The 54,848-nt window shown below is 70.2% G+C and carries 55 protein-coding genes and 3 tRNA genes (2 of these 58 only partly in view); 42 read left to right on the forward strand and 16 right to left on the reverse strand.

Annotated elements, in window-relative coordinates; translation table 11 throughout:
- A protein-coding gene (locus RGE_RS05985; RefSeq protein ID WP_014427436.1) for a malate dehydrogenase crosses the window boundary here: on the reverse strand, nt 1-21 show its beginning. The gene continues 966 nt to the left of window position 1, outside the view; only the first 21 of its 987 coding nucleotides appear in the window; the start codon lies at nt 19-21; its stop codon lies off the left edge, out of view.
- Between the two features lie 96 nt (nt 22-117).
- Here RGE_RS05985 and RGE_RS05990 point away from each other — a divergent pair, with 96 nt between their 5' ends.
- The 8 genes from RGE_RS05990 (at nt 118) to RGE_RS06025 (ending at nt 6,818) form a co-directional block, all read left to right on the forward strand.
- Nucleotides 118-864, forward strand: a complete 747-nt coding sequence (locus RGE_RS05990; RefSeq protein ID WP_014427437.1) for a GntR family transcriptional regulator — start codon at nt 118-120, stop codon at nt 862-864.
- A gap of 95 nt (nt 865-959) precedes the next feature.
- Complete coding sequence (gene sdhC, locus RGE_RS05995) at nt 960-1,382, forward strand: succinate dehydrogenase, cytochrome b556 subunit (RefSeq protein WP_014427438.1); 423 nt, start codon at nt 960-962, stop codon at nt 1,380-1,382.
- 11 nt (nt 1,383-1,393) lie between these two features.
- Nucleotides 1,394-1,756 (forward strand): succinate dehydrogenase, hydrophobic membrane anchor protein, encoded by a 363-nt coding sequence (gene sdhD / locus RGE_RS06000; protein WP_014427439.1) that lies wholly within the window; start codon nt 1,394-1,396, stop codon nt 1,754-1,756.
- A 2-nt stretch (nt 1,757-1,758) separates the two neighbouring features.
- Complete coding sequence (gene sdhA, locus RGE_RS06005) at nt 1,759-3,552, forward strand: succinate dehydrogenase flavoprotein subunit (protein WP_014427440.1); 1,794 nt, start codon at nt 1,759-1,761, stop codon at nt 3,550-3,552.
- A 16-nt stretch (nt 3,553-3,568) separates the two neighbouring features.
- A complete protein-coding gene (locus RGE_RS06010) occupies nt 3,569-4,273 on the forward strand; it encodes a succinate dehydrogenase iron-sulfur subunit (protein ID WP_014427441.1) in 705 nt (234 codons plus the stop codon).
- A gap of 23 nt (nt 4,274-4,296) precedes the next feature.
- Complete coding sequence (locus tag RGE_RS06015; protein WP_014427442.1) at nt 4,297-4,578, forward strand: FAD assembly factor SdhE; 282 nt, start codon at nt 4,297-4,299, stop codon at nt 4,576-4,578.
- A 19-nt stretch (nt 4,579-4,597) separates the two neighbouring features.
- Complete coding sequence (gltA, locus tag RGE_RS06020; protein WP_014427443.1) at nt 4,598-5,908, forward strand: citrate synthase; 1,311 nt, start codon at nt 4,598-4,600, stop codon at nt 5,906-5,908.
- 10 nt (nt 5,909-5,918) lie between these two features.
- Nucleotides 5,919-6,818, forward strand: a complete 900-nt coding sequence (locus RGE_RS06025) for an HDOD domain-containing protein (RefSeq protein ID WP_014427444.1) — start codon at nt 5,919-5,921, stop codon at nt 6,816-6,818.
- A gap of 54 nt (nt 6,819-6,872) precedes the next feature.
- Here the strand turns inward: RGE_RS06025 and sucD are convergent, their stop codons facing one another.
- The 3 genes from sucD to RGE_RS06040 form a co-directional block, all read right to left on the reverse strand.
- A complete protein-coding gene (gene sucD, locus RGE_RS06030; RefSeq protein ID WP_014427445.1) occupies nt 6,873-7,766 on the reverse strand; it encodes a succinate--CoA ligase subunit alpha in 894 nt (297 codons plus the stop codon).
- A gap of 18 nt (nt 7,767-7,784) precedes the next feature.
- On the reverse strand, nt 7,785-8,945 hold the full coding sequence (gene sucC / locus RGE_RS06035; RefSeq protein WP_014427446.1) for an ADP-forming succinate--CoA ligase subunit beta: 1,161 nt from the start codon (nt 8,943-8,945) through the stop codon (nt 7,785-7,787).
- A gap of 67 nt (nt 8,946-9,012) precedes the next feature.
- The gene (locus RGE_RS06040; protein ID WP_014427447.1) at nt 9,013-9,669 is read right to left on the reverse strand and encodes a GntR family transcriptional regulator; all 657 of its coding nucleotides are present in this window, start codon (nt 9,667-9,669) and stop codon (nt 9,013-9,015) included.
- A gap of 345 nt (nt 9,670-10,014) precedes the next feature.
- Between RGE_RS06040 and RGE_RS06045 the strand changes: the two genes are divergently transcribed.
- The 29 genes from RGE_RS06045 (at nt 10,015) to RGE_RS06185 (ending at nt 41,894) form a co-directional block, all read left to right on the forward strand.
- The gene (locus RGE_RS06045) at nt 10,015-12,477 is read left to right on the forward strand and encodes a chemotaxis protein CheW (RefSeq protein WP_014427449.1); all 2,463 of its coding nucleotides are present in this window, start codon (nt 10,015-10,017) and stop codon (nt 12,475-12,477) included.
- 141 nt (nt 12,478-12,618) lie between these two features.
- Entirely contained in the window at nt 12,619-14,790 is a 2,172-nt protein-coding gene (scpA, locus tag RGE_RS06050) for a methylmalonyl-CoA mutase (RefSeq protein ID WP_014427450.1), read from the forward strand.
- 25 nt (nt 14,791-14,815) lie between these two features.
- Nucleotides 14,816-15,796 (forward strand): methylmalonyl Co-A mutase-associated GTPase MeaB, encoded by a 981-nt coding sequence (meaB, locus tag RGE_RS06055; RefSeq protein ID WP_014427451.1) that lies wholly within the window; start codon nt 14,816-14,818, stop codon nt 15,794-15,796.
- Between the two features lie 16 nt (nt 15,797-15,812).
- On the forward strand, nt 15,813-17,345 hold the full coding sequence (locus RGE_RS06060) for an acyl-CoA carboxylase subunit beta (protein WP_014427452.1): 1,533 nt from the start codon (nt 15,813-15,815) through the stop codon (nt 17,343-17,345).
- 49 nt (nt 17,346-17,394) lie between these two features.
- The gene (gene accC, locus RGE_RS06065; RefSeq protein WP_014427453.1) at nt 17,395-19,425 is read left to right on the forward strand and encodes an acetyl-CoA carboxylase biotin carboxylase subunit; all 2,031 of its coding nucleotides are present in this window, start codon (nt 17,395-17,397) and stop codon (nt 19,423-19,425) included.
- 4 nt (nt 19,426-19,429) lie between these two features.
- The gene (gene bioB, locus RGE_RS06070) at nt 19,430-20,413 is read left to right on the forward strand and encodes a biotin synthase BioB (protein WP_014427454.1); all 984 of its coding nucleotides are present in this window, start codon (nt 19,430-19,432) and stop codon (nt 20,411-20,413) included.
- On the forward strand, nt 20,410-20,871 hold the full coding sequence (locus RGE_RS06075) for a VOC family protein (protein WP_014427455.1): 462 nt from the start codon (nt 20,410-20,412) through the stop codon (nt 20,869-20,871). Before bioB ends, RGE_RS06075 begins: the two co-directional genes overlap by 4 nt.
- Nucleotides 20,872-20,942: 71 nt before the next feature.
- Entirely contained in the window at nt 20,943-21,800 is an 858-nt protein-coding gene (locus tag RGE_RS06080; RefSeq protein WP_014427456.1) for a DUF481 domain-containing protein, read from the forward strand.
- A gap of 139 nt (nt 21,801-21,939) precedes the next feature.
- Entirely contained in the window at nt 21,940-22,830 is an 891-nt protein-coding gene (locus RGE_RS06085; RefSeq protein WP_014427457.1) for a LysR family transcriptional regulator, read from the forward strand.
- Nucleotides 22,831-22,843: 13 nt separating this feature from the next.
- Nucleotides 22,844-24,298 (forward strand): 3-isopropylmalate dehydratase large subunit, encoded by a 1,455-nt coding sequence (leuC, locus tag RGE_RS06090; protein WP_014427458.1) that lies wholly within the window; start codon nt 22,844-22,846, stop codon nt 24,296-24,298.
- A gap of 19 nt (nt 24,299-24,317) precedes the next feature.
- Nucleotides 24,318-24,449, forward strand: a complete 132-nt coding sequence (locus RGE_RS06095) for an entericidin A/B family lipoprotein (protein ID WP_009855913.1) — start codon at nt 24,318-24,320, stop codon at nt 24,447-24,449.
- A 5-nt stretch (nt 24,450-24,454) separates the two neighbouring features.
- Entirely contained in the window at nt 24,455-25,105 is a 651-nt protein-coding gene (gene leuD / locus RGE_RS06100; RefSeq protein WP_014427459.1) for a 3-isopropylmalate dehydratase small subunit, read from the forward strand.
- 25 nt (nt 25,106-25,130) lie between these two features.
- Nucleotides 25,131-26,222, forward strand: a complete 1,092-nt coding sequence (gene leuB, locus RGE_RS06105) for a 3-isopropylmalate dehydrogenase (protein ID WP_014427460.1) — start codon at nt 25,131-25,133, stop codon at nt 26,220-26,222.
- A 90-nt stretch (nt 26,223-26,312) separates the two neighbouring features.
- Nucleotides 26,313-27,446 (forward strand): aspartate-semialdehyde dehydrogenase, encoded by a 1,134-nt coding sequence (asd, locus tag RGE_RS06110; RefSeq protein WP_014427461.1) that lies wholly within the window; start codon nt 26,313-26,315, stop codon nt 27,444-27,446.
- A 228-nt stretch (nt 27,447-27,674) separates the two neighbouring features.
- Nucleotides 27,675-30,254, forward strand: a complete 2,580-nt coding sequence (locus RGE_RS06115; protein ID WP_081528211.1) for a FimV/HubP family polar landmark protein — start codon at nt 27,675-27,677, stop codon at nt 30,252-30,254.
- Nucleotides 30,247-31,071 (forward strand): tRNA pseudouridine(38-40) synthase TruA, encoded by an 825-nt coding sequence (truA, locus tag RGE_RS06120; RefSeq protein ID WP_014427463.1) that lies wholly within the window; start codon nt 30,247-30,249, stop codon nt 31,069-31,071. The genes RGE_RS06115 and truA overlap by 8 nt, the downstream gene beginning before the upstream one ends.
- Before the next feature lie 13 nt (nt 31,072-31,084).
- Nucleotides 31,085-31,717, forward strand: a complete 633-nt coding sequence (locus RGE_RS06125) for a phosphoribosylanthranilate isomerase (RefSeq protein WP_014427464.1) — start codon at nt 31,085-31,087, stop codon at nt 31,715-31,717.
- 18 nt (nt 31,718-31,735) lie between these two features.
- Nucleotides 31,736-32,983 carry a tryptophan synthase subunit beta gene (gene trpB / locus RGE_RS06130; RefSeq protein ID WP_014427465.1) on the forward strand — a complete coding sequence of 416 codons (1,248 nt, stop codon included), beginning with the start codon at nt 31,736-31,738 and terminating at the stop codon, nt 32,981-32,983.
- Nucleotides 32,980-33,789: a tryptophan synthase subunit alpha gene (gene trpA / locus RGE_RS06135; protein WP_014427466.1), complete on the forward strand. Its 810-nt coding sequence runs from the start codon at nt 32,980-32,982 to the stop codon at nt 33,787-33,789. Before trpB ends, trpA begins: the two co-directional genes overlap by 4 nt.
- Before the next feature lie 14 nt (nt 33,790-33,803).
- Complete coding sequence (gene accD / locus RGE_RS06140) at nt 33,804-34,676, forward strand: acetyl-CoA carboxylase, carboxyltransferase subunit beta (protein ID WP_014427467.1); 873 nt, start codon at nt 33,804-33,806, stop codon at nt 34,674-34,676.
- A 55-nt stretch (nt 34,677-34,731) separates the two neighbouring features.
- Entirely contained in the window at nt 34,732-36,015 is a 1,284-nt protein-coding gene (gene folC / locus RGE_RS06145) for a bifunctional tetrahydrofolate synthase/dihydrofolate synthase (protein WP_014427468.1), read from the forward strand.
- A 6-nt stretch (nt 36,016-36,021) separates the two neighbouring features.
- Nucleotides 36,022-36,870, forward strand: coding sequence for an SPOR domain-containing protein (locus tag RGE_RS06150; protein WP_014427469.1), 849 nt, complete (start codon nt 36,022-36,024; stop codon nt 36,868-36,870).
- Nucleotides 36,870-37,367, forward strand: coding sequence for a CvpA family protein (locus tag RGE_RS06155; RefSeq protein WP_014427470.1), 498 nt, complete (start codon nt 36,870-36,872; stop codon nt 37,365-37,367). Before RGE_RS06150 ends, RGE_RS06155 begins: the two co-directional genes overlap by 1 nt.
- 11 nt (nt 37,368-37,378) lie before the next feature.
- Complete coding sequence (gene purF / locus RGE_RS06160; protein WP_014427471.1) at nt 37,379-38,887, forward strand: amidophosphoribosyltransferase; 1,509 nt, start codon at nt 37,379-37,381, stop codon at nt 38,885-38,887.
- 4 nt (nt 38,888-38,891) lie between these two features.
- Nucleotides 38,892-40,097: an O-succinylhomoserine sulfhydrylase gene (locus tag RGE_RS06165; RefSeq protein WP_014427472.1), complete on the forward strand. Its 1,206-nt coding sequence runs from the start codon at nt 38,892-38,894 to the stop codon at nt 40,095-40,097.
- Complete coding sequence (gene gltX, locus RGE_RS06170) at nt 40,094-41,482, forward strand: glutamate--tRNA ligase (protein WP_014427473.1); 1,389 nt, start codon at nt 40,094-40,096, stop codon at nt 41,480-41,482. The genes RGE_RS06165 and gltX overlap by 4 nt, the downstream gene beginning before the upstream one ends.
- Nucleotides 41,483-41,534: 52 nt before the next feature.
- Nucleotides 41,535-41,610 (forward strand) — tRNA-Ala (locus RGE_RS06175).
- A gap of 38 nt (nt 41,611-41,648) precedes the next feature.
- Nucleotides 41,649-41,724, forward strand: a tRNA-Glu gene (locus RGE_RS06180).
- 94 nt (nt 41,725-41,818) lie between these two features.
- Nucleotides 41,819-41,894, forward strand: a tRNA-Glu gene (locus RGE_RS06185).
- Between the two features lie 40 nt (nt 41,895-41,934).
- Here RGE_RS06185 and RGE_RS06190 read toward each other — a convergent pair.
- Entirely contained in the window at nt 41,935-42,597 is a 663-nt protein-coding gene (locus RGE_RS06190) for a TetR/AcrR family transcriptional regulator (protein ID WP_014427474.1), read from the reverse strand.
- A gap of 106 nt (nt 42,598-42,703) precedes the next feature.
- Here RGE_RS06190 and RGE_RS06195 point away from each other — a divergent pair, with 106 nt between their 5' ends.
- Together RGE_RS06195 and RGE_RS06200 are read left to right on the forward strand one after the other, a co-directional pair.
- Complete coding sequence (locus RGE_RS06195; protein ID WP_014427475.1) at nt 42,704-43,399, forward strand: DAPG hydrolase family protein; 696 nt, start codon at nt 42,704-42,706, stop codon at nt 43,397-43,399.
- A gap of 78 nt (nt 43,400-43,477) precedes the next feature.
- Nucleotides 43,478-43,753: a hypothetical protein gene (locus RGE_RS06200; RefSeq protein WP_052310972.1), complete on the forward strand. Its 276-nt coding sequence runs from the start codon at nt 43,478-43,480 to the stop codon at nt 43,751-43,753.
- Here RGE_RS06200 and RGE_RS06205 read toward each other — a convergent pair.
- The 3 genes from RGE_RS06205 to RGE_RS06215 all read right to left on the reverse strand — a co-directional run bounded on the left by RGE_RS06205 (nt 43,720) and on the right by RGE_RS06215 (nt 46,253).
- Nucleotides 43,720-43,935, reverse strand: coding sequence for a hypothetical protein (locus RGE_RS06205; RefSeq protein ID WP_014427477.1), 216 nt, complete (start codon nt 43,933-43,935; stop codon nt 43,720-43,722). The two genes, RGE_RS06200 and RGE_RS06205, sit on opposite strands and share 34 nt — an antisense overlap.
- A 53-nt stretch (nt 43,936-43,988) precedes the next feature.
- Nucleotides 43,989-44,411, reverse strand: coding sequence for a DUF1810 domain-containing protein (locus tag RGE_RS06210; protein WP_014427478.1), 423 nt, complete (start codon nt 44,409-44,411; stop codon nt 43,989-43,991).
- Between the two features lie 102 nt (nt 44,412-44,513).
- A complete protein-coding gene (locus RGE_RS06215; protein ID WP_052310973.1) occupies nt 44,514-46,253 on the reverse strand; it encodes an ABC transporter ATP-binding protein in 1,740 nt (579 codons plus the stop codon).
- Between the two features lie 253 nt (nt 46,254-46,506).
- Between RGE_RS06215 and RGE_RS06220 the strand changes: the two genes are divergently transcribed.
- Nucleotides 46,507-47,037: a DUF3280 domain-containing protein gene (locus RGE_RS06220; RefSeq protein ID WP_014427480.1), complete on the forward strand. Its 531-nt coding sequence runs from the start codon at nt 46,507-46,509 to the stop codon at nt 47,035-47,037.
- Here RGE_RS06220 and RGE_RS06225 read toward each other — a convergent pair.
- Nucleotides 47,025-47,540 (reverse strand): hypothetical protein, encoded by a 516-nt coding sequence (locus RGE_RS06225; RefSeq protein WP_043783857.1) that lies wholly within the window; start codon nt 47,538-47,540, stop codon nt 47,025-47,027. The two genes, RGE_RS06220 and RGE_RS06225, sit on opposite strands and share 13 nt — an antisense overlap.
- Nucleotides 47,541-47,581: 41 nt before the next feature.
- Here RGE_RS06225 and RGE_RS06230 point away from each other — a divergent pair, with 41 nt between their 5' ends.
- Nucleotides 47,582-48,415: a DUF72 domain-containing protein gene (locus RGE_RS06230; RefSeq protein ID WP_014427482.1), complete on the forward strand. Its 834-nt coding sequence runs from the start codon at nt 47,582-47,584 to the stop codon at nt 48,413-48,415.
- Nucleotides 48,416-48,418: 3 nt separating this feature from the next.
- On the opposite strand, the gene RGE_RS06235 is transcribed toward RGE_RS06230, so the two are convergent.
- The 6 genes from RGE_RS06235 to RGE_RS06260 form a co-directional block, all read right to left on the reverse strand.
- Complete coding sequence (locus RGE_RS06235) at nt 48,419-48,787, reverse strand: VOC family protein (protein WP_014427483.1); 369 nt, start codon at nt 48,785-48,787, stop codon at nt 48,419-48,421.
- Between the two features lie 79 nt (nt 48,788-48,866).
- Nucleotides 48,867-49,760: a tetratricopeptide repeat protein gene (locus RGE_RS23065; protein WP_014427484.1), complete on the reverse strand. Its 894-nt coding sequence runs from the start codon at nt 49,758-49,760 to the stop codon at nt 48,867-48,869.
- Nucleotides 49,761-49,822: 62 nt separating this feature from the next.
- Nucleotides 49,823-50,782, reverse strand: a complete 960-nt coding sequence (locus tag RGE_RS06245; RefSeq protein WP_014427485.1) for a DUF72 domain-containing protein — start codon at nt 50,780-50,782, stop codon at nt 49,823-49,825.
- A 39-nt stretch (nt 50,783-50,821) separates the two neighbouring features.
- Complete coding sequence (locus RGE_RS06250) at nt 50,822-51,040, reverse strand: DUF3079 domain-containing protein (RefSeq protein WP_014427486.1); 219 nt, start codon at nt 51,038-51,040, stop codon at nt 50,822-50,824.
- Between the two features lie 74 nt (nt 51,041-51,114).
- On the reverse strand, nt 51,115-51,801 hold the full coding sequence (locus tag RGE_RS06255) for a TetR/AcrR family transcriptional regulator (protein ID WP_014427487.1): 687 nt from the start codon (nt 51,799-51,801) through the stop codon (nt 51,115-51,117).
- A gap of 258 nt (nt 51,802-52,059) precedes the next feature.
- Nucleotides 52,060-53,403, reverse strand: coding sequence for an outer membrane beta-barrel protein (locus RGE_RS06260; RefSeq protein ID WP_014427488.1), 1,344 nt, complete (start codon nt 53,401-53,403; stop codon nt 52,060-52,062).
- Nucleotides 53,404-53,417: 14 nt separating this feature from the next.
- Here RGE_RS06260 and RGE_RS23965 point away from each other — a divergent pair, with 14 nt between their 5' ends.
- On the forward strand, nt 53,418-53,681 hold the full coding sequence (locus tag RGE_RS23965; protein WP_148280131.1) for a hypothetical protein: 264 nt from the start codon (nt 53,418-53,420) through the stop codon (nt 53,679-53,681).
- Between the two features lie 297 nt (nt 53,682-53,978).
- Here the strand turns inward: RGE_RS23965 and RGE_RS06265 are convergent, their stop codons facing one another.
- On the reverse strand, nt 53,979-54,848 hold the 3' portion of the coding sequence (locus tag RGE_RS06265; protein WP_014427489.1) for a DAPG hydrolase family protein. 33 nt of this gene lie beyond the right edge of the window; only the last 870 of its 903 coding nucleotides appear in the window; its start codon lies beyond the right edge, outside the window; it ends in the stop codon at nt 53,979-53,981.

A 54,848-nucleotide genomic window follows, 5' to 3' on the forward strand; every position in this document is an offset into this window, starting at 1 on the left:
GCGAACGGGCTTCTTGCTCATGGGGAGGCTCCTCAGGATGGGGTGTTGGTCGAGGCGTTGGACATTTTAGCGACGGCGCTGACACCACTCTTATGTCTTATGTAAGACAATCGAGCCATGCCCGACGCCGCCCCGGTCGCCGAACCCACTCCGTCCTTCAGCCCGTTGTACCAGCAGATCAAGGGTCTGCTCGTGCGCAGCCTCGAGACGGGCGAGTGGAAGCCCGGCGACGCCATCCCCAGCGAGATGGAGCTGGCGGCACGATTCAAAGTCAGCCAGGGCACGGTGCGCAAGGCCATCGACGAGCTGGCCACCGAGAACCTGCTGATCCGCCGCCAGGGCAAGGGCACTTTCGTCGCCACGCATGCCGAGGAGCGCGTGCAGTACCGCTTCCTGCGCCTGCGCCCCGACGACGGCGGCGCCGGCAGCCTGCAGCGCCGGCTGCTGGACTGCCGCCGCATGCGCGCGCCGCTGGACGTCGCGCGTTCGCTGGAGCTCAAATCCGGCGAAACCGCGGTCCAGCTTCGCCGCCTGCTGCTGGCCGATGGCCGCCCGGTCGTGCTCGACGACATCTGGCTGCCCGGCACGCCGTTCAAGGGATTGAGCATCGAACGCCTGCAAGGCTGGCGCGGGCCGATGTACCGTCTGTTCGAAACCGAGTTCGGGGTCCGGATGATCCGGGCCGAAGAGAAGATCCGCGCCGTCGGCGCGGCAGAGGAGGAGGCCGAGGCGCTGGCGGTGCCCCTGGGCGCTCCGCTGCTGTCGGTCGAGCGTTTGTCGTTCACCTATGGAGACCGGCCCGTCGAACTGCGGCGCGGGCTTTACAACACGTCTTCCCACCACTACCGCAACGAGCTTTCCTGAACCGCCCAGTTCCGTGTAAGCCTGCCGCGCTGGAATTAGACTCTTTGCGTTGCCGCAAAGCAGCGACGCCGGTGCGAACGAACAGGACAACCCCCATGGCAAGTACCCAACGCCCGGTCTATCGCAACATCCACATCACGCAGCTCGCCAGCTACCGGCTGCCTCTCGCCGGTTTCGTGTCGATCCTGCACCGCATCAGCGGTGCGCTGATGTTCTTGTTGCTGCCCTTCGTCATCTGGCTGTTCGACAACAGCCTCACTTCCGAGATCTCGTTCGACACCTTCACCTCGGCCTTCGTCGCCGGTGTCTGGTTCGTTCCCGCCTTCCTGGTCAAGCTGGTCGTGCTGGCCTTGATCTGGGCCTATCTGCACCACCTCATCGCCGGCATCCGCTACCTCTGGATGGACGTCTCGCACGCCTACTCCAAGGAGAAGGGCCGTTCCTCGGCCATCGTGACGCTCGCGCTGAGCCTGCCGCTCACCGCGCTGCTGGGCGCCAAGCTGTTCGGCCTGTACTGAGGTCCTCTCCCATGTCCAAGAACTACGGTCCCGAGCGCCTCGTCGTCGGCGCTCACTACGGTGCGCGCGACTGGCTCGCGCAGCGCATCACCGCCGCGGTGATCGCCGTCTTCACCTTCGTGCTGCTGGTTCAGCTGCTCGCGCCGGGCCCGCTCGGCTACGACCGCTGGGCCGGCATCTTCTCGGCGCAATGGATGAAGGTGCTGACCTTCGTCGTCATCGTGTCGCTCGCGTGGCATGCCTGGATCGGCATCCGCGACATCTGGATGGATTACGTCAAGCCCGCAGCCGTCAGGCTGACCCTGCAGGTGCTGTCCATCGTCTGGCTCGTCGGCTGCGCCGGCTGGGCCGTGCAAGTGCTCTGGAGACTCTGACGATGGCCCTCGCCCATCTTCCCAAGCGCAAGTTCGACGTCGTCATCGTCGGTGCCGGCGGTTCCGGCATGCGCGCCTCGCTGCAACTGGCCCGCGCGGGCCTCAACGTCGCCGTCCTGTCCAAGGTCTTCCCGACGCGTTCGCACACCGTCGCGGCCCAGGGCGGCATCGGCGCCAGCCTCGGCAACATGTCCGAGGACAACTGGCACTTCCACTTCTACGACACCGTCAAGGGCTCCGACTGGCTCGGCGACCAGGACGCGATCGAGTTCATGTGCCGCGAGGCGCCGAAGGTCGTCTACGAGCTCGAGCACTTCGGCATGCCGTTCGACCGCAACCCGGACGGCACGATCTACCAGCGTCCGTTCGGCGGCCACACCGCGAACTACGGCGAGAAGCCGGTGCAGCGCGCCTGCGCCGCGGCCGACCGCACCGGCCACGCGATGCTGCACACGCTGTACCAGCAGAACGTCAAGGCGCGCACCAACTTCTTCGTCGAGTGGATGGCGCTGGACCTGATCCGCGACAGCGAAGGCGACGTGCTCGGCGTCACCGCGCTGGAGATGGAGACCGGCGAGGTGCACGTGCTGCAGGCCAAGTGCACGCTGTTCGCGACCGGCGGTGCCGGCCGCATCTACGCGGCGAGCACCAACGCCTTCATCAACACCGGCGACGGCCTGGGCATGGCCGCGCGCGCGGGTGTGCCGCTGCAGGACATGGAGTTCTGGCAGTTCCACCCGACCGGCGTGCACAACGCCGGCGTGCTGCTGACCGAAGGCTGCCGCGGTGAAGGCGCGATCCTGCGCAACGCCAACGGCGAGCGTTTCATGGAGCGCTACGCGCCGACGCTGAAGGACCTCGCGCCGCGCGACTTCGTCTCGCGCTGCATGGACCAGGAGATCAAGGAAGGCCGGGGCTGCGGTCCAAACAAGGACTACATCAACCTCGACATGACCCACCTGGGCGGCGAGACCATCCTCAAGCGCCTGCCCTCGGTCTACGAGATCGGCCACAACTTCGCCAACGTCGACATCACGAAGGAACCGATCCCCGTGGTGCCGACCATCCACTACCAGATGGGTGGCATCCCGACCAACATCCACGGCCAGGTCGTGGTGCCCAAGGACGGCACGCCCAACGCGGTGGTCAACGGCTTCTACGCGGTGGGCGAGTGCTCCTGCGTCAGCGTGCACGGCGCCAACCGCCTGGGCACGAACTCGCTGCTGGACCTGCTGGTCTTCGGCCGCGCCGCCGGCAACCACATCGTCGCCAGCGCGCTGGCGAGCCGCAACCACAAGGATCTGCCGGCCGACGCCGCCGACCGCTCGCTCGAGCGCCTGGCGCGCCTGGAGGCCTCGACCTCGGGCGAGTACGCCCAGGACGTCGCCAACGACATCCGCAAGTCGATGCAGCAGCACGCCGGCGTGTTCCGCACGCAGGCCGTGATGGACGAAGGCGTGGTGCAGATCGCCGCGATCGCCGAACGCGTCAAGCACATCGGCCTGAAGGACAAGAGCAAGGTGTTCAACACCGCGCGCATCGAGGCGCTGGAGGTGGACAACCTGATCGAGGCCGCGCAGGCGACGATCGTCTCGGCCGCCGCCCGCCACGAGAGCCGCGGCGCGCACACCGTCAACGACTACGGCGACACCCCGCAACACCCGAACGGCCGCAACGACGAGGAGTGGCTCAAGCACACGCTGTGGTTCAGCGAAGGCAACCGGCTCGACTACAAGCCGGTGAACCTCAAGCCGCTGAGCGTCGACAGCGTTCCGCCCAAGGTCCGTTCGTTCTAAGGCACAGGTTTCTCCCATGACGCTCCGTACGTTCCAGATCTACCGCTACGACCCGGACAAGGACGCCAAGCCCTACATGCAGACGCTGCAGGTGGAGCTCGACGGCAGCGAACGCATGCTGCTGGACGCGCTGCTCAAGCTGAAGGCGGTCGACCCGTCGCTCAGCTTCCGCCGCAGCTGCCGCGAAGGCGTGTGCGGGTCCGACGCGATGAACATCAACGGCAAGAACGGCCTCGCGTGCCTGACCAACATGCGCACGCTGCCGGGCACCGTCGTGCTGCGCCCGCTGCCGGGCCTGCCCGTGATCCGCGACCTGATCGTGGACATGACGAACTTCTTCAAGCAGTACCACTCGATCAAGCCGTACCTGATCAACGACGAGCGCCCGCCCGAGACCGAGCGGCTGCAGTCGCCCGAGGAGCGCGAGGAGCTCAACGGCCTGTACGAGTGCATCCTGTGCGCCAGCTGCTCGACGGCCTGCCCGAGCTTCTGGTGGAACCCGGACAAGTTCGTCGGCCCGGCCGGCCTGCTGCAGGCCTACCGCTTCATCGCCGACAGCCGCGACCAGGCGACGAGCGAGCGCCTCGACAACCTCGAGGACCCGTATCGCCTGTACCGCTGCCACACGATCATGAACTGCGTCGACGTCTGCCCGAAGGGGCTGAACCCGACGAAGGCGATTGCCAAGATCAAAGAAATGATGGTTCGCCGCGCCATCTGAGACAAGAAAAGCGACTACGGCTCATGGACGAACGTCTGGACCCTACCGATCTCGGCCGGCTGCGCTGGCGCTGCCGCCGAGGCCTGCTGGAAAACGACCTCTTCGTCGAACGTTTCTTCCGTGATCACGAGGCGACGATCACGAAGCGGCAGGCCCAGGGGCTGATGGCCCTGATGGACCTGCCGGACAACGATCTGCTTGACCTGCTGCTCGGCCGTCGAGAGCTGCAGGGCGAGCTGGATCGCCCTGAAGTGCACGAGGTGCTGGCGCAGATGCGTCGGCCCACCCTCCCTGCTTCCGCCTGAGCTCAAGAAAGGCCTCGACATGACCCCCTCCGGCGTGAAAGCCACCCTGTCGTTCTCGGACGGCAGCCCGAGCATGGATCTGCCCATCTACAAGGGCAGCATCGGCCCGGATGTCATCGACATCCGCAAGCTCTACGGCCAGACCGGCAAGTTCACCTATGACCCGGGCTTCCTCAGCACGGCGTCTTGCCAGTCGACGATCACCTACATCGACGGTGACAAGGGGGAGCTGCTGTACCGCGGCTATCCGATCGAGCAGCTCGCGACGCAGTGCGACTTCCTGGACACCTGCTACCTGCTGCTCTACGGCGAGCTGCCGAACGCGCAGCAGCAGCAGGACTTCCACAAGCTCGTGTCCGAGCACACGATGGTGCACGAGCAGATGCAGTTCTTCCTGCGCGGCTTCCGTCGTGACGCCCACCCGATGGCGGTCATGACCGGCCTGGTCGGGGCGCTGTCGGCCTTCTATCACGACAGCACCGACATCAACGATCCGCGCCACCGCGAGATCGCGGCGATCCGCCTGATCGCCAAGATGCCGACGCTGGTCGCGATGGCCTACAAGTACGGCGAGGGCCAGCCCTACGTCTACCCGCGCAACAAGCTCTCGTACGCCGGGAACTTCATGCGCATGATGTTCGCGACCCCGTGCGAGGACTACGAGCCCAACGAGGTGCTGGTGCGCGCGATGGACCGCATCTTCATCCTCCACGCCGACCACGAGCAGAACGCCTCGACCTCGACGGTGCGCCTGTGCGGCAGCTCGGGCACCAACCCGTTCGCGGCCATCGCCGCCGGCGTGGCCTGCCTGTGGGGCCCGGCGCACGGCGGCGCCAACGAGGCCGCGCTGAACATGCTGGAGGACATCCAGCGCAACGGCGGCGTCGAGAAGATCGGCGAGTTCATCAAGCAGGTGAAGGACAAGAACTCCTCCGTCAAGCTGATGGGCTTCGGCCACCGGGTCTACAAGAACTACGACCCGCGCGCCAAGCTGATGCGTGAGACCTGCCACGAGGTGCTGGGCGCGCTGGGCCTGGAGAACGACCCGCTGTTCAAGCTGGCGATGTCGCTCGAGAAGATCGCGCTGGAAGACGAGTACTTCGTCGCCCGCAAGCTCTACCCGAACGTCGACTTCTACTCGGGCATAGTGCAGCGCGCGATCGGCATCCCGGTGTCGCTGTTCACCGCCATCTTCGCGCTGGCGCGCACGGTGGGCTGGATCGCCCAGCTCAACGAGATGATCGGCGACCCCGAGTACAAGATCGGCCGTCCGCGCCAGCTCTTCGTCGGCTCGCAGCGCCGCGACGTGCCGCCGCTCGACAAGCGCTGACCCGCAGACGATGAGCTGGCTGGCGCGGCTGTTCGCGCCGCGGCGCCGCGAGGCGCCGCGAGCGGCGGATCTGCCTTCAGCGCCGGCCGCTCCGTCGGCTTCCACGCCGCCGGCTCCGGCGGCGTTTTCCATTCCGCTGGCCTGCTGGCTGCTTGCGGCCGACGCGCCGTCCGGTGCCGGGCCGTCGGCGGACGAGGCCGCCGCGCTCGCGCGCATCGACGCCGTGCTCGCGCAGCCCGGTTTGCCCGAGGACCTGCTGCCGCGTGCCGCGGCGCTGGTGCCTCAGTTGCTGGCGATGCTGCGCCAGGGCGACGAACTGCCGGTCGCGGCGATGGCCCAGCGTGTGGCCCGCGACGCGGTGCTGAGCGCCGAGGTGCTCAAGCTCGCCGGCAGCGCCTACTACCGTGGCCGCGGCGAGGCGTCCGATCTGCAGCAGTCGATCTCGCTGATCGGCGTGCAGGGCCTGCACACCGTCATCGCGCGCGTCGTGCTCAAGCCGATCTACGACCAGGCGCCCGGGCCCTGGAGCCGCGCCGCCGGCGCGCGCTTGTGGACCCACGCCGAGGCGCTGGCCGCCGAATGCGCGCTGCGTGCCGAGGCGGTGCCGGTGTTCGACGCCTACCTCACCGGCCTGCTGCACGACAGCGGCTGGACCGCGACGCTGAACCTGCTCGACCGCTCCGGCGTCGAGTTCGCCGCGCCGAGCGAGGCCTTCGCGACCGCGCTCGAACGCCGCGCCTACCGGCTTTTCGGCCGCGCCGCGAGGCGCTGGGCGATCACGCCGTCCTTCGCCGAACTGGGCGCCGACACGCTGCGCCACCCGCTGGGCACCAGCCCGCATCCGCTGGCCGTGGTGCTGCGCGAGGCGATGCCGGCCGCGCTCGAACGCGTGCGCGCCGAGGCGGGCTGAAAACGGCGAGGCCCGGACTCGCCGGGCCTCGTGCTGGAGCGTGGAGGGCGCCGCTCAGATCAGCTTCTGCAGCAGCCGCCCCATCTCGGACGGGTTGCGCGTGATCGTGAAGCCGCACTCCTCCATGATCGCCAGCTTGGCGTCCGCCGTGTCGGCGCCGCCGGAGATCAGCGCGCCGGCGTGACCCATGCGCTTGCCCGCCGGCGCGGTGACGCCGGCGATGAAGCCGACCACCGGCTTCTTCATGTGCTCCTTGCACCAGCGCGCCGCGTCGGCTTCGTCGGGGCCGCCGATCTCGCCGATCATGATCACCGCGTCGGTGTCCGGGTCCTCGTTGAACAGCCGCATCACGTCGATGTGCTTGAGCCCGTTGATCGGGTCGCCGCCGATGCCCACCGCGCTGCTCTGGCCGATGCCCAGTTCGGAGAGCTGCGCCACGGCTTCATAGGTCAGCGTGCCCGAGCGGCTGACGACACCGATGCGGCCCTTCTTGTGGATGTGGCCCGGCATGATGCCGATCTTGATCTCCTCGGGCGTGATCGTGCCCGGGCAGTTCGGCCCCAGCAGCAGCGTCTTCTTGCCGCCGGCGGCCTCCTTGGCCTTCATCTTGTTGCGCACTTCCAGCATGTCCTTGATGGGGATGCCTTCGGTGATGCAGATCGCCAGGTCCAGCTCGGCTTCGACGGCTTCCCAGATGGCGGCCGCGGCCCCGGCCGGCGGCACGTAGATGACGCTGACGGTGGCACCGGTCTGCGCCGCCGCTTCCTTGACGCTGGCGTAGATCGGGATGCCCTCGAAGTCCTCGCCGGCCTTCTTCGGGTTCACGCCGGCGACGAAGCAGTTCTGGCCGTTGGCGTAGTCGCGGCACATGCGGGTGTGGAACTGGCCCGTCTTGCCGGTGATGCCCTGCGTGATGACGCGGGTGTCCTTGTTGATCAGGATGCTCATGCGGGTGCTCTCGGCGAGTTACTTGACGGCGGCGACGATGGCGGTGGCCGCTTCGGCCATCGTGTCGGCGCTGATGATCGGCAGGCCGCTGTCGGCCAGCATCTTCTTGCCCAGGTCCTCGTTGGTGCCCTTCATGCGCACCACCAGCGGCACCTGCAGGTTCACCGCCTTGCACGCGGCGATGACGCCTTCGGCGATGGTGTCGCACTTCATGATGCCGCCGAAGATGTTGACGAGGATGCCTTTCACCTCGGGGTTCTTCAGCATGATCTTGAAGGCCTCGGTGACCTTCTCGGCGCTCGCGCCGCCGCCGACGTCGAGGAAGTTCGCCGGCTCGCCGCCGAAGAGCTTGATGGTGTCCATCGTCGCCATCGCCAGCCCTGCGCCGTTGACCAGGCAGCCGATGTTGCCGTCCAGGCTGATGTAGCTGAGGTCGAACTTGCTGGCCTCGACCTCGGCCGGGTCCTCTTCGTCGAGGTCGCGCCAGGCGACGATCTCGGGGTGGCGGAACAGCGCGTTGGCGTCGAAGTTGAACTTCGCGTCCAGCGCCTTGATGCCGCCGTGGCCTTCGAGGATCAGCGGGTTGATCTCGGCGAGGCTGGCGTCGCTGGCCATGTAGCAGGCGTAGAGCTTCTGGAACACGTCCACCGCCTGCGCCTGGCTGGCCTCGGGCACGCCGATGCCCACCGCCAGCTCACGCGCCTGGGCTTCGGTCAGGCCGACCAGCGGGTCGACGAAGACCTTGAGGATCTTCTCCGGCGTGGCGTGCGCCACTTCCTCGATGTCCATGCCGCCTTCGGAGGACGCCATCAGCGCCACCTTCTGCGTCGCGCGGTCGGTGAGCGCGGCGACGTAGTACTCCTTCTGGATGTCGGCGCCTTCTTCGATCAGCAGCCGGCGCACCTTCTGGCCTTCGGGGCCGGTCTGGTGGGTGACGAGCTGCATGCCGAGGATCTGCGAAGCGAGCGTCTCGACTTCGGCGATCGAACGCGCGAGCTTGACGCCGCCGCCCTTGCCGCGGCCGCCGGCGTGGATCTGGGCTTTGACCACCCACACCGAGCCGCCGAGCTTCTGCGCCGCCTCCAGCGCCTCCTGCACCGTGAACGCCGCATAGCCTCGCGGCACGGGTACTCCGTGCGCGCGCAGCAGTTCCTTGGCCTGGTATTCGTGGATCTTCATGCCTGGTGGTCCTCGTCGTGGAGTCGCGCGAGTGTGTGCCGCGCATCTGACCCGAGCCTAACGGCGGTCAAGCCGCGGCCGCGAGCCCGTTGTCGAAGTGCTCGCGCATCAGACGCCGCGCCGCCTCGGCGTCGCGGGCGAGGATCGCGTCGACCAGCGCCCGGTGCTCGGCCAGCGATTCCTCGATGCGCCCCTGCTTGAACAGCGAATGGTGGCGGTTGAGCTTCATGACCTTGCGCAGGTCGGTCACGACCTGCGTCGCCCAGCGGTTTCCGGCCGCGTCGAGCAGCGCCATGTGGAACTCCTCGTTGGTCGCGAAGAAGACGTCGCGGTCGCCGGTCTCGGTTTCCAGGCGTGCGTGCAGCCGGCGCAGGCGGTCGCGATGGGCGTCGTCGGCGCTGCTGGCGACGCTGGCCGCGGCGTCGCTCTCCAGCAAGGCGAGCAGGTGGTAGACCTGGGCGACGTCGGCGCTCGACATCTCGGTGACGTAGGCGCCGCGGCGCACTTTCATCGTCACCAGGCCTTCGGTGGCCAGGACCTTCAGCGCCTCGCGCAGCGGCGTGCGGCTGATGCCGAACTCGGCGCACAGGCGCAATTCGTCGATCCAGCTGCCCGGCTCGAGCCGGCGGGAGAAAATCTGCTGGCGCAGACGCTCCGCGACTTCCTCGTAGAGGGCGCGGGGCGACAGCGGCGGGGCATCGGTGCGGTGCGGAACGTCGGCCACGGGCGAACGGGGCAGGGTGGTCGGCGGGGCCGAGGGCGGGATCTGAATTCATAATTTTGCATCACGCCCCCACCATGCCGACCCCTAGGCCTCTAGGGGAAACCCCAAAATCGCTGACCGCTTCTGGTGCTTCGCGCGCCCCGCTGGTGCTGTGTAGGAACTGGTCTACATAGGTGGCGTTGATCGCTTGATTGCGACCGGCGAGTCGCCATAGCCTGCGCCATCCTCATTCACAGGTTCTGGTGCAGGCCGCGCTCCATGAGTCTCGTCGACGATCTCGTTCCCCACATGCGGCACGTGCTCCATGCAGAGCGCGACCTCCGCGACCTCGGACTGCTCTGGCAGATGATCGAAGCCACTTCGGCGATCGCCTGTCCGGAAGAAGCGGAAGACATCCTGCCGATGCTGACGCGCACCCGCGAGCGCTTCGGCGCCTTGCAGGCGCAGCTCGTGCGCCAGCTCGGCAGCGACAGCCTGGCCGAGCTCGGCGAGGAACTCGCGTCCTCGGCGCAGTGCACGATCGACATCCTCGTGCGCAACCTCTTCGAGCGCACCGCCGACGTCGGCTTCCTCGCTACCGACCCTGTGCTGCGCGCCTTCTGCGACGCTGCCGCGCGCGGTGATGCCGACGCCGCGCCGCTGCTGCGCCGGCTCGCCGAATACCGCGCCAAGTACAGCGTCTACGACGACATCGTGCTGCTGGCGCCCGATGGCCGCGTGCTCGCCCGTCTGGAGGAGGGCGGCCCGGCGAGCTTGGCTGGCGACCCACTGCTCGCCGACACGATCGCGCGCCGCGGCTTCGTCGAGCGCTTCGGCCCGACGCCGCTGGCGCGTGGCGGGGCGCCGGCGCTGCTGTACGCGCAGCGCATCGACGCCGACGGCGGCCGCTGCGCCGGCCTGCTGGTGCTGCGCTTTCGCCTCGCCGACGAGATGCAGCGCATCTTCTCCAGCGTCGAGCAGTCCGGGCGCCACGTCGCGCTGGTGCTGCTGGACGCCGAAGACCGCGTCATCGCCAGCGCCGACGAGTCGCACGTGCCGGTCGGCGCGCGCCTGCAGACGGCGCCGGGCGGCGAGGTCGGCCTCGTGGCTTTCGGCGGCCGTGAGTACCTTGCGGTCACGCGCCCGGGTGCGGGCTTCCAGGGCTATCCGGGGCCGGGCTGGCGGGCGCATGCGATGGTCTCGCTGCTGACCGCGTTCAGCGGCCGCGATGCCGCCGATGCCGACGCCGCGCTGGCGCCGGACACGGTGGAACTGGCGCGCCTGCGCAGCGAACTCGACGCGATCAACGGCGACCTGCGCCGCGTCGTCTGGAACGGCCGTTTGTTCGCCGGCGCGCAGCAGCAGGCCAGCGCGCGGCTGAAGGCGCTGCTGGCGCAGGTGCAGGAGGCCGGCCGGCGCACGCGCGACCGCGTCGACGAGGCGATCGGTGCCTTGCAGCGCAGCGCGCTGGCGCGCCAGCGCCATGCCGCGCACGACCTGGCGCGGCTGGCCGCCGACATCATGGACCGCAGCCTCTACGAACGTGCCAACGACTGCCGCTGGTGGGCGCTGTCGCCGGTGCTCGAGCGCGGCCTCGCGGCGCCGCCGGCCGCCGCCGCCGACGCCGAACTGGCCGCGGTGCTGCGCCACGTCAACGGCCTGTACACGGTCTACACGCGGCTGCTGGTGTTCGGCGCCGACGGGCGCATCCGCGCCGTCTCGCGCGACGCCGACGGCACGACGCTGGTCGGCCAGGAGATCGGCAGCGCGCTGCTCGACGCGGTGCGCGGCCTGGCCGACTCGCAGCGCTACGCGGTCTCGGCCTTCGAGGCTTCGCCGCTGTCCGACGGCCAGCCGACCTATGTCTACGCCGCCGGGGTGCGCGACGCCCAGCGGCGTGTCGTCGGCGGCATCGCCGCGGTCTTCGACGCGCCGGCCGAGCTGCACAAGATGCTGGGCGACGTGCTCGGCGAGCGCGCCGGCTTCGCCACCTTCGCCGACGCCGACGGCCGCGTGCTCGCCTGCACCGACCCGGAGCTGCCGCCGGGCAGCGTGCTGCCCAAGGCGCTGACGCCGGGGCTGGCCGAGTTCCGCGACGCGACCTGGAGCGTCGCCGCGGTGCGCGCCGAGGGCTACCGCGAGTTCAAGCGCGAGGACGGCTACGACAACCGCGTGCGCGCGCTGGTCGCGCTGCGCCTGGGCGAACGCGAGCGCCGCGGCCGCAACCAGCACGACATCCCGGTGCATGCCTTGCCGCCGGCGCGCCGCGAGGCGGTCGCCGGCTGGGCGCTGTTCCACGTCGGCGCCGGGCGTTTCGGGCTGCCGACCGCGTCGGTGCTGGAAGCGCGGGCCCGCGACGGCCTGGTGCGCGCCCGCCTGGGGCTGCCGCACGCGCTGGGCCTGCTGGAGGTGCCGCAAGGCGCGGGCTCGGTCGTCGTGCCGGTGCTGTGCGCCCGCTCGCTGTTCGGCGTGTCCTACGCGCCGCGGGCCCAGGACGGCGTGCTGCTGGTGCTGGCCACCGCCGCGTCGCCGCAGCGTCCGGCCGTGGCGCTCTGGGTCGACGAGGTGCTGGCCGTCGTCGACGCCGGCCACGAGCACCTGCAGCCGGTGCCCGAGGGGCTGCGCACGCATTCGCCGCTGCTGTCGGGCCTGCTGCGCCTGATGGCCGGGGGCGAGCAGGGCGGCGAGATCCTGGCCCAGGTGCTGGCCGCCGACAGCGTCACGCGGCTGGCGGCGATGGCGGGCACCGCGCCGCCACCCGAGACCCCGGAGCCGGTGGCCGGCGTCGTGGCCGAGGCCGCACGAGAGCTGCCGGCGCTTCAGCGCTGACCCCTCGTCCGGGCGGCCGGGCCGGCAGGGGCGGGCCCGGCCCCCTGGCGTTAACCGCCGTGTCAGGAAGATGTCGGGGGCAGGAATTTATAATTATTCATGACAGCGGGCCCGGCGGCTTGCACAGCAGGAGACTTCTCGATGAGCAACAGCCCCGACCCGCTCAAGAGCGGTGAGTTCGCCCCGTCGTCCCTCGAACAATGGCAAAAGGCCGCGGCCAAGTCGGCGCCGGGTGGTGACGTCGAGGCGCTGAACTGGCAGACGCCCGAGGGCCTGACCGTCAAGCCGCTGTACACCGCGGCCGACACCGCCGAGCTGCCCTACGCCGACACGCTGCCGGGCTTCGAGCCATTCATCCGCGGCCCGCAGGCGACGATGTACGCGGTGCGCCCGTGGACCATCCGCCAGTACGCGGGCTTCTCCACCGCCGAGGAATCGAACGCCTTCTACCGCAAGGCGCTGGCCGCCGGCGGCCAGGGCGTGTCGGTGGCCTTCGACCTGGCCACGCACCGTGGCTACGACAGCGACCATCCGCGGGTCACCGGCGACGTCGGCAAGGCCGGCGTGGCGATCGACTCGGTCGAGGACATGAAGATCCTCTTCGACGCTATCCCGCTGGACAAGGTCAGCGTCTCGATGACGATGAACGGCGCGGTGCTGCCGGTGCTCGCCGGCTACGTCGTCGCGGCCGAGGAGCAGGGTGTCGCCCAGGAACTGCTGTCGGGGACCATCCAGAACGACATCCTCAAGGAGTTCATGGTCCGCAACACGTACATCTATCCGCCCGAGCCTTCGATGCGGATCGTCGCGGACATCATCGAGTACACGGCACGCCACATGCCGAAGTTCAACTCGATCTCGATCTCCGGCTACCACATGCAGGAGGCGGGCGCGAACCAGGCGCTGGAACTCGCCTTCACGCTGGCCGACGGCAAGGAGTACGTGAAGACCGCGATCGCGCGCGGCCTGGACGTCGACGAGTTCGCCGGCCGCCTGAGCTTCTTCTGGGCGATCGGGATGAACTTCTATCTCGAGATCGCCAAGATGCGCGCCGCGCGCCTCTTGTGGTGCCGGATCATGAAGGGCTTCAACGCCAAGAAGCCCAAGAGCCTGATGCTGCGCACGCACTGCCAGACCTCGGGCTGGAGCCTCACCGAGCAGGACCCGTACAACAACATCGTGCGCACGACGGTCGAGGCGATGGCCGCGGTCTTCGGCGGCACGCAGAGCCTGCACACCAACAGCTTCGACGAGGCGATCGCGCTGCCCACCGAGTTCAGCTCGCGCATCGCCCGCAACACCCAGCTGATCATCCAGGAAGAGACCCACATCACCAAGGTCGTCGACCCCTGGGCCGGCAGCTACCTGATGGAGAAGCTGACCCAGGACATGGCCGACAAGGCCTGGGCGATCATCGAGGAAGTCGAGGCCATGGGCGGCATGACCCGCGCCGTCGACTCGGGCTGGGCCAAGCTGAAGATCGAGGCCAGCGCCGCCGAGAAGCAGGCGCGCATCGACTCCGGCCAGGACGTCATCGTCGGCGTCAACAAGTACCGCAACAGCAAGCAGGACAAGGTCGAGATCCTCGAGGTCGACAACGTCAAGGTGCGCGACGCGCAGATCGCCCGCCTGGCGCAGGTGCGCGCCGCGCGCGACGGCGCCAAGGTGCAGGCCGCGCTGGAGGCGCTGACCGCCGCCGCGCACAGCGGCGAAGGCAACCTGCTCGGGCTGGCGATCGACGCGATGCGCGTGCGTGCCACCGTCGGCGAGGTCAGCGACGCGCTGGAGAAGATCTTCGGGCGCCACCGCGCCGACATCCAGAAGGTGACCGGGGTGTACGCAGCCGCCTACGACAGCGCCGAGGGCTGGGACAAGCTCAAGGCCGAGATCGACGAGTTCGCCGAACAGCAGGGCCGCCGCCCGCGCGTGATGATCGCCAAGCTGGGCCAGGACGGCCACGACCGCGGCGCCAAGGTGGTGGCCACGGCCTTCGCCGACCTGGGCTTCGACGTCGACATCGGCGCGCTGTTCCAGACGCCCGAGGAATGCGCCCGCCAGGCGATCGAGAACGACGTGCATGCGGTCGGCGTCAGCACGCTGGCCGCCGGCCACAAGACGCTGGTGCCGGCGATCATCAAGGCGCTGAAGGATCAGGGCGCCGACGACATCGTCGTCTTCGCCGGCGGCGTGATCCCGCAGCAGGACTACGACTTCCTCTTCGAGGCCGGCGTCAAGGGCATCTACGGCCCCGGCACGCCGGTCCCCGCCAGCGCCAAGGACGTGCTCGAGCAGATCAAGAAGGCGGTGGGCTGAGCCCTTCCCCGTTCTCGAGAAGTCGATGCCTGACCCCGACCAGGCGCTGCTCGCGTCCTTGCTCGGCCCCGCGGGGCCGTTGCAGCGCCGTGCGCTCGCCAAGACCATCACGCTGCTGGAGTCGACCCGTGCGGACCACCGCCTGCGGGCCGACGAGCTGCTCAACGCCTTGCTGCCGCACACCGGGCGCGCCTTCCGCCTGGGCATCAGCGGCGTGCCGGGCGTGGGCAAGAGCACCTTCATCGAGGCGCTGGGCCTGCACCTGATCGGCCGCGGCCACCGCGTCGCGGTGCTCGCCGTCGACCCCTCGTCCAGCGTCTCCGGCGGCTCCATCCTCGGCGACAAGACGCGCATGGAGCGGCTGTCGACCGAGGAGCGCGCCTTCATCCGCCCCAGCCCGGCTGGCGGCACGCTGGGCGGCGTCGCCGAGAAGACGCGCGAATCGATGCTGGTCTGCGAAGCCGCCGGCCACGACGTCGTCATCGTCGAGACCGTCGGCGTCGGCCAGAGCGAAACCGCGGTGGCCAACATGACCGACATGTTCGTGCTGCTGCAGCTGCCCAACGCCGGCGACGACCTGCAGGCGATCAAGAAGGGCGTGATGGAGCTGGCCGACCTGGTGGTCATCAACAAGGCCGACCTCGACCCGCACGCCGCGACCCGCGCCCGCGCCCAGATCACCAGCGCGCTGCGTTTCCTGGGGCCGCACACGGCGGTGCCGGCGCAGGTGCTGCAGTTGAGCGCGCTGAAGGGCAGCGGACTCGACGACTTCTGGGCCGCGGTCTCGGGCTTCAACGAGCGCCAGCGCGACAGCGGCCGCCTCGCGGCGCGCCGCCGCGCCCAGGACGAGGCCTGGATGTGGGACCGCATCGAAGCCGGCCTGCGCCAGCGCTTCAAACAACACCCGGCGGTGCGCGACGCACTACCGGCGATTACCGACGACGTGCTCTCCGGGCGGCTGGCCGCCTCGGTCGCGGCGCGCCGTCTGCTCGACCTGATGGATTGAACGAGGGGACAGACTCATGCACGACATCATCGACCAACTCGAGAAGAAGCGCGCCGCGGCGCGGCTGGGCGGCGGACAAAGGCGCATCGACTCGCAGCACGCCAAAGGCAAGCTGACCGCGCGCGAGCGCATCGAGCTGCTGCTCGACGAGGGCACCTTCGAAGAGTGGGACATGTTCGTCGAGCACCGCTGCAGCGAGTTCGGCATGGACGGCAAGACGATCCCCGGCGACGGTGTCGTCACCGGCTACGGCATGATCAACGGCCGCCTGGTGTTCGTCTTCAGCCAGGACTTCACCGTCTTCGGCGGCGCGCTGTCGGAAGCGCATGCCGAGAAGATCTGCAAGATCATGGACCAGGCGATGAAGGTCGGCGCCCCGGTCATCGGCCTGAACGACTCGGGCGGTGCGCGCATCCAGGAAGGCGTGGCCTCGCTGGGCGGTTATGCCGAGGTCTTCCAGCGCAACGTGATGGCCTCGGGCGTCGTGCCGCAGATCAGTCTGATCATGGGCCCCTGCGCCGGCGGCGCTGTCTATTCGCCGGCGATGACCGACTTCATCTTCATGGTGAAGGACAGCTCGTACATGTTCGTCACCGGCCCGGACGTCGTGAAGACCGTGACGCACGAGGAAGTGACCGCCGAGGAGCTGGGCGGCGCGCTCACCCACACGACCAAGAGCGGCGTCGCCGACCTCGCCTTCGACAACGACGTCGAGGCGATCCTGATGCTGCGCCGCTTCTTCAACTACATCCCGCTGAACAACCGCGAGCGTGCCCCGGTGCGCCCGAGCGGCGACCCGGCGGAGCGCATCGACGCGTCGCTGGACACGCTGGTTCCGGAGAACCCGAACAAGCCCTACGACATGAAGGAGCTGATCACGAAGGTGGTCGACGACCGCGAGTTCTTCGAGATCCAGCCCGACAACGCCAAGAACATCGTCGTCGGCTTCGGCCGCATGAACGGCGAGGCCGTCGGCATCGTCGCCAACAACCCGATGGTGCTGGCCGGCTGCCTGGACATCAAGAGCAGCATCAAGGCGGCGCGCTTCGTGCGCTTCTGCGACGCCTTCAACATCCCGGTCGTGACCTTCGTCGACGTGCCCGGCTTCATGCCCGGCACCTCGCAGGAGTACGGCGGCATCATCAAGCACGGCGCCAAGCTGCTCTACGCCTACGCCGAGTGCACGGTGCCCAAGATCACCGTCATCACGCGCAAGGCCTACGGCGGCGCCTACGACGTGATGAGCTCCAAGCACCTGCGCGGCGACGTCAACTTCGCCTGGCCCAACGCCGAGATCGCGGTGATGGGCGCCAAGGGCGCGGTCGAGATCATCTTCCGCGAAGACAAGGCCGACCCGGCCAAGCTCGCCGCGCGCGAAGCCGAATACAAGCAGCGCTTCGCCAACCCCTTCGTGGCCGGCGCACGCGGCTACATCGACGACGTCATCCAGCCGCACGAGACGCGCAAGCGCATCTGCCGCTCGCTGGCGATGCTCAAGGACAAGAAGCTCGAGAACCCGTGGCGCAAGCACGGGAACATCCCGCTCTGAACGAGCGGCTCTCGTCCTACTAGCACCGCATCACGAGCAGAGAACCGACATGTTCAAGAAGATCCTGATCGCCAACCGCGGCGAGATCGCCTGCCGCGTCATCAAGACGGCGAAGAAGCTGGGCATCGCGACGGTGGCCGTCTATTCAGACGCCGACCGCGACGCGCGCCACGTCGAGCTGGCCGACGAGGCCGTGCACATCGGCCCGGCGCCCAGCCGCGAGAGCTACCTCGTCGCCGACAAGATCATCGCCGCGGCCAAGCAGACCGGCGCCGAAGGTATCCACCCCGGCTACGGCTTCCTGTCCGAGAACGAGGACTTCGCCCGCCGCGTCGAGGAGGAAGGCATCGTCTTCATCGGCCCGAAGCACTACAGCATCGCGGCGATGGGCGACAAGATCGCCTCCAAGAAGCTGGCCAACGAGGCCGGCGTCAGCACGATCCCGGGCTGGAACGAAGCCATCGAGTCGCCCGAGCAGGCCGTGCAGATCGCACGCGACATCGGCTACCCGGTGATGATCAAGGCCAGCGCCGGCGGCGGCGGCAAGGGCCTGCGCGTGGCCTTCAACGACAAGGAGGCGCACGAAGGCTTCGCCTCCTGCCGCAACGAGGCCAAGAACAGCTTCGGCGACGACCGCGTCTTCATCGAGAAGTTCGTCGAGGAGCCGCGCCACATCGAGATCCAGGTGCTCGGCGACGCCCACGGCAACGTCGTCTACCTGCACGAGCGCGAGTGCTCGATCCAGCGCCGCCACCAGAAGGTCATCGAGGAAGCGCCGTCGCCGTTCATCAGCGACGCCACGCGCCGTGCGATGGGCGAACAGGCCGTGGCGCTGGCCAAGGCGGTGAAGTACCAGTCGGCCGGCACCGTCGAGTTCGTCGTCGGCAAGGACCAGAGCTTCTATTTCCTGGAGATGAACACGCGGCTGCAGGTGGAGCACCCGGTCACCGAGTGCATCACCGGCATCGACCTCGTCGAGCAGATGCTGCGCGTGGCCTCGGGCGAGCCGCTGCCGTTCAAGCAGGCCGACATCCCGCGCCGCGGCTGGGCGATGGAGTGCCGCATCAACGCCGAGGACCCGTTCCGCAACTTCCTGCCGTCCACCGGCCGCCTGGTGCGCTACATGCCGCCCGCGCAGACGATGGAAGCGGCGATGCCGGTGCCTGCCGGCGGCGGCGTGCGCGTGGACACCGGCGTCTACGAAGGCGGCGAGATCCCGATGCAGTACGACTCGATGATCGCCAAGCTCATCGTGCACGGGCTGGACCGCGACGACGCCATCGCCCGCATGCGCGAGGCGCTCAACGGCTTCGTCATCCGCGGCGTGTCGAGCAACATCCCGTTCCAGTCGGCGCTGCTGGCGCACCCGGACTTCGTCGCCGGCCAGTTCAACACCGGCTTCATCGCCGAGCACTACGGCAAGGGCTTCCGCGCCGAGGACGTGCCGCACGACGACCCCGACTTCCTCGTCGCGCTGGTGGCCACCGTCTACCGCCGCTACCTCGGCCGCGCGGCCAGCATCAGCGGCCAGCTCGCGGGCCACAACCTGCGCATCGGCACCGACTTCGTCGTCGTCGTGCGCGGCGAGGCCGGCGAGCACACGCACGTGCCGGTGAAGATCGAGGTCGCGGGCAACACGACGACGGTCAGCGTCAACGGCCGCAGCTACGGCATCGTCAAGGAATGGCGCTTCGGCTCGATCCGCGCCACCGGCACCTGCAACGGCCGCCCGTTCACCGCGCAGGCCGAACGCAACGGCGTCTGGTACAGCGTGGCGCACAACGGCCGCCGCATCGACGCGATGGTGATGCGCGCCCGCGCTGCCGAACTGCTGCGCGTGATGCCGTTCAAGCCGCCCGCGGACATGAGCAAGTTCCTGCTCTCGCCGATGCCGGGCCTGCTGGTGCAGGTCGCGGTCAAGCCGGGGCAGGCCGTCGTGGCCGGCGAACGCCTGGCCGTCATCGAAGCGATGAAAATGGAGAACATCCTCACGGCGGCGCAGGACGGCACCGTCGCCGAGGTGCTGGCCGATCAGGGCGAGAGCCTGGCGGTCGACCAGCCCATCATCCGCTTCGCCTGAGTTCATGACCCTGATCGACGAGACCACCCCGAAGACTTCCGCCGCCTGGACGCGCGAGCAGGTGCTCGCGCTGCTGGACCTGCCGTTCATGGACCTCGTGCGCCGCGCCGCCGAGGTTCACGCGCGGCATTGGCCGCAGGGTGACATCGAGCTGGCCTCGCTGCTGTCGATCAAGACCGGCGGCTGCCCCGAGGACTGCGGCTACTGCCCGCAGTCCTCGCGCCACGACACCGGCGTCGCGGCGGCCAAGATGCTCGACGTCGACGAGGTGCTGGCCAAGGCGCGCGCCGCCAAGGCCGCCGGCGCGACGCGTTTCTGCATGGGCGCGGCCTGGCGCTCGCCCAAGGACCGCGACGTCGAGAAGGTCGCGGCCCTGGTGCGCGAGGTGCACGCGCTGGGGCTGGAGACCTGCGCGACGCTGGGCATGCTCGAGCCGCAGCAGGCGCGCACGCTGCGCGAGGCCGGTCTCGACTACTACAACCACAACCTCGACACCGCGCCCGAGTTCTACGGCGAGGTCATCGGCACCCGCGTCTACGAAGACCGGCTGCAGACGCTGCGGCACGTGCGCGAGGCTGGGCTCAAGGTCTGCTGCGGCGGCATCGTCGGCATGGGCGAGACGCGCGCCCACCGCGCCGGGCTGATCGCCGAACTCGCCGCGCTGGACCCGGCGCCCGACTCGGTGCCGATCAACAGCCTGGTGCGCGTGCCCGGCACGCCGCTGGCCGACGCGCCGCCGGTCGATCCGTTCGAACTGGTGCGCGTCGTCGCTGCGGCGCGTATCGTGATGCCGCGTTCGCGCGTGCGGCTGTCGGCCGGGCGGCGCGAGCTCGGAGACGGCATCCAGGCGCTGTGTTTCCTGGCTGGCGCCAACTCGATCTTCTATTGCGACCAGCTGCTCGTCACCGGCAATGCCGACGCCGAGGACGACCGCAAGCTGCTGTCGCGCCTGAACCTGTCCCCGACGAAGAAGGAGGTGTCCGCATGACCCGTCCGTTCCGTGTGCTGGGTGTCCAGCAGATCGCCATCGGCGGCCCCGACAAGCAGCGGCTGAAGTCGCTGTGGGTCGACATGTTCGGCCTGACCGTGAAGAGCACGTTCGTCAGCGAACGCGAGAACGTCGACGAGGACATCTGCGCGCTGGGCAGCGGCCCGCACGCCGTCGAAGTCGACCTGATGCAGCCGGTGGACCCGGAGAAGAAGCCGGCCGTGCACGCCACGCCGCTGAACCACGTCGGCCTGTGGATCGACGACCTGCCCAAGGCCGTCGAGTGGCTGAGCGCGCAGGGCGTGCGTTTCGCGCCCGGCGGCATCCGCAAGGGCGCGGCGGGTTACGACATCTGCTTCGTGCACCCGAAGTCCAACGACGAGTTCCCGTATTCGGGCGAAGGCGTGCTGATCGAGCTGGTCCAGGCGCCGCCCGAGGTGATCTCCGCGCTGTCCTGAGCCGTCGACCGGCGGCCGCCGGTCACAAGTGCTTAATTCCCTCGCGGCACGAAGCCGCGAGCATCGGCGGCGTGAACCTGCGCCGCTCCCCATCGCCATGCCGCCGCGCGCTGCGCGCGGCGCTGCCGTCCTGGCTGTTCGCCGCTTCGGCCGTGCAGGCCCAGTGGCTGGTGCCGCCGCCGCAGCTGCCGGTGACCGACGGCCTCTGGCGCGGTTCGGGCGGCGCCGCGGCGACCATCACCTCGGGCAACACCGACGGCGTGGCCGTCTCGCTGAACGTCGACGCGGTGCGCGCGACGCCCGAAGACCGCATCACGCTCGGCGGCTCGCTGAACTACGGCCGCAGCGAGGCCCCCGGCGGCGAGGTGTCGACCACCGCCGACCGCTGGAACGCCAGCGGCCGCTACGACCTGAACCTGACGCCGCGGCGCTTCGTCTACGGCCGCGCCGCCGTCGAACGCGACCGCGTCATCGCGCTGGACCGCCGCGACACCGTCGACGCCGGCCTGGGCTGGAAACTCGTCGACCGGGCGGACGCCAACGTCAGCGTCTTCGCCGGTCTCGGCCGCTCGGTCGACCGCTACTCACGCGAGCAGACGATCGACGGCCGCCGCGCCAGCCGCTTCACGCGCAGCTCGCTGACGCTGGGCGAGGAATCGGTGCACCGGCTGACGCCCACCGTCGAGCTGCGCCAGCGCCTGGACGTCGCACCGACGGTTTCGGGCGACCGCACGACCATCGTGCGTTTCAGCACCACGCTGGCGGTGGCGTTCAACAGCACGCTGGGGCTGACGGTGACGCTCGCCGACCGGTTCAACAGCGAACCGCCGGACGGCGTGCGGCGCAACGACCTGACGCTGTTCACCGGCCTGAACCTGAAGTTCGGGCCGCAGCCGCCGGCGCCGCCACCACCGCCTCCGCCGCGCTGAGCTGCGGCCTGTCGGCGGGCGCCTGACGCCTCGCCGAGGGGCGGAAGACTGCCGAAACACCTTCGTCATGCGCGAAGGCTTGATTCGTCGCATAGGCATGGTTTTGTCAGGGGCGAAGGGTTAGACTGCGCGCCGCCCCATGCGATTCGACCTCGTCACCCTCAACCTCGTGCTGGCGATCGCCGACACCCGCAGCATCACCGCCGGTGCCCGGCGCGAGCATCTCGCCCTGGCCGCGGCCAGCCGCCGGCTGTCGGATCTGGAAGCGCGCTTCGGCGTGCCGCTGTTCGAGCGCCGTGCGCGCGGCGTCGAGCCCACCGAGGCCGGCCGCGCGCTGGTGCGCCACATCCGCGGCCTGCACGCCTCGCTGCACGCGCTGGAGAGCGAGGTCGCCGAGTTCGCGCGCGGCATCAAGGGCCATCTGCGCGTCGTCGCCAACGCCGGCGCGATCGCCGAATGCCTGCCGCCGGACCTGGCCGGCTTCTCGCAGGCCCATCCGCAGATCCGCATCAGCCTGGAAGACCAGACCAGCTCCGAGGTCCAGGCCGCGGTCGCCGAAGGCCGTGCCGACGTCGGCATCTTCGTGCCGCCGCAGCTGGACAACCGCCTGACCACCTGGCGCTACCGCAACGGCTCTCTGGCCGCGATGGTGCCGCAGGACCACGTGCTGGCCGGCGAGACGCGCGTGCGTTTCGAGGCCTTGCTGGACCACGACATCGTCGGCCTGCACGCCGGCGCCGCGGCGCAGGAGACGATGCGCGCCGAGGCCGAGGCGCGCGGCCGCACGCTGAAGGCGCGGCTGCAGGTGCGCGGCTTCGACGCCATCGCCCAGCTCGTCGAAGCCGGGCTCGGCGTCGCCGTGCTGCCGGCGGCCGTGGCCGAGCGCCTGGCGCAGGTGTTCGCGGTGCGCGTGCTCGCGCTCGACGAACCCTGGGCGGCACGCGAATACCGTCTGGCGGTGCGCACGCAGGAGGTCCTGCCCACCGTCGTGCAGCGTTTCGTCCAGGCGCTGCGAACCTCCGAATCCTGACCGAGGAGACCCGATGACCGCCCGCACGCTCTACGACAAGCTCTGGGACGAGCACGTCGTGCACACCGAGGAAGACGGCACTGCCGTGCTCTACATCGACCGCCACCTCGTGCACGAGGTGACCAGCCCGCAGGCTTTCGAAGGGCTGCGGCTGGCCGGCCGCAAGGTCTGGCGCGTGAGTTCCATCGTCGCCACCGCCGACCACAACACGCCGACCACCGGCTGGGCCGACGGCTACGACGGCATCCGCGACCCGATCTCCAAGCAGCAGATCACGACGCTGGACGCCAACATCCGCGCCTTCGGCGCCGCCGCCTACTTCCCGTTCCTCGACCAGCGCCAGGGCATCGTGCACGTCATCGGCCCGGAGAACGGCGCCACGCTGCCGGGCATGACGGTGGTCTGCGGCGACAGCCACACCAGCACCCACGGCGCCTTCGGCGCGCTGGCGCACGGCATCGGCACCAGCGAGGTCGAGCACGTGCTGGCGACGCAGACGCTGCTGGCCAAGAAGGCCAGGAACATGCTGGTGAAGGTCGAGGGCCGCCTGGGCCGCGGTGTCACCGCCAAGGACGTCGTGCTGGCGATCATCGGCCGCATCGGCACCGCCGGCGGCACCGGCTACACGATCGAGTTCGGCGGCTCGGCGATCCGCGCGCTGAGCATGGAAGGCCGGATGACGGTCTGCAACATGGCGATCGAGGCCGGCGCACGCGCCGGGCTGGTGGGCGTCGACGACACGACGATCGAATACGTCAAGGGCCGGCCGTTCGCACCGGGAACGGACCCACGAACCGGCCGGTTCGTGGGGGGCGTCGCCTGGGACCACGCCGTCGCCCACTGGCGCACGCTGCACAGCGACCCGGGCGCGCACTTCGACGCCGTCGTCGAGCTCGACGCGGCGCAGATCCTGCCGCAGGTCACCTGGGGCACGAGCCCGGAGATGGTGCTGCCAGTGGACGGCCGCGTGCCCGACCCGGACAAGGAGAAGGACGCCGGCAAGCGCGCGGCGATCGAACGGGCCCTGGTCTACATGGGCCTGGAGCCGAACAAGGCGCTGACCGACATCGCGGTCGACCGGGTGTTCATCGGCTCGTGCACCAACAGCCGCATCGAGGACCTGCGTGCCGCCGCCGAGGTCGTGCGCCGCGTCGGCGGCCGGGTCGCGGCCAACGTCAAGCAGGCGCTGGTCGTGCCGGGCTCGGGCCGTGTCAAGGCCCAGGCCGAGGCCGAAGGCCTGCACGAGGTCTTCCGCGGCGCCGGCTTCGAATGGCGCGAGCCGGGCTGCAGCATGTGCCTGGCGATGAACGCCGACCGCATCGAGCCGGGCGAGCGCTGCGCCTCGACCAGCAACCGCAACTTCGAAGGCCGCCAGGGCGCCGGCGGCCGCACCCACCTCGTGAGCCCGGCGATGGCCGCCGCGGCCGCGCTGGCGGGCCATTTCGTCGACGTGCGCCGCGTCGCCTGATCTCCCGAGGAGAAACGTCATGAAGCGTTCGTTCGCCGCACTGCTGGCCTGCCTCGCCGTCGTCGCGCTGGCCGGCTGCAACACCGTCAAGGGCGTCGGCCAGGACATCCAGAAGGCCGGCCAGGCCATCGAAGGCGCAGCCAAGAAGTGACCGCCATGCAAGCCTTCACCGTGCACAAGGGGCTCGTCGCCCCGATGGACCGCGCCAACGTCGACACCGACGCGATCATGCCCAAGCAGTTCCTGAAGTCGATCGCGCGCACCGGCTTCGGCCCCAACCTGTTCGACGAGTGGCGCTACCTGGACCGCGGCGAGCCCGGCCAGGACCCGGCCGCGCGCAAGCCGAACCCGGACTTCGTGCTCAACCAGCCGCGCTACGCCGGCGCCTCGGTGCTGCTGGCGCGCGAGAACTTCGGCTGCGGCTCCAGCCGCGAGCACGCGCCCTGGGCGCTGCAGCAGTACGGCTTCCGCGCGATCCTCGCGCCGAGCTTCGCCGACATCTTCTTCAACAACTGCTTCAAGAACGGCGTGCTGCCGATCGTCCTGCCCGAGTCGCAGGTCGCGCGCCTGTTCGACGAGGTCGCGGCCTTCCCGGGCTATACGCTGACGGTGGACCTGCCGCGTCAGGTGATCGTCAAGCCCGACGGCAGCGAGCTGCCTTTCGACGTGCAGCCCTTCCGCAAGTACTGCCTCGTCAACGGCTTCGACGACATCGGCCTGACGCTGCGCCACGCCGACAAGATCCGCGCCTTCGAAGCCGAGCGCCTCGCCAGGATGCCCTGGCTCGACCAGCGCCTCGTCGGCTGAGCCCCGTTTATCGCCAAGGAAGACCATGAAGATCGCCATCCTCCCGGGTGACGGCATCGGCACCGAGATCGTCGCCGAAGCCGTCAAGGTGCTGAACGTGCTGGACCTGCCGTTCGAGACCGAGACCGCGCTCGTCGGCGGCGCCGCCTACGCCGCGCACGGCCACCCGCTGCCGGAATCGACGCTGGCGCTGGCCAAGGCCGCCGACGCGGTGCTGTTCGGCGCCGTCGGCGACTGGAAGTACGACACGCTGGAGCGTTCGCTGCGCCCCGAGCAGGCGATCCTCGGCCTGCGCAAGCACCTGGGCCTGTTCGCCAACCTGCGCCCGGCGCTGTGCTACGAGCAGCTGACGCACGCCTCGAGTCTGAAGCCCGAACTCGTGGCGGGCCTGGACATCCTGATCATCCGCGAGCTGACCGGCGACATCTACTTCGGCCAGCCGCGTGGCCGCCGCATCGCCGTCGACGGCCACTTCCCGGGTGCGGAAGAAGCCTTCGACACGATGCGCTACAGCCGCCCGGAGATCGAGCGCATCGCCCACCTGGCGTTCCAGGCGGCGCGCAAGCGCCGTGGCAAGGTGACCAGCGTCGACAAGGCCAACGTGCTGGAGACCTTCCAGTTCTGGAAGGACGTCGTCACCGAGGTGCACGCCCAGTACCCGGACGTCGAGCTCGACCACATGTACGTCGACAACGCCGCGATGCAGCTCGTCAAGGCGCCGAAGAAGTTCGACGTCGTCGTCACCGGCAACATGTTCGGCGACATCCTGTCCGACGAGGCGGCGATGCTCACCGGCTCGATCGGCATGCTGCCCAGCGCGTCGCTCGACAAGAACAACAAGGGCCTGTACGAGCCCAGCCACGGCAGCGCGCCGGACATCGCGGGGCAGGGCATCGCCAACCCGCTGGCTACAATCCTGTCCGCCGCCATGATGCTCCGCTACACCCTCTCCCAGCCCGAAGCCGCCGACCGGATCGAATCCGCGGTGCGTGCGGTGCTGGCCGCAGGTCTGCGCACGGCCGACATCTGGTCCGAAGGCACGCAGCGCGTCGGCACCGCCCGGATGGGCGACGCCGTCGTCGCGGCGATCACCGGCAAAACGATTACCAAGAGCTGAAGCTCTCGGATCGTCTCGCCCCCACTCCAGGACCCCGGCGAAGCGAGCCGGGGGGAGCGGCAAGGGGTCCGGGACACGTCGAAAGGTGAAATGATGGCACTCGTAGGATTGGTCGGCTGGCGCGGGATGGTCGGTTCCGTGCTGATGGATCGCATGCGCGCCGAGAACGACTTCGCGCTCATCGAACCGGTGTTCTTCAGCACCAGCAACGTCGGCGGCGCGGCCCCGGCCGAGCTCGTGAAGAACGAGACGCAGCTGCAGGACGCGTACGACATCGCCGCGCTCAAGCGCTGCGACATCGTGCTGACCTGCCAGGGCGGCGATTACACGACCGAGGTCTTCCCCAAGCTGCGTGCGGCGGGCTGGAACGGCCACTGGATCGACGCGGCGTCGACGCTGCGCATGAACCCCGACGCGGTCATCGTGCTCGACCCGGTCAACCTGCCGGTGATCCAGAACGCACTCGCCAACGGCGGGCGCAACTGGATCGGCGGCAACTGCACCGTCAGCTGCATGCTGATGGGCGTCGGCGCGCTGTACAAGGCCGGGCTCGTCGAGTGGATGAGCACCCAGACCTACCAGGCGGCCTCGGGCGGCGGCGCGCAGCACATGCGCGAGCTGCTGACGCAGTACGGCACGCTCAACGCCGAGGTCCGCAGCCTGCTCGACGACCCGAAGAGCGCGATCCTGGAGATCGACCGCAAGGTCATCGCCAAGCAGCGCGCGCTGACGCCCGAGGAGACGGCCAACTTCGGCGTGCCGCTGGGCGGCTCGCTGATCCCGTGGATCGATAAGGATCTCGGCAACGGCCAGTCCAAGGAAGAGTGGAAGGGCATGGCCGAGACGAACAAGATCCTCGGCCAGGGCGAAGGTTTCGGTTCGCCGGCGGTGCCGGTCGACGGCTTCTGCGTGCGAGTCGGCGCGATGCGCTGCCACTCGCAGGCCCTGACCTTCAAGTTGAAGCGCGAAGTGCCGGTCGCCGACATCGAGGCGATGATCGCCGCCGACAACGAGTGGGTGAAGGTCGTGCCCAACACCCGCGAAGCGACGCTGCGCGACCTGACCCCGGTGGCCGTCACCGGCACGATGACCATTCCGGTCGGCCGCATCCGCAGCCTGGCGATGGGCCCCGAGTACATCGGCGCCTTCACGATCGGCGACCAACTGCTCTGGGGCGCGGCCGAGCCGCTGCGCCGCATGCTGCGCATCCTGCTGGAGCAGTGACGCGCCGCGCCGGCCGGCTCGTTGCCGGCCGGCAACAAGGCGTGCGAGCCGCGGAATTGGCCGCACTTCGCTCCCGAATGTCAGGCTTTGGGTGAGCTTGTCTGCCTATATGCTTGACATCGTTGTGATTTCCGTCGCAGGTGCCGGCCATAATCCGCGTTTTCCCGGCGACGAAAATCGAGGCGGCCCGCGCGGGTGCGCCGTCCGGGACGTGTTGTGGGAGACGCCTTGAATCACCGTTCGACGAACGCGGCGCGTTTCGCGCTGACCGGGGTGGCGCTGGCCGCCGCCTGCCTCTGGGGCACGCCCGCCTGGGCGCTCGGTCTGGGCCGGCTCAACGTGCAATCGGCCCTGGGCGAGCCGCTGCGCGCCGAGATCGACGTCACCAGCCTGACCCCGGAAGAAGCCGGCACGCTGAAGCTGCGCATCGCGCCGCCCGACGCCTTCCGCGCCGCCGGCGTCGAATACAACGCCGTGCTCGGTGACGCCCAGGTCTCGCTGCAGCGCCGGCCCGACGGCCGCCAGGTGCTGCGCCTGAGCAGCGACCGCAGCATCGTCGAACCCTTCGTCGACATCATCCTCGAAGCCAACTGGGCCACCGGCCGCCTGGTGCGCGAGTACACGATGCTGTTCGACCCGCCGTCGTCGCGGGCGGCGCAGACGCCGCCGGCGCCGGTGGCCTCGCCGTCGATCTCGCCCGCGCCGTCGCCGGTGCGTCCACCGGCGCCCGCCGCGCCGGTTCAGACCCCGGCGCCGGCCATCGCGCCGCCGCCGGTCGCCGTGACCCCGCCGGCCCCGGCCCTGAAACCGGCGACGCGCCCGGCGCCCAGCAAGGCCAGGACCAAGGCGGCCAAACCCGCGGAAACGCCGCGTGCCGCCGAGACCGCCGAGCAGGTGCGTGTGCGCCGCGGCGACACGCTGTTCGGCATCGCCTCGCGCACCCAGGCCGCCGGCGTCTCGCTCGACCAGATGCTGGTCGCGCTGTTCCGTGGCAACCCGGACGCCTTCGTCGGCGACAACATGAACCGGCTGAAGTCGGGCGCGGTGCTCACCGTGCCCTCGGCCGAGAGCGCGAACAAGACCACGCCGGCCGAGGCGCGCGGCATCATCCTCGCCCAGTCGGCCGACTTCGCCGCCTATCGCCAGCGTCTGGCCGGCAGCACGACGGCCGCTGCCGAACAGCCGGCGCGCCAGGCCAAGGGCAAGGTCCAGGCCAGCGTCGAAGACCGTCGCCAGACCGCGGCGCCGACGCCCGACAAGCTCAAGCTCTCTCAGGGCGCGGTCAAGTCCGCGCCCGAGGCCAAGCTCTCCAAGGAGGCCGAGCGCCGCGCCGCCGACCAGCGCCTGGCCGAGCTGGCGCGCAACGTCGACGAGCTGAAGAAGCTGCAGGGCGCGGCCTCCGCGCCGCCGCAAGCCGCCCCCGCGCCGGCCGCCAAACCCGAGCCGGCTTCCGCGCCGGCGGTGACGGTGGCTGCCGCGCCGCCGGTCGCTTCCGCTCCCGAAGCCGCGTCGGCGGCCGAGCCGGCGTCGGCTGCTGCGTCCGCAGCCGCCAAGAAGCTGAACAAGATGCCGCCTCCGCCGATGCCGGTCGACGAGGAGCCGGGATTCCTCGAGTCGATGCTCGACAACCCGATGCTGCTGCCGGCCGGCGGCCTGCTCGTCGCGCTGCTCGGCGGCCTGCTGATCTGGCGCCGCCGCCAAGCCGCGCAAGGCGGCGGTGGCGAGACCTCGTTCCTCGAAAGCCGGCTGCAGCCCGATTCCTTCTTCGGCGGCAGCGGCGGCCAGCGTGTCGACACGCGCGAGGCCGCGCCCTCGGGCGCGCCGTCGTCGATGAGCTACTCGCTGTCGCAGCTCGACGCGATCGGCGACGTCGACCCGGTCGCCGAAGCCGACGTCTACCTCGCCTACGGCCGCGACCTGCAGGCCGAGGAGATCCTCAAGGAGGCGATGCGCGCCAACCCCGAGCGCATGGCGATCCGCGTCAAGCTGCTCGAGGTCTACGTCAAGCGCCGCGACATCAAGGGCTTCGAGCTGCTCGCCACCCAGGTCTACACGATGACCCAGGGCAGCGGCGAGGACTGGGAGAAGGCCCAGGAACTGGGCCGCCAGATCGACCCCGAGAACCCGCTGTACCAGCCGGGCGGGGCGCCGACGCTGGAAGTCGGCCCGGGAGGCAAGGTCATCGAACCGCTGGCCGCGACGACGCTGCCGCACGCCGCCAAGCCGGCACCGTTCGCGCCCGAGGAGTCTTCGCTGCCCCCCGAGCCGGCGCCCGCGCCGGCGTCGCTCGACCTGGATCTGGACCTCGACGCGCCGTCCGCACCGTCGCCGCTGGCGATGGAGGCGACCAAGCCGATCCCGCGCGACGAAGGCCCGGTCTCCGACAACACGCCGCTGGACTTCGAGCTGCCGCTGGTCGACACCGGCCCGGCGCCGCTGGACGAGCCGATCCCGACGCCCGAGATGTCCTTCGGCGAACGCGCCGACGCCACGCCGCCGGCACCGATGGACGCGCTGGACTTCGACCTCGGCGACCTGGCACCGCCGGCCCCGGCAGCGGCGCCGTCGCAAGCGGCCGCGCTGGACGCCGGCGAACCGGCGCTGGACTTCAGCGACTTCGGCCTGGGCCCGGATTCGCTGCCGCCGATCGGCGACGGCGACCCGCTGGCGCGCAAGCTGGAGCTGGCCGAGGAGTTCCGCCAGATCGGCGACCTCGAAGGCGCGCGCGATCTGCTCGACGAAGTCATCGCCAAGGCCGACGGCGCTCTGAAGGCCAAGGCCCAGGCCATGCTGTCCTCGCTTGGCTGAACACGACACCGGCGGCCCGGCCGTCGCGCCGGGCGGCCGCATCGCGCTGGGCGTCGCCTACCGCGGCGCGCGTTATCACGGCTGGCAGTCGCAGCCCGACGGCCGCACCGTGCAGGACGTGCTCGAACGCGCGCTGGGCCAGTTCGCCGCCACGCCCGTCTCGACGCTGTGCGCCGGCCGCACCGACGCCGGCGTGCACGCCTTCAACCAGGTCGTGCACTTCGACGCGCCGGTCGATCGCGACGAGTTCTCCTGGGTGCGCGGGACCAACCGCTATCTGCCCGACGACGTCGCGGTGCAGTGGTGCCGGCTTGTCGACGCCCGTTTCCACGCCCGCAACAGCGCCCACGGGCGGCGCTACCGCTTCGTCATCCTCGAAGCGCCGGTGCGCCCGGCGATCGAGGCCGGCGCCTGCGGCTGGGTCTTCCGGCCGCTGGACGGCGACGCGATGCGTGCCGCCGCGACGCACCTGATCGGCGAGCACGACTTCAGCTCCTTCCGCGCCGCCGGCTGCCAGGCGCTGACGCCGGTGAAGACGATGCGCTCGATCGGCGTCGAGCGCCGCGGCGCCTACTGGCGCATCGAGTTCGACGCCAGCGCCTTCCTGCACCACATGGTGCGCAACATCGTCGGCTGCCTGGTCGCCGTCGGCAGCGGCCGCCAGCGGCCGGAGTGGATGGCCGAGGTGCTGGCCGCACGCAGCCGCGACGCCGCCGCGCCGACCTTCCCGCCGGACGGGCTGTACTTCGTCGGCCCGTACTACGATCCGGCCTTCGCCATCCCCGAGCACACGCCGGCCATGGACTGGCTGGTCTGACGCTTCCCGCCCGATGTCCCGCACCCGGATCAAGATCTGCGGCCTGACGCGCGAGGCCGACGTGGCCGACGCCGTCGAGGCCGGCGCCGACGCGCTGGGCTTCGTGCTCTACCCGAAGAGTCCGCGTGCGGTGACGCCCGAGCGCGCCGCCGAGTTGGCGCGCCGGCTGCCGCCTTTCGTGACGCCGGTGCTGCTGTTCGTCAACGCCGCGCCGGAGACGATCGCGCACGCCGTGCGCCTGGTGCCGCAGGCGCTCGTGCAGTTCCACGGCGACGAGACGCCCGAGCAGTGCGCCGCCGTCGGGCGCCCCTGGCTGCGCGCCGCGCGCATGGCGCCGGGGTTCGATTTGTTAGACTTCGCCCGGCGCCATCCCGGCGCGACGGGCCTGCTGCTCGACACGCATGTCGAGGCTTACGGCGGGAGCGGAAAGGTCTTCGATTGGTCACTGATACCACCAAGCGTGCCCGTTCCGGTCGTTTTGTCTGGTGGGTTGAATCCTGCCAACGTGACCGATGGGGTGCTTCGAGTCCGGCCCTGGGCCGTTGACGTCAGCTCCGGCGTCGAGCGCGACAAAGGCATCAAGGATGCCGCGCTGATGCGCCGGTTCTGCCAAGCGGTGCGCGAGGCCGATGCCCGCACCGCCTGAATCGAAGGACACCTCACCATGCTGAATTACGACCAGCCCGATGCCCGCGGGCATTTCGGGCCTTATGGCGGCAGTTTCGTCGCCGAAACCCTGACCCACGCGCTGCACGAACTGCAGGACGCCTACGCCCGCTACCGCGAGGACCCCGAGTTCGTGGCCGAGTATCGCTACGAGCTGAAGCACTTCGTCGGCCGCCCGAGCCCGATCTACCACGCCGCGCGCACCAGCCGCGAACTCGGCGGCGCGCAGATCTACCTGAAGCGCGAGGACTTGAACCACACCGGCGCGCACAAGATCAACAACGTCATCGGCCAGGCGCTGCTCGCCAGGCGCATGGGCAAGCCGCGCGTGATCGCCGAGACCGGCGCCGGCCAGCACGGCGTCGCCACGGCGACGATCTGCGCGCGCTACGGCCTGGAGTGCGTGGTCTACATGGGCAGCGAGGACGTCAAGCGCCAGAGCCCCAACGTCTACCGCATGCATCTGCTCGGCGCCAAGGTCGTGCCGGTGGAAAGCGGCAGCAAGACGCTGAAGGACGCGCTCAACGAGGCGCTGCGCGACTGGGTCACCAACGTCGAGAACACCTTCTACATCATCGGCACGGTGGCCGGCCCGGCGCCGTACCCGGCGATGGTGCGCGACTTCCAGCGCATCATCGGCGACGAGTGCCTGGAGCAGATGCCCGAACTCGCCGGCCGCCAGCCCGACGCGGTGATCGCCTGCGTCGGCGGCGGCAGCAACGCGATGGGCATCTTCTACCCGTACATCCGCCACGAAGCCACGCGGCTGATCGGCGTCGAGGCCGCGGGGCAGGGCCTGGAGACCGGCAAACACGCCGCGTCGCTGTCGGCCGGCTCGCCCGGCGTGCTGCACGGCAACCGCACCTATCTGCTGCAGGACGACAACGGCCAGATCACCGAGACGCACTCGATCTCGGCCGGCCTCGACTACCCCGGCGTCGGCCCCGAGCACGCGTATCTGAAGGACATCGGCCGTGCCGAGTACGTCGGCATCACCGACGACGAGGCGCTGAAGGCCTTCCACCACCTCTGCCGCACCGAGGGCATCATCCCGGCGCTGGAGTCCAGCCACGCACTGGCCCACGCGATGAAGATCGCGCCGACGATGCGCCCCGACCAGATCCTGCTGGTCAACCTCTCCGGCCGCGGCGACAAGGACATCGGCACCGTCGCCGACCTGTCCGGTGCCGACTTCTATTGCCGCCCCTCGTGCCGCGGCCAGACGGTGAAGGGGGGCCAGCAATGAGCCGCATCGCCGCCACCTTCGAGGCCCTGGCCCGTGACGGCCGCCAGGCGCTGATTCCCTACGTCACCACCGGCGACCCGTACGCCGACGCGACGCCCGAGATCATGGCCGCGCTGGCCGAGGGCGGCGCCGACGTCATCGAGCTCGGCGTGCCGTTCTCCGACCCGATGGCCGACGGCCCGGTGATCCAGCAGGCCGGCGAACGCGCGCTGGCGCGCGGCATCGGCCTGGCCCAGGTCTTCGCCGCGGTGCGCGCCTTCCGCGAGCACAACCAGCACACGCCGGTCGTGCTGATGGGCTACGCCAACCCGGTCGAGCGCTACGACGGCCGCCACGGCGACGGCGCCTTCATCCGCGACGCGGCGGCCGCCGGTGTCGACGGCGTGCTGATCGTCGACTACCCGCCCGAGGAGTGCGAGGACTTCGCCGCGCGCCTGAAGGCCGCGGAGCTGGACCTGATCTTCCTGCTGGCGCCGACCTCCACCGACGAGCGCATGCGCCAGGTCGGACGGCTGGCCAGCGGGTATGTGTACTATGTCTCGCTGAAAGGCGTCACCGGCGCGGGTCACCTCGACACCGCGGCGGTGGCGGCGATGTTGCCGCGCATCCGCGCGCAGGTTCAGACGCCGGTCGGCGTCGGCTTCGGCATCCGCGACGCCGCGACGGCGCGCGCGGTCGCGGAGGTCGCCGACGCGGTCGTCATCGGCTCGCGGCTGGTGCAGCTGCTCGCCGAGCAGCCGCGCGAGGCCGTGGCCGCCGCGGCGCGCGACTTCATCGCCGGCATCCGCGCCGCGCTGGACGCATAACTAGGAGTGAACCGATGAGCTGGTTGGAAAAGCTGCTGCCGCCGAAGATCCAGCCCACCGACCCGAGCGAGCGCCGCACGGTGCCCGAAGGGTTGTGGATCAAGTGCCCGTCCTGCGAGACGGTGCTCTACAAGACGGACCTCGAGCAGAACGTCAACGTCTGCCCGAAGTGCGGCCACCACCATCGCATCGGTGCCCGCGAGCGCCTGGACCACTTCCTCGACGCCGAAGGGCGCTGGGAGATCGGCCAGGAGGTGCTACCGGTCGACGCGCTGAAGTTCAAGGACAGCAAGAAGTACCCTGAGCGCCTGAAGTCGGCGCTCGAGACCACCGGCGAGACCGACGCGCTGGTCGTCATGGGCGGCGCGGTGATGAGCGTGCCGCTCGTCGCCGCCTGCTTCGAGTTCGACTTCATGGGCGGCTCGATGGGCTCGGTGGTCGGCGAGCGCTTCGTGCGCGGCGTCGAGGCGGCGATCGAGCAGAAGGTGCCCTTCGTCAGCTTCGCCGCCACCGGCGGCGCGCGCATGCAGGAAGGCCTGCTGAGCCTGATGCAGATGGCCAAGACCAACGCCGCGCTGACGCGGCTGGCCAAGGCCAAGCTGCCTTACATCAGCGTGCTGACCGACCCGACGATGGGCGGCGTGTCGGCCAGCTTCGCTTTCGTCGGCGACGTCGTCATCGCCGAACCGAAGGCGCTGATCGGTTTCGCCGGCCCGCGTGTCATCGAGAACACGGTGCGCGAGAAGCTGCCCGAGGGCTTCCAGCGCAGCGAGTTCCTGCTGCAGAAGGGCGCGCTCGACATGATCTGCGACCGCCGCCAGATGCGCGCCACCGTCGCCCGATTGCTCGCCAAGCTGCAGCGCCAGAGCGCCGACGCGGTCGCCTGACCGCTTCCATCCGTCTGACCGGACACCGGGCCCTTCGCGGCCCGGTTTTGCTTCCATGACCGCCTTGCCCGCCACGCTGGACGACTGGCTCGCTCACTGCGAGCGCATGCACCCGATCTCGATGGACCTGTCGCTGGAGCGCACCGTCGAGGTCCGCCGCCGGCTCGGCATCGAGTTCACGATGCCGCTGATCGTCGTCGCCGGCACCAACGGCAAGGGGTCGACCTGCGCGATGCTGGAATCGATCGCGCTGCAGGCCGGCTACCGCGTGGGCCTCTACCAGAAGCCCGAACTGGTGCACTTCACCGAACGCTGCCGTGTCGACGGCCGGCCGGTCGACGCCGACGCGCTGCTGCCGCACTTCGACGCCGTCGAGCAGGCGCGCGGCGACATCACGCTGACCAAGTTCGAGTTCACGACGCTGGCCATCGCCCGGCTGCTGGCGCAGGCGCCGCTGGATCTGGTGATCCTCGAAGTCGGCCTTGGCGGGCGCTACGACGCCGTCAACGCCTTCGACGCCGACTGCTCGGTCATCACCAGCATCGACCTGGACCACACCGAGTTCCTCGGCCCCGACCGCGAGAGCATCGGCTTCGAGAAGGCGCACGTGATGCGCACCGGCCGCCCGGCGATCGTCGGCGACCCGCTGCCGCCGGCCAGCGCCGTCGACCACGCCCGCGAGATCGGTGCCGACCTCTGGCTGGCGGGGCGCGACTTCCGCCACGACGGCGACCGCCAGCAGTGGAACTGGGCCGGCCGCGGCCGGCGCTACAACGGCCTGGCCTTCCCGGCGCTGCGCGGCGCCAACCAGCTGCTCAACGCCTCGGCGGCGCTGGCGGCCTTCGAGAGCCTGCGCGAACGCCTGCCGATCACCGCCCAGGCGGTGCGCACCGGGCTGGCGCTGGTCGACCTGCCGGGGCGTTTCCAGGTCGTGCCGGGGCAGCCGGCGCTGGTGCTGGACGTCGCGCACAACCCGCAGTCGGTGGCCGCGCTGGCGCTCAACCTCGACGCGATGGGTTTCTACCCGCGTACCCGGGCGGTCTTCGGCGCGATGCGCGACAAGGACATCGCCGGCGCGCTGGCGAAGATCCGGCCGCTGATCGACGCGTGGCACGTCTGCACGCTGCCGACGGCGCGCGCCGCGACGCCCGACGAGCTCGCCGCCGTGCTCGGCGACACGACGCCGGTGCATCGCCACGCCACGCCGACCGAGGCCTTGCAGGCCGCGCTCGCCGCGTCCGACCCAACCGATAGAATCGTCGTCTTCGGATCGTTCTACACCGTGGGCGGCATCCTGCGCGACGGCCTGCCGCGGCTGTCGGCGCCGCACGCCGGCTGACACCCGATGCCCCTGCCTTCGTTTCTGAAGCGTTCTCCTTCCCCCGCCCGCGAGCGCCGCAGCGCCGCGCCCGCCGACGACGGCGCCGACGTCCAGGCCGCGCGCACCCGCGCCCGCCGCCGCCTGATCGGCGCTGCGGTGCTGCTGGTCGCCGGCGTCATCGGCTTCCCGCTGGTCTTCGACACCCAGCCGCGCCCGTTCTCGGTCGACGTGCCGATCGCGCTGAACGGCGCATCGGCGTCCGGCGCCTCGCTGCCGCCGCGCAGCGCGCGCGCCAGCGGTGTCGTCGTCGCCGACGCGCCGGTCGACGAGGAACCGTCGTCAGCGCCGGCGGCCGCGCCCGCCCCGGCGCCGCAGCCCAAGGCCGAGACGCCGCCGGCTCCCGCGCCGGACCCCAAGCCCGCCGCGCCCGAACCCAAGGCCGTGGTGCCGGAGCCGACGAAGCCGGCCGCGCCGGTGGCCTCGGCCCCCGCGCCGGCCAAGCCGGCCTCGGCGCCGACGGTCAAGCCCGACGCCGCAGCGACGATCGCCAAGCCGGCCTCGGCGGTGCAGCCCAAGGCGGCCCACGCCAAGGCCGACGCCGAGCGCGCCAAGGCGCTGCTCGACGGCGCCGCGGCACCCAAGGAAGCGCGTTTCGTCGTCCAGATCGGCGCCTTCGCCGACGCTGCGGCGCTGAACCAGGCGCGCTCGCGTGCCGACAGGAGCGGGCTCAAGAGCTACACCCAGGTCGTCGAGACCAGCGCCGGCAAGCGCACCCGGCTGCGCGTCGGCCCCTTCGACAGCCGCGACGCCGCCGACCGCGCCGCCGCCAAGCTGAAGGCCGCCGGCCTGCCGGCGGCGGTGCTGACGCTGTGATGGCCGCGCTGGGCTGGGTCGACTGGACGCTGCTGGCCGTGCTCGCGGTGTCCACCGTCATCGGTCTGGTGCGCGGTTTCGTCTTCGAGGCCATGTCGCTCGCCGGCTGGATCGTCGCCTGGTTCTCGGCGCAGTGGTTCGCCGCCGATCTGGCGCGCCATCTGCCGGTCGGCACGCCGGGCGGCGCGCTGAACCACGCCGCGGCTTTCGTGCTCACCTTCGTCGCCGCGCTCGTCGTGTGGTCGCTGCTGTCGCGCCTGGTGCGCCTGATCGTGCACGCGACCCCGCTGTCGCCGGCCGACCGCGCGCTCGGCGCCGGCTTCGGCCTGCTGCGCGGCACCGTCCTGCTGCTGGCGCTGGCGACCGTCGTCGCCCTCACGCCGGTGGCGCAATCGTCGTCGTGGCGCCAGTCGCACGGCGCCGTGTGGCTCAATACCGCCATGCAGGGGCTCAAGCCCGTGCTGCCGGTCGATCTGGCCCGGCACCTGCCGGCCTGAAAGGAACTCCCATGTGCGGCATCGTCGGCGTCATCGCGAAGACGCCCGTCAACCAGCTGATCTACGACGCGCTGCTGCTGCTGCAGCACCGCGGCCAGGACGCCGCGGGCATCGTCACGATGCAGGGCACGAAGTGCTTCATGCACAAGGCGCGCGGCATGGTGCGCGACGTCTTCCGCACCCGCAACATGCGCGCGCTGCCGGGCAACGTCGGCCTGGGCCAGGTGCGCTACCCGACCGCCGGCAACGCCTACAGCGAGGAAGAGGCGCAGCCCTTCTACGTCAACGCGCCGTTCGGCGTCGTGCTGGTGCACAACGGCAACCTGACCAACGCCCACGCGCTGAAGCAGGAGCTGTTCGACGTCGACCGCCGCCACATCAACACCGAGAGCGACACCGAGGTGCTGATCAACGTGCTGGCGCACGAGCTCGACAAGGCCGCCACCGGCCTGCCGCTGACGCCGCAGGAGATCTTCACCGCCGTCGCCGCGGTGCACAAGCGCGTGCGCGGCTCCTACGCCGTCATCGCGCTGGTCGCCGGCTACGGCCTGCTGGCCTTCCGCGACCCGCACGGCATCCGCCCGCTGTGCCTGGGCGTCGGCCCCGAAGGCGAGACGATGCTCGCCAGCGAGTCGGTGGCCATCGAGGGCAGCGGCTTCCGCTTCGTGCGCGACATCGCGCCGGGCGAGGCGGTCTTCATCGACGAGGCCGGCCAGACCCACACCCGCCAGTGCGCCGAGGCGCCGCGGCTGAACCCCTGCATCTTCGAGTACGTCTACCTCGCGCGGCCGGACTCGGTGATGGACGGCATCTCGGTCTACCAGGCGCGGCTGAACCTCGGCGAGACGCTGGCCCAGCGCCTGATCTCGACGATGCCGCCGAGCGAGATCGACGTCGTGATCCCGATCCCGGAGTCCAGCCGCCCGAGCGCGATGCAGCTGGCGCACAAGATCGGCAAGCCGTACCGCGAAGGCTTCGTCAAGAACCGCTACGTCGGCCGCACCTTCATCATGCCGGGCCAGTCGGTGCGCAAGAAAAGCGTGCGCCAGAAGCTCAACGCGATCGGCGTCGAGTTCAAGGGCCGCAACGTGCTGCTGGTCGACGACTCCATCGTGCGCGGCACGACGAGCAAGGAGATCGTGCAGATGGCGCGCGAGGCCGGTGCCCGTCGCGTCTACATGGCCAGCGCCGCGCCGCCGGTGCGCTTCCCCAACGTGTACGGCATCGACATGCCGACCAAGGAAGAGCTGATCGCGCACGGCCGCAGCATCGAGCAGATCCGCGAGTTCATCGGCGCCGACGCGCTGATCTACCAGGACGTCGACGCGATGAAGCGCGTCGTCGGCGCGCTCAACCCGAACGTGCAGGGTTTCGAGGCTAGCTGCTTCGACGGCGTCTACGTCACCGGCGACGTCAGTGCCGCCGACTTCCATGCCATCGAGACGCAGCGCAAGCTGCAGTTCGACGAAGAGGACGGCCCGGCCCGCTCTCGTCTGGCGCTGCAGAGCGCCGAGGAATGATCCGATGATCCGCAAGACCGATCTGCCCGCCGACGCGCGCCGCGACACGCTGGCCGTGCGCGAGGGCCTGCCCCGCACCGAATGGGGCGAGAACTCCGAGGCGCTGTTCATCACCAGCAGCTTCGTGCACCCCGACGCCGAGACCGCTGCGCGCCGTTTCGCCAACGAGGAAGAGGCTTTCGTCTACAGCCGCTTCTCCAACCCGACGGTGACGATGATGGAGCGCCGGCTGGCGGCGCTGGAAGGCACGAGCGGCTGCATCGGCACCGCCAGCGGCATGTCGGCGATCCTGCTGCTGGTGCTGGGGCTGCTGAAGGGCGGCGACCACGTCGTCTGCTCGCGCAGCGTCTTCGGCTCGACGATCAAGCTGTTCCAGGACTTCGCCAAGTTCGGCATCGAGACCACGTTCGTCTCGCAGACCGAGGTCGCCCAGTGGCGCGACGCGATGCGCCCGAACACCAAGCTGCTGTTCGCCGAGACGCCGAGCAACCCGCTGACCGAGACCTGCGACATCCGCGCGCTGGCCGAGATCGCGCATGCCGGCGGCGCCAAGCTGGCCGTCGACAACTGCTTCTGCACGCCGGCGCTGCAGCGCCCGGTCGAGTTCGGCGCCGACTTCGTCGTGCACTCGGGCACCAAGTTCCTCGACGGCCAGGGGCGTGTCGTCGCCGGCGCCGTCTGCGGCCCGGCCGAGGCGATCGACGGCCAGCTGGTGCCGGTGATGCGCAGCGCCGGCATGGCGTTGTCGCCGTTCAACGCCTGGGTCGTGCTGAAGGGCCTGGAGACGCTGTCGATCCGGCTGAAGGCGCAGAGCGAACGGGCGCTGGCGCTGGCGCGCTGGCTCGAGGCGCACCCGGCCGTCGAACGCGTCTACCACCCGGGGCTCGAATCGCACCCGCAGCACGCGCTGGCGATGGCCCAGCAAGACGGCTGCGGCGGCGCCGTCGTCTCCTTCATCGCACGCGGCGAGCGCGCCGGCGCCTTCGCCGTCATCGACGCCACGCGCATCTGCTCGATCACTTCCAACCTGGGCGACACCAAGACCACGATCACGCACCCGGCGAGCACCTCGCACGGGCGCTTGAGCGAGGATCAGCGCCAGGCCGCCGGCATCACCCAGGGCATGATCCGTGTCGCGGTCGGCCTCGAAGACATCGAAGACCTGAAGGCCGACCTCGCGCGCGGCCTGGATCAACTGAAACTGGCATGAACGTCCGCACCCGCATTGCCCCGTCGCCGACGGGTTTCCTGCACCTGGGCACCGCGCGCACCGCGCTGTATTCCTGGGCCTACGCCCGACACTTCGGCGGCCAGTTCGTGCTGCGCATCGAGGACACCGACGTCCAGCGCTCGACGCAGGAATCGGTCGACCAGATCCTCGACGCGATGAAGTGGCTGGGCCTGGAATACGACGAAGGCCCGTTCTATCAGACGCAGCGCCTGGAGCGTTACCACGCCGTCATCGAGCAGATGCTCGCCGAGGGCACGGCCTACAAGTGTTATTGCACGCCCGAGGAACTGGACGCGATGCGCGAGGAGCAGCGCGCACGCGGCGAGAAGACGCGCTACGACGGCCGCTGGCGCCCCGAGCCGGGCAAGGTGCTGCCGCCGGTGCCCGAGGGCGTGAAGCCGGTGGTGCGCTTCCGCAACCCGCCGCAGGGCATGGTCGCCTGGGACGACCTGGTCAAGGGCCCGATCATGATCTCCAACACCGAGATCGACGACCTGATCATCCTGCGCCCGGACGGCATGCCGACCTACAACTTCGCGGTGGTGATCGACGACTGGGACATGAAGATCACCCACGTCTTCCGCGGCGACGAGCACATCAACAACACGCCCTGGCAGATCAACATCTTCCGCGCGCTGGGCGCGCCGCTGCCGCGTTTCGGCCACTGCCCGATCATCCTCGGCGAAGACGGGCTGAAGCTGTCCAAGCGCCGGGGCGCGGTCAGCGTCACCGCCTACCAGGAAGCCGGCTACCTGCCCGAGGCGATGCTGAACTACCTCGCGCGCCTGGGCTGGAGCCACGGCGACGAGGAACTGTTCCTGCGCGACCAGATGGTGCGCTGGTTCGACGGCAGCCACCTCGCCAAGAGCCCGGCGCAGTGGGATCCGGCCAAGCTGGCCTGGGTCAACGCCCACTACATGAAGGCGGCCGACGACGCGCGCCTGGCGGGCCTGGTGCAGCAGCAGCTCGCGTCGCGCGGCGTCGCGGTGGGCGACCTGGACCAGCTGACGCGCGCCGCGGCGCTGTTCAAGGACCGCTGCACGACGGTCGTCGAACTCGCCGACTGGGCCGAGATGCTCTACGTGCCGATCACGCCGCGCGACGAGGACCTGCAGGCCCACGTCGGCGAGGCCGTGAAGCCGGCGATCCGCGCGCTGCGCGAGCGCTTCGAAACCCTGGAATGGGACAAGGCGACGATCGCCGCGGCGATGAAGCAGGCGCTGGGCGAGTTCGGCCTGAAGATGCCGCAACTGGCGCCGGCGCTGCGCGTTCTGGTCTGCGGCCGGCCGCAAACGCCGTCGATCGACGCGGTGCTCGCACTGTTCGATCGAAAAATTGTTATCGAACGCTTGCAATCCACCTGAAAGACGTTCTATACTCTTGGTCTCGCTTGAACGGCAACGTCTGTTCCTCGAAGGGGGTATAGCTCAGCTGGGAGAGCGCTTGCATGGCATGCAAGAGGTCAGCGGTTCGATCCCGCTTACCTCCACCAACAGTCAGCGGCGCCGTTCAAAGATGCGAAGGATTTCAGTCCCCTTCGTCTAGAGGCCTAGGACACGACCCTTTCACGGTTGTAACAGGGGTTCGAATCCCCTAGGGGACGCCAAACAGCAAACGGCACCGCAAGGTGTCGTTTGTCTTTTCAAGACCGGTTTTCCGCGTCGGGAGAATCGGTTTCGCACGAGACGACGCAAAGTCCTGTCCCCTTCGTCTAGAGGCCTAGGACACGACCCTTTCACGGTTGTAACAGGGGTTCGAATCCCCTAGGGGACGCCATTCAGGCAGCACACGGCACCGCAAGGTGCCGTTTGTCTTTTCAGGGCCGCGGCGACCACTTGCAAGCCTCGCCGGCCAGCAGCCGCAGCGCCTGCTCGATGCGCGGCCCCGGATCCCACGCCGGCACCGGCGGCGTCAGGCCCAGGGCCATCTGCCTCAGCGGTTCGGCGATCACCATCGACAGCAGCAGGTCGCAGACGAGCTCCGGCTCCTCGACCTTCAGCAAGCCTTTGGCGCACTGGCGCCGCAGCCAGTCCGCCAGCATCGCGCGGCCGCGTTCGATGCCGTTGCGCTGGTAGACCTCCAGCAGGTCCGGCTTGGCCGGGAAGTCGGTGCTCAGCAGGCGGAACAGCCCGACCGCGTCGGCCGACAGCACACGCTCGGCCACCTGCCGCAGGATCGCCGCCAGCGCCGGCTGCAGCTCCGCGGCAGAGCGCACGTCGGCCGCCATCGCCGGGCGGAACGCATCGGTCCAGCTGCGCACGACCAGCGCCACCAGTTCCTCGCGGTTGGCCGCCAGGCGGTACAGCGTCTTCTTCGCCAGCCCGGCGCGTTTCGCCACGGCTTCCATCGTCGCCGCCGCATAACCCTCGTGCAGCAGCAGCCAGGTGGCGGCTTCGACCGCGGCCTCGTGGGCCTCGTGTTCGGGACGGGCAGGGCGCCCGCGTGGCCGGGCGGGTGCGGGCGTGAGGTCGGCGGGCATCGGGCTTCGGATCGTGGGCGGTGCACGATTATCCGTCATTAAAGAAACGTGTTGCGTTTCTTTAATGTACGATGGCGCTTCCTCACCGACCGACAACGGACACGCCATGAACGACCGCGCCTTCGAACCCGACATCTCTCACATCGACGACCTGCTGCAGATCACGCCGCTGCGGCTGGAGACCGGCATCTCCCGCCTGCCCAGCGGCTGCCTGGTGGTCGCCTGCCGCACCGACATGCACGGCTGCAGCGGCCGCATGCTGGACTGGTGGTTCAAGTTCTTCGAGACCACGCAGCACATCAAGTGTTGGCACCCGCACGACCACGTCTCCCACCACGGCTGGGACGCGCGCTGGAAGAAGGGCGAGAACTACATCGGCGCGTCCATCGAAGCCGTCGAGTCGCTCGCTGACATCCCGCCGGTAACGGCCAAGCTCAAGTTCCACGACCCGCGCGAGCTGTTCGACCCGGCGCAGCTGGAAAAGGCTTTTGCCGAGAAACGCGCCTCGGCCGCGGTCTATGCGCGAATCGGCTTCGGCGAGCATGTGCAGCTCGACGTCCACGGCGACCCGCTGGACGGCGAGATGGTGCACCTGGCGCGCGACACGCCTTTCGGCTGCGTGCTGCGCAGCCGTTTCCTGCTCGGTCGCTCCAGCGCCGACCCGGCGCGTGAACTGCCCGATGCGCTCGGCCTCGCGCTGCTGCGCCACTGCTACACCGAGTTCAGCTACCTGTCGCGTTTCCTGCCGTCGCTGTACTACGGCGAACACGCCAACGGCGAAGCGGCGCCGCTGCCCTGGTAATCCGGGCTGCGCCCCCGGCAGGTGCGCGACTTGCCGCCTCGGCCTGCCGGCATGTGCCGGCGCGAGCCGGAGCACGAGATGGCCCAGATTCCCCACCGTGTCGTCGGCGCCTGGCAGGCCGTGCGCGAGTTCGACGAGCGACGTGCCAGCCTGCCCGGCGAGCACCTGGCGACGCTGGGGGCCGGCCTGGTGCTGCTGCGCCAGGCCCCACGAACCTCCTCGACGCTGGCGCGGGTGCTGGTGCTGGCCGCCGGCACGGCCTTGCTGTGGCGCGCCGCCAGCGGCCGCGACGGCCTGCGGCGCTTCAAGCGCGGCGCGGTTCAGCGCGGCGGCGAGCCCGACCCGTCGGCCTGATCGGCCGGCGTGTCCAGCGTGCCGGTCGAACTCGGCCCGGTGCCGTCGGGCTCGATGCGTACCTGCTTGTCCTCGATCGCCTCGTCCTGCACCTGGCGCGGCTGGCCGGCGTGGGCGCGGCGCTGGGCTTCGAGCAGTTCGTCGCGCTGGCGGCGCGTGTCGTCGGTGTCGTTCGGGGTCATCGCGCTCTCCTCGGTCGGGGAGTGCGTGCCGGCAAACCGTGCACCCGTAGGCTTCAGAGCTGGCCGGCGGTGAGCGGGTCCGGGTGGCCGTCGTAGAAGCGCTCGAGCAGGCGCCGGAACACCGGCTCCTCGGGCGCGACGGCGGCGAACAGCGTCAGCGACGAACGCAGCTTCAGGTCGTCGGGGCTGCCGAAGATCTGCAGCGCCGACGCGTGGCCGGGCACCTCCAGCAGCCGTTCGCAGCACTGCCGCAGCCGCGGCCCCAGCACCGGGTGCTGCCAGTAGGCCAGCGCCTCCTCGCGCCCGTGCAGCCCGTACAGGCGCGCGGTCGAACTGCGCCCCAGGCTCGCGAGCTGCGGGAAGATGAACCACATCCAGTGCGTCGTCTTGCGGCCGGCGCCGATCTCGGCGAGCACGCGGTCCATGACCGGATCCTGCGCGTCGACGAAACGTTGCAGGTCGTGGCGGTCTTCCATCTTCGGCCCCAGGCAATCATCGAACCCGTCGCGGCGAGCCCGGCCCGTCGCGTCCCTGGGCCCGGAGGATGCAGCCGGCGCCGAATGCCGGGTTGACCGCCGTCAAGCGGCGGCGGTGGCCGCGGGTTCGTGCCCGCTGCCCAGCAGCATCGCCGCGAACAAGGGCTGGCGGGCCTGCAACTCGTCGACGCGGCCGACGTCGACGACACCGCCGCCGACCATGAACACGACGCGGTCGAAATGCGCCAGCAGCGACATCCGGTGCACCGCCGAGACGATGCAGGCGCCCGGAAACGCCGCCGCCAGCCGCTGGTGCACACGCTGCTCGGTCAGCGCGTCCAAGGCGCTGGTCGGCTCGTCGAGCAGCAAGAGCGAGCTGTCGCGTGCCGCCAGCACGCCGCGCGCCAGCGCCAGCCGCTGGCGCTGGCCGCCGGAAAGGTTGAAGCCGCGTTCGCTCATCGGCGTCGCCAGCCCGAGTGGCAGCGTCTGCAGCACCTCGTCCAGCGCGCTGGCGTGCACCGCCTGCGCCAGTGCCGTGTCGGGCGCGGCGCGTTCTAGCGTGATGTTCTCCAGCATCGTCGCCTCGAAGATCTCGGCTTCCTGCGGGATCAGCGTCGACAGTTCGGCGAGATGGCGGCGGCCGGGCTCAACCACGCCGTCGATCGAGATGCGCCCGCCCTGGGCGTCGTAAAGCCCGGCCAGCACGCGCAGCAGCGTGCTCTTGCCCGAGCCGCTGGGCCCCACCAGCGCGACACGCTCGCCGCGCCGCAACGCCAGGCTGACGCCGTGCAGCCCGCCTCGCGAGGCGCCGGCATGCCGGAAGACGAGGCCGTGCAACTCGATCGCCTGCCAGCGCGCGTCCGGTGCCGCGCCCTCGGCTCGCGGCGGTGGCGCCTCGCGGATCAGCTCGCCGCTGGCGAAGTGGGTGCGCATGCGCGCCAGGTTCTGGTAGTTGGCGGCGATCGAGCCCATCACGCCCGAGGCCTGCTGCGCGTACTGGTAGACCATGAACAGGCTGCCGATCAGCAGCGGGCCGCCGGCCCCCGACGCCGTCGACAGCGCGTAGGCCACCACCAGGCCCCAGCTCAGGCCCAGCCCGAGCAGATCGACCGCGCACCACTTCCATTCGGTCAGCACGATGCTGCGCCGCAGCGGCACGAAGACCGCCGCCAGCCGCGAAGCCAGCATCGTGCGCGTCGCTTCCTGCAGCCGCAGGCTGGCGACGGCCGAGATGTTGCCGACGAAGTCCAGCAGCCGCGCGACGTAGCGGCGTTCGGCCAGGTTCTCGTCGGCGGCCAGGCGCATCAGCGCGCGGTCGAAACGCAGGATCACCGTGCCGATGGCGACGAAGCCGGCCAGCGCCAGCGCCCCGGTCTGGCGCGACAGCAGCGCCAGCGCCACCAGCGGGCCGGCGACGTTGATCACGTTCTGCAAATAGATGAACTGGCTCTGCGTGAAGTCGTAGAGCGCGGTGCCGGTCATCGCGACGCGGTGCTGCAGATCGCCCGAGTGATGGCGCTCGTGCCAGGCCAGCGGCGCATGCACGAGCTGGGTGTACATGCCGTCGGCGACGCTGGCGCGCACGCGCACCGCGACCGAACGCTCCAGCACGCGTGCCGGCCCGTGCAGCGCCCACAGCGCCAGGCTGGTGGCGACGATGGCCAGGATCCAGAGCCCGGCGTCGGCCAGCCCGGCGGCGCCGCGCGTCTGCAGCGTGTCGATCGCCTTGGCCGCCAGCCAGGGCAAGGCGAGCTTGAGCAGCTGCGCGCCGGTCTGCATCGCCAGCGCCGCGCCCAGCCGCGCGCGCACGCCCTGGGCGTGGCGCCAGAGATGGCGGTACATCTGCGGCAACGGGGCCGGTCGGACCGGGATCGGAGCATCGCTCATCGGCTGCCTTGCGTCGGCGGGACAGTCGGCCACTGTAGGAGGCGGCTCGAGGCGCGGGCAGTCGGCGCCCGGCCGCAATGCCTGTCGGAATCCGGCCGACAGGAATCGGCCTTCGCGACGCGGGTCAACGCCAGTGGTCCGCGGCCACGGCCGCCGCGAAGATCGGCACGCCGCCTGCCCCGCCGGGAGCCGACCCGGCCCACACTCGATGCGACACCTGCTGCTCCTGCTCCTCGCCGCCGGCCTGCTGGCCGCGCCCGCCCATGCGCAGACGGCGGAGCCGCCGGCGCTCGCAGTGCTCGACGTCGAACTCGTCGACGACCACCTGAACCCGGCGACCGTCGTCGACCAGCAGCGCCGCCTGGCCGAGGCCGGCGAGCAGCTGCGGCGTGAGCTGGCCGCCACCGGCGCCTACCGCGTCGTCGAGCTGGCGCCGGCCGCGGCGCTGGTCGAGCGCCTGCGCGGCCAGCACGAGTACCTCTACCGCTGCGACGACTGTGCCGACCAGGTCGGCCGCGCGTTGGGCACGCGGCTCGTGATGAGCGCCTGGGTGCAGAAGGTCAGCGAGCTGATCCTCAACGTCAACCTGCAGGTGCGCGACGTCGACAGTGGCCGCCTGGTGCTGACCAAGTCGGCCGACATGCGCGGCAACCGCGACGAGTCCTGGCGCCGCGCGGTGCACTTCCTCGTGCGCGACCTCGCCGAGCGCCGCGCACGCGACCCGGCTTACGGGCGTTGAGCGGTGGTGGCGGCGGCCGCGGGGCAAGCCTGGGCGCTGCGCCAGCCTTTCAGGAAGGCGCGGCGTGCGCCGCCGGCGGTCACCGCGGCGGCGACTTCGCGCGAGTGGCGTTCGGCCCCGGTCAGCTTGCGGATCCAGCCGCGGAACGGGACGATGTCCTCGGCGGTGCTGCGCACGGCGCCGACGGCGGCATCGCCGGCGATGTCGCCGCCGCGTTCCAGCAAGCCGCGTTCGGCGCCCGGCGGCGCGTCGAGGTCGGGGCCCAGCGCCTCGTCGAGCGCGGCGATCTCGGCTGCGCTGCTGGCGCAGCTGGTGTCGGGCGCCAGCCGGTACGGCCCCTTGCGCGCCGCGTGCAGCGCTTCGGGGATGGACTCGCGCACGACGTTGAGGTCTCGCAACGGCGTCGTCGCCGCATTGCCGGCGCGGCCGACCTCCTGGGACGCGCAGGCGCCGAGCAGGCCGGCCACGAGGGCGGGCAAAAGCAATCGAACGGGCATGGACATCGCCGGAGTATCTCCGCGGGGCTGACGCAAAGGAGCAATGGATGACGGCCACGATCCGCGTGGGCATCGGCGGCTGGGTCTACGAACCCTGGCGCGAGACCTTCTACCCGCCCGGCCTGCCGGCCGCGCAGGCGCTGCCCTATGCCAGCGCCCGGCTCGACACGATCGAGGTCAACGGCACCTTCTATCGTTTGCAGCGGCCCTCGACCTTCGCCGCCTGGCGCGACGAGACGCCCGAGGGTTTCGTCTTCGCGCTGAAGGCCCCGCGTTTCGCCACCTACCGGCGGGCGCTGGCCGAGGCCGGTGAAGCGATCGAGCGCTTCGTCGCCAGCGGCATCGCCGAACTGGGCGCCAAGCTCGGCCCCGTGCTCTGGCAGTTCGCGCCGAGCAAACGCTTCGACGCCGCCGAGATCGAGGCCTTCGTGCGCCTGCTGCCGCGCGAAGCCGGTGGCCGGCCGCTGCGCCACGCGCTGGAGCCGCGCCACGACAGCTTCCGCTCGCCCGAGTACGTCGAGCTGGCGCGCCGGCTGGGTGTGGCGACGGTCTTCACCGACTCCGACCTGCACCCCTCGTTCGCCGACCCGACCGGCGACTTCGTCTACGCCCGGCTGATGCGCACGCAGTCGGACGAGCCGCTGGGCCTGTCGCCGCGCGTGTTCCCGGCGCTGGCCGCCTGCGCGCGCGACTGGCGCGACGGCGGCGAGCCCGAGGGCCTGCCGCGCGTGCTGCCGCCCCTGCCGCCCGGGCCGCCGCGCGACGTCTTCCTGTTCTTCATCGCCGGCGCGAAGGAGCGTGCGCCGGCCGCGGCGATGACTTTGCGGCGCGTGCTGGCCGAAGCCGAGGGCGAGCAGCCGCCTTCGCCGCAGCTCGCCTGAGGCTCAGGCCGGCCGGTGGATCACCGCCTCGACGTTGTGACCGTCGGGGCCGATGACGAAGGCGGCGTAGTAGTTCGGGTGGTAGTGAGGGCGCAGCCCCGGGCCGCCGTTGTCCTGGGCGCCGGCGGCCAGCGCCGCGGCGTGGAAGGCGTCGACCTGGGCGCGGCTCTCGGCGACGAAGGCCAGGTGCAGCGGCGCGGGGGCAGTGGGCGTCTCGTACAGCCACAAGGACGGCTTGCCGTCGCGGCCCAGGCCGACGCTGCCGTCGGGGCCGCGCATCACGAGTTCGACCCGCAGCGGCGCCAGCGCCGCGAGGAAGAAGGTGCTGCTGGCTTCGATGTCGCGGACGCCGAAGCCGAGGTGGTCGAACATGCTTGCTCCCGGTCGCGGCGAGGGCCGCGTCGTGGCGACGATGCTAGGCGCTGGGCGGCGTCTTGCAGGCGGCAGCCGGTCAAGGGCGCAGCGCCTGGCGGCGTGCGGCGAGCTCGGCGGCGGCCGCGGCGTCGCCGCGGGCGCGCTGGATCGCCTCGAGTTCCTCCAGCACCTCGGCGTCGGGCCGGCCGGCGGCCGTCGCGGCGCGGTCCAGCGCGGTCTGGATCGCCAGCGCCTCTTCGAGCTGGCCGGCTTCGCGCAGCGCCCAGCCGAGCGCGAAGCGCGCGTCGGCGATGCGCTCGGGCTGGCCGCGTTCGAGGCGCAGCGCCAGCGCGGCGCGGAACTGGGCGATGGCTTCGGCGTGCCGGCCCAGGTCGTGCAGCGCCGTGCCGAGGTTGTTGCGCAGCGAAGCCTCCCAGCGACGCGCGGCGGGCTGCGGCGAGGCCGAGGCCAGGTCCAGTGCCTGCTGCGTCCAGCGCAGCGCGTCGGCCGGCTCGCGGTCGACGAAAGCCATCATGTGCAGTGCATCGACGGCCAGGCCGTCCAGGCCGCTGCGGCGCGCGAGCTCGGCGGCGGCCAGGTAGTCGGCACGCGCCGCCGCCAGCGCCTGCGGCGTGCGCGCCGCGTCGTCGTGCACCGGCGAGATCCTGGCGCGGCCTCGCTCCAGCAGGAAGCGCACGCTCGCTTCCGGGCCTGCGGTCGCGAGTTGTGGTTCGATCGCCGCCAGTTCGGCGAGCGCGCCGTCGAAGTCGCGCCGCAGGCCCTTGGTGCGCGCGATCTGGGTGCGCAGGACGAGCGCGTCGTCGCCGCGTGCGTCGGCCAGCGCGGCGCGGAAACGCTGCTCGCTCAGCGCCGGCTGGCCGAAGTCCCAGAGCGCGTCCAGGTCCAGCGCGGCGGCCGGCAGCGCCGACGCGGCGAACATCGTGGCCAGAAGGACGCGCAGCGCGCGGGGCAGGGTGGGAAGACGGCGCATCGGAACCTCGGTGTGAACCTGGCCCGATTCTGTGCGGTGGTGCCGGCGCCGCGACCCCGCGTTCAGGAGGCGCGGCGGCCGTGCCCCGGCGCTCGCGCGCGCACCGGCGGCGGCGAGGGCAGCGGCGGGCGTGGCCCGGTCAGCCCGGTCGGCACGCTCAGCCGCTGCGCCAGCGCGGCGGCGTCGTAGGGCGCGTGCACCTTCACGTCGTTGTCGAAGTAGACGTAGACCTCGCGCGCCGCGGCGCGTGGCGCCGGCTCGGGCGATGCGCGGCGGGCGTCGTCAACCTCGCCGCCGCGGGCCCAGGCCTCGATGCGGCGCGCCCAGTCGTCGAGCGCGGCGTCGCCGTAGCCGCTGGCGTAGAGCTCGGCGTCGCCGTGCAGGCGCAGGTAGACGAAGTCGGCACACAGGTCTTCCAGCAGCGGCCAGCGGCCGGCTGTGTCGGCGACGACCAGCGCCACCCGGTGGCGGCGCAGCAGCGCGACGAACTCCGGCGTCGCGAAGCTGGCGTGGCGGATCTCGACCGCGTGGCGCAGCCGTCGCCGCGGCCCGGCGTCCAGCCAGGGCTCGGCGATGCGCGCATCGTGCCCGGCGGCCAGCGTGGCCGCGGCGGTGGTGTCCTGCGGCAGCAGCGCGAGGAAGTCGTCGAAGCGCGCGGCGTCGTAGCGCATCTGCGGCGGGAACTGCCACAGCAGCGGCCCCAGGCGCTCGCCCAGCGCCAGCAGCCCGGAGGCGAAGAAGTTGGCCAGCGGCACGCGCACGTCCTTCAGCCGGCGCAGATGGGTGATGTAGCGCGGCCCCTTGATGGCGAAGACGAAGCCCTCGGGCGTCGCCGCGTGCCAGGCGCGGTACGAGGACGGCGTCTGCAGCGAGTAGAACGAGCCGTTCAGCTCGATCGTCGGCAGCTGGCGCGACGCGAACGCGAGCTCGTCGCGCTGCACGAGATCGGGCGGATAGAAGACGCCGCGCCAGGGCGCGTAACGCCAGCCGGAGATGCCGATGCGGATCGTGCCGCGTGCCATCGCCCGCGCACGGCAAGCGCCGTACCGCGGGGACGCGCCTCAGGCGGCGGGCGTCTCGTCGGCCGGCGTGGTGTCGGTGGCGGTCTCGCCCGACGGCGGCACCCAGTCGTGCCAGTCGGGGCCGAAGAACTCGACCGGGTGCTGGGTGCGCTCGGAGCCGTTGCCGCAGATCAGCTGGTCGGCGGCGCAATAGCGGTCGCAGCCCCAGCAGGTGCGTTCAGGGTGCGGCGGGTTGATCGGGAAACGTTTGGTGGCCATGCGCGGGGCGCCGGCCGGGAGCACGGCGCCGGGCCAGTGTCGCCGCGCATCTCGCGGCGTGGTTTTGAGTTCCGTCAAGCTGACGGGAGCCCGCCAGGACGCCGCTGCTCGGGGCAGTAGGCGGCGAGGATGGTGTCCACCGCGATCGCCACCTTGCGTGCGACCTCGGCCGGGCTGGGCCGGTCGGTCGGGTTCAGCAGCGAGTTGATGACCGGCAGGCCCAGACACAGCGAGCAGAAGCTGTCGGCGGCGATTTCGGCTCGCGTGGCGTCGAAACCCGGTTGCGACTCGAGGTAGCTCTTCAGCAGGAAGGTCGCGCGCAACGGCCCGGAGCGCAGCAGCTTCAGCGCGAGTTCGGGGAACTCGGCCGCTTCCTCGACCAGTATCCTGAACAGGGAGCCCATGCGCGGGTCGTACATCGTCGCGAACAAGGTGTGCCCGAAGGCCGTCATCACCTCGACCAGACCGGCGCCGCCCGCCAGCTGGCTGCTGAACACCTGCTCCACCTGTTCGATCTGGTGCTCGATGACCGCGCCGAACAGCTCGCCCTTGGTGGCGTAGCGCGCGTACAGCGTGCCTTTGGAGCCGCCGAGCTTGGCGATGATGTCGGAGATCTTGGTGTTGCGGTAGCCGTTCTCCAGGAACACCTCGGCCGCGATCTCCAGCAGCTCCGCCGACTTGTGTTCGGCCTCGGCGACGGTCGGCCGACCCGGGCGACGGGCTCGTCGTGGGCTGGCGTTCTGCGGCGGGGAGGGTTCCATCTCGGTCTCGGCAAGTCCATGCGCGCTGTGACGCCGGCGTGCGACTTGGCGTCGCGCATGAACAACCTGACGGCGGAACCCGGCGCCGCGACGGCGCATGGGCGTCCGGGCCGGAGACGGAGCCTGTCATGGGCGATTTCGCCCTGGCTCCGGTCCGGCGGAATTGTATCGGCGCCTCGTGGCGGCCTTCCCGCGCCGCACTCCGGACCGCACCCCGGACGATAGGCCCGGAGGTGGCGGCCAGGGCCGACGGCAGCGTCAGAAGTAGATCCGCGCGTCGACCGACAGCGTGGTCTGCTGCTGCTTGGTGTGGTCGCCGAAGGCCTTGAGGACGCCGCGATCGGTCTGCCAGTCGTAACGCAGTTCCGGTCTCAGCACGACGTTGGGCGTCAGCGAGTACGAGATGCCGGTGGTGACACCGTGGAAGCGGCCGCGGGCCATCGTGTTGGGGAAGGTCGCAACGCCCCGTGTGTCGTTGAAGACCTCGGCGCGAACGCCAGCGGTCATCTGCGGCGACAAGCGGTAGCGCATGCCGGCATTGACCCCGTAATAGGCCCCACCCTTGTAGTAAGGGCCGTCGAATATGTCGACGGTGTCGGCCTTGCCGTCGCCGTCCTGGCGGCCACGCAGGTATTCGACGTGCATGCCCAGCGCTTCGCTGGCGTTGTAGATCATCGTCAGCGAGTGGTGCTGGCGGTTCTGGTTGCGCGGCGAACTGACGCGGTGGAACGGCATCTGCGTCGGATAACCGGGCTCGGTCTGCTCGGCGCCTGTCATGAAGCCGTAGTCGACGCGCCAGCGCATTTCCGGGCTGCGCCAGCGCAGCGCGCCGATGACGCTCTTGTCGTTGTTGTTGTCCTGCCAGTTGGCGCGGCCGTTGACGATGCCGAGTTCAGCCGCCATCAGCCCCCGCTCGCCGCGCATCACGTTCGCCGAGGCTAGCGCGCCGACGGCCTCGATCGGCTGCGAGGCGAAGGCGTAGGTCCGGGAATAGAACTGGCTCGGGTCGTAGCCGCCGGTGGTCGGCAGCAGGTGGCCGATGCCGGTCATGAAGCGGCCGATCGTCAGCACCACGCCTTCGCCGTAGGGGGCGTAGATCTGGGCGTAAAGGTTGGCGAATCCGAGGTAATTCTGGCGCGACTTGCCGTTCGGATCGTCGCTCGGCGCGCGGTTGACGCCCCAGTCGGCATCGAATCCATTGACCAGGGTGTGGATGCCGTCACGGCCATAGACCATGTCCATGCGCATGCCCCAATCCCATTCGGTCGCGGTCGGGCCGGGGAGCGGGCCCATTCGTGACAGGAGATTGGCTTTCAGCCGCCTTTCCAGCGTCCACTGGACACGGTTGAATTGCAATCCTTCGTCTGCCGGACCGACCATCGGGCCAGTGCTGTTGGCGCCCGTGGCGGTGTCGTGACTGGTGTTGCTGTTGGTCGAGAAGCCCAGCCAGACAAAACCCGAGGAGGAAATGCCGGTGTGCGGCTCGGGGTTCTCGAACATGCGATACGGTTTGCTTCCGTCACCCTCCGCCTGGGCTGCCGTCGCGGCCACGGTCAATGTCACGCCGAAGACGGCGCGTCGAATACTGGCGTTCATGATCATCTACCTCTTGCTTCATGCTTCTTGATGCCGTCGTCGCCTTTCGATGCCCGTATCCGGGGCCGCGGGTTGGCGATCTTTCGGCTGTTTCGCTGTTCTCCTGCTGCGCCCGCCGGTGGTTCCCGGTGCGTCGTGGCGTGCAGGCTGACGGCTCTTTTCCCGCGGTTCCAGCCAGTTCCGGCGTTGCCGCCGAAAACCTGCTGGTCGATTTCAAGAATCTGTTGCTGACCTGGCGCCCGCGCCTTTTTAAAAGGTGGCGCAGGTCGCGAATGAAGCGCTGACGATCCACCGTCCGGCATCGTCGGAATTCCCCGCCGATGCCGTGTCGATGTATCGTTCTGCGGAGTACGATAAAACGCGCGAAGCGCTCTATCGCGCGTCAAATGTCAGGCGTTGACATTTGGAATTTGCGCCGCCGCAAGGGGCGTGACGGCGAGTGGTGCTAACCGCAGCTTGGCGCGGGATGAAAAAAGGCTGCGCAACGCAGCAGCGTTGCACAGCCTGTGAATTGCCCTAGAGGGGCGCTTGACGATCTGTTCAAATCTCCGGCAGAAGTTGCCGGAATATCGCGAGAAGGCTCAGGCGAGCATATTTCCGCCGAGTTCCTTGTAGATTCTCGGGAGGAACTGCGCGTAGCGCGTGAACTCGCTCACGTTGTGCCGTGCGAGGCCTTGCACGCTTTCCGCCGGGACGCGCACGCCGGGCGGCAGCGTCAGCTCGGGACGTTTGCCGACGAGGCGATAGCCCATCCAGAACCGGGTGCGGTGCTCCAGCCCCTGGGGCGTCTCGCGGAAGATGTGGCACATCATCGCCGGCGCCGTGACGCTGTCGTCGGTCTTGTTCACCGACACCGCCCAGCCCTGGCCGCAGGCCACCGTGGCGACGGCCGGGCGCTTCCAGCGCGCCATGTCGAAGCCGAAGTCCTCGGGCGACTTGAAGTGGATGTCCACGTTGTCCATGCCGCAGTTGCAGTTCTCGGTGACGTGGTGCGTGACGCCCCAGTTGCGCTGCGACATCGGGATCGACTCGTCGAGCAGGCGCTTGCGGTTCTCGGGGCTGACCATGATCCCGGCGTGCTGCGGCGGGTACCAGATGCGGTAGCGCAGATCCTCCAGCGGGTGCCAGGCGAACCACCAGTCGATCATGTCGGCGGTGACGTCCGGGTACACCGACTTGTTGGCGATGAAGCCGGCGCCGTTGCGCAGGATGCACCAGCCGGCCTCGACCTCGAGGTAGCCCGGGTCGAGCAGGCGGTTCATGTCCTCGGGGAGCAGCGCCTTGTCGGGGTCGCAGGGCTGGTCCATCACCGCCATGGCCTTGGGGTCGGGCTGCGGGATCTCGTCGAAGAGATATTTCGCGAAGGGCCGCGCGCGTTCTTCCTCGGTCAGTTCGAGGAGCGAGGCCTTGACCTTGGTGTGGGCGAGATACTCCGTGTAGGTCTGCTGCAC

Source organism: Rubrivivax gelatinosus IL144 (assembly GCF_000284255.1).
Lineage (GTDB): Bacteria > Pseudomonadota > Gammaproteobacteria > Burkholderiales > Burkholderiaceae_C > Rubrivivax > Rubrivivax gelatinosus_A.

Coding starts and splice junctions, on each gene's coding strand:
- RGE_RS05990 (WP_014427437.1), top strand. CDS start 118: ATGCCCGACGCCGCCCCGGTCGCCGAACCCACTCCGTCCTTCAGCCCG.
- sdhC (WP_014427438.1), top strand. CDS start 960: ATGGCAAGTACCCAACGCCCGGTCTATCGCAACATCCACATCACGCAG.
- sdhD (WP_014427439.1), top strand. CDS start 1,394: ATGTCCAAGAACTACGGTCCCGAGCGCCTCGTCGTCGGCGCTCACTAC.
- sdhA (WP_014427440.1), top strand. CDS start 1,759: ATGGCCCTCGCCCATCTTCCCAAGCGCAAGTTCGACGTCGTCATCGTC.
- RGE_RS06010 (WP_014427441.1), top strand. CDS start 3,569: ATGACGCTCCGTACGTTCCAGATCTACCGCTACGACCCGGACAAGGAC.
- RGE_RS06015 (WP_014427442.1), top strand. CDS start 4,297: ATGGACGAACGTCTGGACCCTACCGATCTCGGCCGGCTGCGCTGGCGC.
- gltA (WP_014427443.1), top strand. CDS start 4,598: ATGACCCCCTCCGGCGTGAAAGCCACCCTGTCGTTCTCGGACGGCAGC.
- RGE_RS06025 (WP_014427444.1), top strand. CDS start 5,919: ATGAGCTGGCTGGCGCGGCTGTTCGCGCCGCGGCGCCGCGAGGCGCCG.
- sucD (WP_014427445.1), bottom strand. CDS start 7,766: ATGAGCATCCTGATCAACAAGGACACCCGCGTCATCACGCAGGGCATC.
- sucC (WP_014427446.1), bottom strand. CDS start 8,945: ATGAAGATCCACGAATACCAGGCCAAGGAACTGCTGCGCGCGCACGGA.
- RGE_RS06045 (WP_014427449.1), top strand. CDS start 10,015: ATGATCGAAGCCACTTCGGCGATCGCCTGTCCGGAAGAAGCGGAAGAC.
- scpA (WP_014427450.1), top strand. CDS start 12,619: ATGAGCAACAGCCCCGACCCGCTCAAGAGCGGTGAGTTCGCCCCGTCG.
- meaB (WP_014427451.1), top strand. CDS start 14,816: ATGCCTGACCCCGACCAGGCGCTGCTCGCGTCCTTGCTCGGCCCCGCG.
- RGE_RS06060 (WP_014427452.1), top strand. CDS start 15,813: ATGCACGACATCATCGACCAACTCGAGAAGAAGCGCGCCGCGGCGCGG.
- accC (WP_014427453.1), top strand. CDS start 17,395: ATGTTCAAGAAGATCCTGATCGCCAACCGCGGCGAGATCGCCTGCCGC.
- bioB (WP_014427454.1), top strand. CDS start 19,430: ATGACCCTGATCGACGAGACCACCCCGAAGACTTCCGCCGCCTGGACG.
- RGE_RS06075 (WP_014427455.1), top strand. CDS start 20,410: ATGACCCGTCCGTTCCGTGTGCTGGGTGTCCAGCAGATCGCCATCGGC.
- RGE_RS06085 (WP_014427457.1), top strand. CDS start 21,940: ATGCGATTCGACCTCGTCACCCTCAACCTCGTGCTGGCGATCGCCGAC.
- leuC (WP_014427458.1), top strand. CDS start 22,844: ATGACCGCCCGCACGCTCTACGACAAGCTCTGGGACGAGCACGTCGTG.
- RGE_RS06095 (WP_009855913.1), top strand. CDS start 24,318: ATGAAGCGTTCGTTCGCCGCACTGCTGGCCTGCCTCGCCGTCGTCGCG.
- leuD (WP_014427459.1), top strand. CDS start 24,455: ATGCAAGCCTTCACCGTGCACAAGGGGCTCGTCGCCCCGATGGACCGC.
- leuB (WP_014427460.1), top strand. CDS start 25,131: ATGAAGATCGCCATCCTCCCGGGTGACGGCATCGGCACCGAGATCGTC.
- asd (WP_014427461.1), top strand. CDS start 26,313: ATGATGGCACTCGTAGGATTGGTCGGCTGGCGCGGGATGGTCGGTTCC.
- RGE_RS06125 (WP_014427464.1), top strand. CDS start 31,085: ATGTCCCGCACCCGGATCAAGATCTGCGGCCTGACGCGCGAGGCCGAC.
- trpB (WP_014427465.1), top strand. CDS start 31,736: ATGCTGAATTACGACCAGCCCGATGCCCGCGGGCATTTCGGGCCTTAT.
- trpA (WP_014427466.1), top strand. CDS start 32,980: ATGAGCCGCATCGCCGCCACCTTCGAGGCCCTGGCCCGTGACGGCCGC.
- accD (WP_014427467.1), top strand. CDS start 33,804: ATGAGCTGGTTGGAAAAGCTGCTGCCGCCGAAGATCCAGCCCACCGAC.
- folC (WP_014427468.1), top strand. CDS start 34,732: ATGACCGCCTTGCCCGCCACGCTGGACGACTGGCTCGCTCACTGCGAG.
- RGE_RS06150 (WP_014427469.1), top strand. CDS start 36,022: ATGCCCCTGCCTTCGTTTCTGAAGCGTTCTCCTTCCCCCGCCCGCGAG.
- RGE_RS06155 (WP_014427470.1), top strand. CDS start 36,870: ATGGCCGCGCTGGGCTGGGTCGACTGGACGCTGCTGGCCGTGCTCGCG.
- purF (WP_014427471.1), top strand. CDS start 37,379: ATGTGCGGCATCGTCGGCGTCATCGCGAAGACGCCCGTCAACCAGCTG.
- RGE_RS06165 (WP_014427472.1), top strand. CDS start 38,892: ATGATCCGCAAGACCGATCTGCCCGCCGACGCGCGCCGCGACACGCTG.
- gltX (WP_014427473.1), top strand. CDS start 40,094: ATGAACGTCCGCACCCGCATTGCCCCGTCGCCGACGGGTTTCCTGCAC.
- RGE_RS06190 (WP_014427474.1), bottom strand. CDS start 42,597: ATGCCCGCCGACCTCACGCCCGCACCCGCCCGGCCACGCGGGCGCCCT.
- RGE_RS06195 (WP_014427475.1), top strand. CDS start 42,704: ATGAACGACCGCGCCTTCGAACCCGACATCTCTCACATCGACGACCTG.
- RGE_RS06200 (WP_052310972.1), top strand. CDS start 43,478: ATGGCCCAGATTCCCCACCGTGTCGTCGGCGCCTGGCAGGCCGTGCGC.
- RGE_RS06205 (WP_014427477.1), bottom strand. CDS start 43,935: ATGACCCCGAACGACACCGACGACACGCGCCGCCAGCGCGACGAACTG.
- RGE_RS06210 (WP_014427478.1), bottom strand. CDS start 44,411: ATGGAAGACCGCCACGACCTGCAACGTTTCGTCGACGCGCAGGATCCG.
- RGE_RS06215 (WP_052310973.1), bottom strand. CDS start 46,253: ATGTACCGCCATCTCTGGCGCCACGCCCAGGGCGTGCGCGCGCGGCTG.
- RGE_RS06220 (WP_014427480.1), top strand. CDS start 46,507: ATGCGACACCTGCTGCTCCTGCTCCTCGCCGCCGGCCTGCTGGCCGCG.
- RGE_RS06225 (WP_043783857.1), bottom strand. CDS start 47,540: ATGTCCATGCCCGTTCGATTGCTTTTGCCCGCCCTCGTGGCCGGCCTG.
- RGE_RS06230 (WP_014427482.1), top strand. CDS start 47,582: ATGACGGCCACGATCCGCGTGGGCATCGGCGGCTGGGTCTACGAACCC.
- RGE_RS06235 (WP_014427483.1), bottom strand. CDS start 48,787: ATGTTCGACCACCTCGGCTTCGGCGTCCGCGACATCGAAGCCAGCAGC.
- RGE_RS23065 (WP_014427484.1), bottom strand. CDS start 49,760: ATGCGCCGTCTTCCCACCCTGCCCCGCGCGCTGCGCGTCCTTCTGGCC.
- RGE_RS06245 (WP_014427485.1), bottom strand. CDS start 50,782: ATGGCACGCGGCACGATCCGCATCGGCATCTCCGGCTGGCGTTACGCG.
- RGE_RS06250 (WP_014427486.1), bottom strand. CDS start 51,040: ATGGCCACCAAACGTTTCCCGATCAACCCGCCGCACCCTGAACGCACC.
- RGE_RS06255 (WP_014427487.1), bottom strand. CDS start 51,801: ATGGAACCCTCCCCGCCGCAGAACGCCAGCCCACGACGAGCCCGTCGC.
- RGE_RS06260 (WP_014427488.1), bottom strand. CDS start 53,403: ATGATCATGAACGCCAGTATTCGACGCGCCGTCTTCGGCGTGACATTG.
- RGE_RS23965 (WP_148280131.1), top strand. CDS start 53,418: ATGCTTCTTGATGCCGTCGTCGCCTTTCGATGCCCGTATCCGGGGCCG.